The sequence below is a fragment of the Demequina gelatinilytica genome (assembly GCF_000971115.1).
Taxonomy (GTDB): Bacteria; Actinomycetota; Actinomycetes; order Actinomycetales; family Demequinaceae; genus Demequina; species Demequina gelatinilytica.
Window position 1 is genome coordinate 57,672 of record NZ_BBLV01000006.1, and the last position, 57,161, is coordinate 114,832.

The 57,161-nt window shown below is 71.9% G+C and carries 51 protein-coding genes and 1 pseudogene (2 of these 52 cut by a window edge); 19 read left to right on the top strand and 33 right to left on the bottom strand.

What is annotated here, in order from left to right:
* On the bottom strand, positions 1-1,805 hold the 5' end (the start) of the coding sequence (gene pulA / locus AOM00_RS06295) for a pullulanase-type alpha-1,6-glucosidase (protein ID WP_082096726.1). 4,003 nt of this gene lie to the left of the window's left edge; 1,805 of the gene's 5,808 nt are visible here — the first part of the coding sequence; its start codon is at positions 1,803-1,805; its stop codon lies off the left edge, out of view.
* 342 nt (positions 1,806-2,147) lie between these two features.
* Here pulA and AOM00_RS06300 point away from each other — a divergent pair, with 342 nt between their 5' ends.
* The 4 genes from AOM00_RS06300 (at position 2,148) to rarD (ending at position 7,712) form a co-directional block, all read left to right on the top strand.
* Positions 2,148-4,001: a glycosyltransferase family 2 protein gene (locus AOM00_RS06300; protein ID WP_062516981.1), complete on the top strand. Its 1,854-nt coding sequence runs from the start codon at positions 2,148-2,150 to the stop codon at positions 3,999-4,001.
* The gene (locus AOM00_RS06305; protein WP_062516982.1) at positions 3,998-4,723 is read left to right on the top strand and encodes an efflux RND transporter periplasmic adaptor subunit; all 726 of its coding nucleotides are present in this window, start codon (positions 3,998-4,000) and stop codon (positions 4,721-4,723) included. The genes AOM00_RS06300 and AOM00_RS06305 overlap by 4 nt, the downstream gene beginning before the upstream one ends.
* An 11-nt stretch (positions 4,724-4,734) precedes the next feature.
* Positions 4,735-6,693: a glycosyl hydrolase gene (locus AOM00_RS06310; protein ID WP_156159065.1), complete on the top strand. Its 1,959-nt coding sequence runs from the start codon at positions 4,735-4,737 to the stop codon at positions 6,691-6,693.
* Between the two features lie 65 nt (positions 6,694-6,758).
* Positions 6,759-7,712 carry an EamA family transporter RarD gene (rarD, locus tag AOM00_RS06315; protein ID WP_062516984.1) on the top strand — a complete coding sequence of 318 codons (954 nt, stop codon included), beginning with the start codon at positions 6,759-6,761 and terminating at the stop codon, positions 7,710-7,712.
* 110 nt (positions 7,713-7,822) lie between these two features.
* Here the strand turns inward: rarD and AOM00_RS06320 are convergent, their stop codons facing one another.
* The 18 genes and pseudogenes from AOM00_RS06320 to AOM00_RS06405 form a co-directional block, all read right to left on the bottom strand.
* Positions 7,823-8,830 (bottom strand): hypothetical protein, encoded by a 1,008-nt coding sequence (locus AOM00_RS06320; RefSeq protein ID WP_156159066.1) that lies wholly within the window; start codon positions 8,828-8,830, stop codon positions 7,823-7,825.
* A complete protein-coding gene (locus AOM00_RS06325) occupies positions 8,830-9,336 on the bottom strand; it encodes an RNA polymerase sigma factor (RefSeq protein ID WP_156159067.1) in 507 nt (168 codons plus the stop codon). Before AOM00_RS06325 ends, AOM00_RS06320 begins: the two co-directional genes overlap by 1 nt.
* A gap of 219 nt (positions 9,337-9,555) precedes the next feature.
* Entirely contained in the window at positions 9,556-10,554 is a 999-nt protein-coding gene (locus AOM00_RS06330) for a polyprenyl synthetase family protein (RefSeq protein WP_062516987.1), read from the bottom strand.
* A 3-nt stretch (positions 10,555-10,557) separates the two neighbouring features.
* Positions 10,558-12,138: an NADH-quinone oxidoreductase subunit NuoN gene (nuoN, locus tag AOM00_RS06335; protein ID WP_062516988.1), complete on the bottom strand. Its 1,581-nt coding sequence runs from the start codon at positions 12,136-12,138 to the stop codon at positions 10,558-10,560.
* Positions 12,135-13,628, bottom strand: coding sequence for an NADH-quinone oxidoreductase subunit M (locus AOM00_RS06340; RefSeq protein ID WP_062516989.1), 1,494 nt, complete (start codon positions 13,626-13,628; stop codon positions 12,135-12,137). The genes nuoN and AOM00_RS06340 overlap by 4 nt, the downstream gene beginning before the upstream one ends.
* Positions 13,629-13,631: 3 nt before the next feature.
* Positions 13,632-15,512: an NADH-quinone oxidoreductase subunit L gene (gene nuoL, locus AOM00_RS06345; protein ID WP_062516990.1), complete on the bottom strand. Its 1,881-nt coding sequence runs from the start codon at positions 15,510-15,512 to the stop codon at positions 13,632-13,634.
* 2 nt (positions 15,513-15,514) lie between these two features.
* A complete protein-coding gene (gene nuoK, locus AOM00_RS06350; protein WP_062303132.1) occupies positions 15,515-15,814 on the bottom strand; it encodes an NADH-quinone oxidoreductase subunit NuoK in 300 nt (99 codons plus the stop codon).
* Complete coding sequence (locus AOM00_RS06355) at positions 15,814-16,551, bottom strand: NADH-quinone oxidoreductase subunit J (RefSeq protein ID WP_062516991.1); 738 nt, start codon at positions 16,549-16,551, stop codon at positions 15,814-15,816. Before AOM00_RS06355 ends, nuoK begins: the two co-directional genes overlap by 1 nt.
* Positions 16,551-17,219: an NADH-quinone oxidoreductase subunit NuoI gene (gene nuoI, locus AOM00_RS06360; RefSeq protein WP_228373434.1), complete on the bottom strand. Its 669-nt coding sequence runs from the start codon at positions 17,217-17,219 to the stop codon at positions 16,551-16,553. The genes AOM00_RS06355 and nuoI overlap by 1 nt, the downstream gene beginning before the upstream one ends.
* A 107-nt stretch (positions 17,220-17,326) precedes the next feature.
* Positions 17,327-18,661, bottom strand: a complete 1,335-nt coding sequence (gene nuoH / locus AOM00_RS06365; protein WP_082096703.1) for an NADH-quinone oxidoreductase subunit NuoH — start codon at positions 18,659-18,661, stop codon at positions 17,327-17,329.
* On the bottom strand, positions 18,661-21,147 hold the full coding sequence (locus AOM00_RS06370) for an NADH-quinone oxidoreductase subunit G (protein WP_062516993.1): 2,487 nt from the start codon (positions 21,145-21,147) through the stop codon (positions 18,661-18,663). Before AOM00_RS06370 ends, nuoH begins: the two co-directional genes overlap by 1 nt.
* Positions 21,144-22,472 (bottom strand): NADH-quinone oxidoreductase subunit NuoF, encoded by a 1,329-nt coding sequence (gene nuoF / locus AOM00_RS06375; RefSeq protein ID WP_062516994.1) that lies wholly within the window; start codon positions 22,470-22,472, stop codon positions 21,144-21,146. The genes AOM00_RS06370 and nuoF overlap by 4 nt, the downstream gene beginning before the upstream one ends.
* A gap of 11 nt (positions 22,473-22,483) precedes the next feature.
* A pseudogene (gene nuoE, locus AOM00_RS06380) lies at positions 22,484-23,125 on the bottom strand (NADH-quinone oxidoreductase subunit NuoE); the annotation flags it as partial.
* Complete coding sequence (locus tag AOM00_RS06385) at positions 23,122-24,465, bottom strand: NADH-quinone oxidoreductase subunit D (protein ID WP_062303113.1); 1,344 nt, start codon at positions 24,463-24,465, stop codon at positions 23,122-23,124. The pseudogene nuoE and the gene AOM00_RS06385, both read right to left, overlap by 4 nt.
* On the bottom strand, positions 24,462-25,178 hold the full coding sequence (locus AOM00_RS06390; protein ID WP_062516996.1) for an NADH-quinone oxidoreductase subunit C: 717 nt from the start codon (positions 25,176-25,178) through the stop codon (positions 24,462-24,464). Before AOM00_RS06390 ends, AOM00_RS06385 begins: the two co-directional genes overlap by 4 nt.
* Complete coding sequence (locus AOM00_RS06395; RefSeq protein WP_062516997.1) at positions 25,175-25,726, bottom strand: NADH-quinone oxidoreductase subunit B; 552 nt, start codon at positions 25,724-25,726, stop codon at positions 25,175-25,177. The genes AOM00_RS06390 and AOM00_RS06395 overlap by 4 nt, the downstream gene beginning before the upstream one ends.
* Before the next feature lie 11 nt (positions 25,727-25,737).
* The gene (locus AOM00_RS06400) at positions 25,738-26,097 is read right to left on the bottom strand and encodes an NADH-quinone oxidoreductase subunit A (protein WP_156159068.1); all 360 of its coding nucleotides are present in this window, start codon (positions 26,095-26,097) and stop codon (positions 25,738-25,740) included.
* A gap of 39 nt (positions 26,098-26,136) precedes the next feature.
* Positions 26,137-27,432, bottom strand: coding sequence for a geranylgeranyl reductase family protein (locus AOM00_RS06405; RefSeq protein WP_062516998.1), 1,296 nt, complete (start codon positions 27,430-27,432; stop codon positions 26,137-26,139).
* 212 nt (positions 27,433-27,644) lie between these two features.
* Between AOM00_RS06405 and AOM00_RS06410 the strand changes: the two genes are divergently transcribed.
* Entirely contained in the window at positions 27,645-28,919 is a 1,275-nt protein-coding gene (locus tag AOM00_RS06410; protein ID WP_062516999.1) for a D-arabinono-1,4-lactone oxidase, read from the top strand.
* 59 nt (positions 28,920-28,978) lie between these two features.
* Positions 28,979-31,153, top strand: a complete 2,175-nt coding sequence (locus tag AOM00_RS15930) for an isochorismate synthase (RefSeq protein ID WP_369345420.1) — start codon at positions 28,979-28,981, stop codon at positions 31,151-31,153.
* Between the two features lie 89 nt (positions 31,154-31,242).
* On the opposite strand, the gene menD is transcribed toward AOM00_RS15930, so the two are convergent.
* A complete protein-coding gene (menD, locus tag AOM00_RS15390) occupies positions 31,243-32,895 on the bottom strand; it encodes a 2-succinyl-5-enolpyruvyl-6-hydroxy-3-cyclohexene-1-carboxylic-acid synthase (protein ID WP_156159069.1) in 1,653 nt (550 codons plus the stop codon).
* Positions 32,892-33,779: an o-succinylbenzoate synthase gene (locus AOM00_RS15395; protein ID WP_156159070.1), complete on the bottom strand. Its 888-nt coding sequence runs from the start codon at positions 33,777-33,779 to the stop codon at positions 32,892-32,894. The genes menD and AOM00_RS15395 overlap by 4 nt, the downstream gene beginning before the upstream one ends.
* 39 nt (positions 33,780-33,818) lie before the next feature.
* Between AOM00_RS15395 and AOM00_RS06430 the strand changes: the two genes are divergently transcribed.
* Positions 33,819-34,748, top strand: coding sequence for a 1,4-dihydroxy-2-naphthoyl-CoA synthase (locus AOM00_RS06430; protein WP_062517001.1), 930 nt, complete (start codon positions 33,819-33,821; stop codon positions 34,746-34,748).
* Between the two features lie 8 nt (positions 34,749-34,756).
* Here AOM00_RS06430 and eccCa read toward each other — a convergent pair whose 3' ends face one another.
* Genes eccCa through AOM00_RS06455 form a run of 5 tightly spaced genes read right to left on the bottom strand, consistent with a single transcriptional unit; the run spans position 34,757 to position 41,774 of the window.
* Positions 34,757-38,665, bottom strand: a complete 3,909-nt coding sequence (gene eccCa / locus AOM00_RS06435; RefSeq protein ID WP_062517002.1) for a type VII secretion protein EccCa — start codon at positions 38,663-38,665, stop codon at positions 34,757-34,759.
* A complete protein-coding gene (locus AOM00_RS06440) occupies positions 38,662-39,372 on the bottom strand; it encodes a hypothetical protein (RefSeq protein ID WP_062517003.1) in 711 nt (236 codons plus the stop codon). The genes eccCa and AOM00_RS06440 overlap by 4 nt, the downstream gene beginning before the upstream one ends.
* On the bottom strand, positions 39,369-40,670 hold the full coding sequence (locus AOM00_RS06445; RefSeq protein ID WP_062517004.1) for a ubiquitin family protein: 1,302 nt from the start codon (positions 40,668-40,670) through the stop codon (positions 39,369-39,371). Before AOM00_RS06445 ends, AOM00_RS06440 begins: the two co-directional genes overlap by 4 nt.
* Position 40,671: 1 nt before the next feature.
* On the bottom strand, positions 40,672-40,947 hold the full coding sequence (locus AOM00_RS06450) for a hypothetical protein (RefSeq protein ID WP_062517005.1): 276 nt from the start codon (positions 40,945-40,947) through the stop codon (positions 40,672-40,674).
* Positions 40,944-41,774 carry an FHA domain-containing protein gene (locus tag AOM00_RS06455; RefSeq protein WP_062517006.1) on the bottom strand — a complete coding sequence of 277 codons (831 nt, stop codon included), beginning with the start codon at positions 41,772-41,774 and terminating at the stop codon, positions 40,944-40,946. The genes AOM00_RS06450 and AOM00_RS06455 overlap by 4 nt, the downstream gene beginning before the upstream one ends.
* Positions 41,775-41,902: 128 nt before the next feature.
* Here AOM00_RS06455 and AOM00_RS06460 point away from each other — a divergent pair, with 128 nt between their 5' ends.
* From AOM00_RS06460 to AOM00_RS06495, 8 genes are all read left to right on the top strand, one after another.
* Complete coding sequence (locus AOM00_RS06460; protein WP_062517007.1) at positions 41,903-42,238, top strand: hypothetical protein; 336 nt, start codon at positions 41,903-41,905, stop codon at positions 42,236-42,238.
* 16 nt (positions 42,239-42,254) lie between these two features.
* Complete coding sequence (locus AOM00_RS06465; RefSeq protein ID WP_062517008.1) at positions 42,255-42,569, top strand: pore-forming ESAT-6 family protein; 315 nt, start codon at positions 42,255-42,257, stop codon at positions 42,567-42,569.
* Between the two features lie 72 nt (positions 42,570-42,641).
* Positions 42,642-43,442 carry a hypothetical protein gene (locus AOM00_RS06470; protein ID WP_062517009.1) on the top strand — a complete coding sequence of 267 codons (801 nt, stop codon included), beginning with the start codon at positions 42,642-42,644 and terminating at the stop codon, positions 43,440-43,442.
* Between the two features lie 94 nt (positions 43,443-43,536).
* Positions 43,537-43,842, top strand: a complete 306-nt coding sequence (locus AOM00_RS06475; protein WP_062517010.1) for a hypothetical protein — start codon at positions 43,537-43,539, stop codon at positions 43,840-43,842.
* 2 nt (positions 43,843-43,844) lie between these two features.
* Positions 43,845-44,192: a hypothetical protein gene (locus AOM00_RS06480; RefSeq protein WP_062517011.1), complete on the top strand. Its 348-nt coding sequence runs from the start codon at positions 43,845-43,847 to the stop codon at positions 44,190-44,192.
* Positions 44,193-44,208: 16 nt separating this feature from the next.
* Positions 44,209-45,597 carry a hypothetical protein gene (locus tag AOM00_RS06485; RefSeq protein WP_062517012.1) on the top strand — a complete coding sequence of 463 codons (1,389 nt, stop codon included), beginning with the start codon at positions 44,209-44,211 and terminating at the stop codon, positions 45,595-45,597.
* Between the two features lie 52 nt (positions 45,598-45,649).
* The gene (locus AOM00_RS06490) at positions 45,650-46,114 is read left to right on the top strand and encodes an LpqN/LpqT family lipoprotein (protein WP_156159071.1); all 465 of its coding nucleotides are present in this window, start codon (positions 45,650-45,652) and stop codon (positions 46,112-46,114) included.
* A gap of 39 nt (positions 46,115-46,153) precedes the next feature.
* Entirely contained in the window at positions 46,154-46,486 is a 333-nt protein-coding gene (locus AOM00_RS06495) for a DUF4333 domain-containing protein (protein WP_062517014.1), read from the top strand.
* An 18-nt stretch (positions 46,487-46,504) separates the two neighbouring features.
* Here the strand turns inward: AOM00_RS06495 and AOM00_RS06500 are convergent, their stop codons facing one another.
* Positions 46,505-47,215 carry an SIR2 family NAD-dependent protein deacylase gene (locus AOM00_RS06500; protein ID WP_062517015.1) on the bottom strand — a complete coding sequence of 237 codons (711 nt, stop codon included), beginning with the start codon at positions 47,213-47,215 and terminating at the stop codon, positions 46,505-46,507.
* 76 nt (positions 47,216-47,291) lie between these two features.
* Positions 47,292-48,380, bottom strand: coding sequence for a DUF3048 domain-containing protein (locus AOM00_RS06505; protein WP_062517016.1), 1,089 nt, complete (start codon positions 48,378-48,380; stop codon positions 47,292-47,294).
* A 36-nt stretch (positions 48,381-48,416) separates the two neighbouring features.
* Between AOM00_RS06505 and AOM00_RS06510 the strand changes: the two genes are divergently transcribed.
* Together AOM00_RS06510 and AOM00_RS06515 are read left to right on the top strand one after the other, a co-directional pair.
* Positions 48,417-49,427 carry an AMP-binding protein gene (locus AOM00_RS06510; RefSeq protein WP_062517017.1) on the top strand — a complete coding sequence of 337 codons (1,011 nt, stop codon included), beginning with the start codon at positions 48,417-48,419 and terminating at the stop codon, positions 49,425-49,427.
* Positions 49,424-50,293 carry a 1,4-dihydroxy-2-naphthoate polyprenyltransferase gene (locus tag AOM00_RS06515; RefSeq protein ID WP_062517018.1) on the top strand — a complete coding sequence of 290 codons (870 nt, stop codon included), beginning with the start codon at positions 49,424-49,426 and terminating at the stop codon, positions 50,291-50,293. Before AOM00_RS06510 ends, AOM00_RS06515 begins: the two co-directional genes overlap by 4 nt.
* A gap of 241 nt (positions 50,294-50,534) precedes the next feature.
* Here AOM00_RS06515 and AOM00_RS06520 read toward each other — a convergent pair whose 3' ends face one another.
* Positions 50,535-50,813: a DUF4229 domain-containing protein gene (locus AOM00_RS06520; protein WP_062517019.1), complete on the bottom strand. Its 279-nt coding sequence runs from the start codon at positions 50,811-50,813 to the stop codon at positions 50,535-50,537.
* A 31-nt stretch (positions 50,814-50,844) separates the two neighbouring features.
* Here AOM00_RS06520 and AOM00_RS06525 point away from each other — a divergent pair, with 31 nt between their 5' ends.
* Positions 50,845-51,129: a PLD nuclease N-terminal domain-containing protein gene (locus AOM00_RS06525; protein WP_062517020.1), complete on the top strand. Its 285-nt coding sequence runs from the start codon at positions 50,845-50,847 to the stop codon at positions 51,127-51,129.
* Between the two features lie 11 nt (positions 51,130-51,140).
* On the opposite strand, the gene AOM00_RS06530 is transcribed toward AOM00_RS06525, so the two are convergent.
* The 4 genes from AOM00_RS06530 to AOM00_RS06545 are packed head-to-tail and all read right to left on the bottom strand — an operon-like array spanning position 51,141 to position 56,781.
* Complete coding sequence (locus tag AOM00_RS06530; RefSeq protein WP_062517021.1) at positions 51,141-53,459, bottom strand: beta-xylosidase/alpha-l-arabinosidase; 2,319 nt, start codon at positions 53,457-53,459, stop codon at positions 51,141-51,143.
* Positions 53,456-54,349 (bottom strand): carbohydrate ABC transporter permease, encoded by an 894-nt coding sequence (locus AOM00_RS06535; protein ID WP_082096707.1) that lies wholly within the window; start codon positions 54,347-54,349, stop codon positions 53,456-53,458. The genes AOM00_RS06530 and AOM00_RS06535 overlap by 4 nt, the downstream gene beginning before the upstream one ends.
* Before the next feature lie 4 nt (positions 54,350-54,353).
* Positions 54,354-55,397 (bottom strand): carbohydrate ABC transporter permease, encoded by a 1,044-nt coding sequence (locus tag AOM00_RS06540; protein ID WP_062517022.1) that lies wholly within the window; start codon positions 55,395-55,397, stop codon positions 54,354-54,356.
* A 34-nt stretch (positions 55,398-55,431) separates the two neighbouring features.
* Positions 55,432-56,781 (bottom strand): ABC transporter substrate-binding protein, encoded by a 1,350-nt coding sequence (locus AOM00_RS06545; protein ID WP_062517023.1) that lies wholly within the window; start codon positions 56,779-56,781, stop codon positions 55,432-55,434.
* 262 nt (positions 56,782-57,043) lie between these two features.
* On the opposite strand from AOM00_RS06545, the gene AOM00_RS06550 reads away from it, so the two are divergent.
* On the top strand, positions 57,044-57,161 hold the 5' end (the start) of the coding sequence (locus tag AOM00_RS06550) for a LacI family DNA-binding transcriptional regulator (protein WP_062517024.1). The gene runs 875 nt beyond the window's last position; 118 of the gene's 993 nt are visible here — the first part of the coding sequence; it begins with the start codon at positions 57,044-57,046; the stop codon falls past the right edge of the window.

The window sequence follows — 57,161 nt, forward strand, 5'->3', positions numbered from 1 at the left end:
TGCTGATAGACCGGCGCGTCGGTGTCGTAGCGGTCGACGCTGCCGACGGTCTCCCCGGTGAGGAGCGTCTGGTCGGTGTACTCGGTCACCTGGGAGGCGAAGAGCGACTGGCGCGCGCTCTTGTCGTTGCCGGGATCGGCACCCACGAAGCCCTGCTCGTCGCCGTAGTAGACCACCGGCTGGCCGCGTCCCAGGAACATGAGGTCGTTCGCGAGCATCGTCCGCTCGAGGGGGGCGTCGGTGTTGCGCATGAAGTAGCCGACGCGGCCCATGTCGTGGTTGCCCAGGAAGGTCGGCAGCGCCGTCGCGGAGCTGTCCGGGGTGGTGTAGCGGTCGTCGCCCGCGTAGAGCTGGCTCAGCCCCTTGGCGGAGTTGCCGCTCGCGTAGCTCACCGCCGAGGACTGGAAGGTGAAGTCGAGCACCGAGCTCATGTCGGTGTCGCGGATGTACGGGGCGAGCTTGACCGGGTCCGCGTCGTAGACCTCGCCGAACATGAAGAAGTCGGGCTTGCCGTGGGCCTGCGCGTATGCGAGCACCTCCTCGCTCCACTGCTCCCAGAACTCGAAGTTCACGTGCTTGGCGGTATCGATGCGGAAGCCGTCGATGCCCAGGTCGATCCAGCCCTCGTACACGTCGACGAAGCCCTCGACCACGGTCGGGTGCTCCGTCATGAGGTCGTCGAGGCCCACGAAGTCGCCGTACGTGACCGACTCCCCCGTCCAGGTCGAGTCGCCGCGGTTGTGGTACAGCGTCGTGTCGTTGAGCCACGACGGGACCTTGAGGTCCGCGTCCTCGGCGGCCACCACGGGCGTGTAGGGGAACGAGGTGGCGGCGTCGAGGTCGGGGAAGGTCCCGGTGCCCGCGTAGGCGGCCGGGTCGAAGGCGTCGCCGGTCGCGGTCAGGTAGGGCTCGTCCGCCTGCTCGATGTACGAGTACTCGCCCTCCTCGTAGTCGATCACGTCGGCGGTGTGGTTGGTGATGATGTCGAAGTAGACCTTGATGCCGCGCGCGTGCGCGTCGGCGATGAGCGCCTCGAGCTCCTCGTTGGTGCCCAGGTGCGGGTCGATCTGCGTGAAGTCCGTGACCCAGTAGCCGTGATAGCCGGCGCTCGCATCGGCGCCCGTGCCCTGGACCGGGCGGTTCTTGAACGACGGGGTGAGCCAGATGGCGGTGGTGCCGAGCCCCTCGATGTAGTCGAGGTTCGCGGCCAGGCCCGCGAGGTCGCCGCCGTTGTAGAAGCCCTTGTCGGTGGGGTCGAAGCCCGTGGTGAGGCTGTCCCCCGTGAGACCGCCCTCGTCGTTCGAGGCGTCGCCGTTGGCGAAACGGTCGGTCATGACGAAGTAGAACTGCTCATCGGAGCCGGCCTGGCGCACCGGGTCGGCGATGAGCGCATCGTCCGCCGCGGTGTAGCCGCCCTCGAGGGAGACCACCTCGAGCCCCACCCGCTTGGCCGCGTCGTCGAACAGGAAGCGCAGCGTCGCGGCGTTCGGCAGCGCGAGCGGGATGTTCGCGGCGCCGCCGTCGAGCCCGTACGACTCGTCCCACGCATCGTCCACCGCGACCTTGTACTCATAGGTGCCGGCGGGGACGTCGAGCTCGGCGGCGTAGAGGTCAGGCGTGCCGGTCGGCGCGAGCTCCGTCTCGACGCACTCGGGCTGCCAGTCGCCGGGGCAGCCGAGCTCGTCCTGAAGGTTGCCGACGAGCGCGAAGGTGCGGTCGGCGGCAGCGGAGGGCGCGGCGACGCCGGTGAGGGCGGCGAAGGCCACCGTGAGCGCTACAGCCAGGAGCGCGGCGACGCCGCGCATGGTGGGGGGTGTGGACGGCGCGGTCTTGGACAAGGGGTGCTCCCTGGTTCGGGGCCACGTCGGTGTGGCCGGTTCACGACGTTGTGATGCGAGATGTCCGAATGTGCGCGAGCGTAGCGGGGGATGTAAACGCTTGCAACAGGAAGCTGCGATTCCGATCGTGGGGCTTATGCGCAGATTGTTTGCACTTGACCATCTTTGCGCGGGCATGCGTACAGTGGCCACGCATCGACCCGCAGCTGCACCGCAGGGCGCCCCGCGAGGGAGCGCCGCCGCCAACGCCGCCGATCCTCACCTCCCGCCTCCACGCGACAAGTTCGCCTGCGCCGAGAGGAGCCGATCATGCGATCGCTCGACGCCTCCCCGCCGCCCGTCTCCCGGGACCGCGCGACGGGCCATTCCCCCGTCCTCACCCTGCTCGTGGTGCTCGCCACGCTCGGGATCCTGGTCTACTCCGGGTTCCTGCTGAACCCCGCGAACCGGGGCGACGTCATCCCGTGGGTGCTCGTCATCTCCGCGGAGTCGGTGCTCGTCTTCCACGCGCTGCTGTCGATGTGGACCATCCTGGCGGGCGCCGTCGACCCGCGCGGCTACCGGTTCCACCAGGCGCGCGAGCACCTGCTCGGCCGGTCCGCCGCGGGCGAGCCGACCGCCTGGCCCTTCGAGCTCGCGGGGCGGCGCATCACGGTCGACGTGTTCGTCACCGTCTACGGCGAGCCCGTCGAGACCATCCGCCGCACCGTCGCCGCGGCCGTCGCGATGCACGGCAGGCACCGGACGTGGGTGCTCGACGACGGCCGCAGCGACCAGGTCCGGGACCTGGCGCACGAGCTGGGCGCGCGCTACATCCGCCGGCTCAGCTCGGGCGGGCAGAAGGCCGGCAACGTCAACCACGCGCTCACGCTGGCCAAGGGCGAGCTGTTCGCGATCTTCGACGCGGACTTCGTGCCCTACCCGCACTTCCTGCTCGAGACGGTGCCGTTCTTCGTGGACGACGACGTCGCGTTCGTGCAGACGCCGCAGACGTACGGCAACCTGCACACCACCATCGCCAAGGGTGCGGGCTACATGCAGGCCGTCTTCTACCGGTTCGTGCAGCCCGGCCGCAACCGCTTCAACGCCGCGTTCTGCGTGGGCACCAACGTGGTGTTCCGGCGCACCGCGGTCGAGGACGTGGGCGGCATCTACACGGACTCGAAGTCCGAGGACGTGTGGACGTCGATCCTCATGCATGAGCGCGGCTGGCGGTCCGTCTACATCCCCACCGTGCTCGCGATCGGGGATGCGCCCGAGACCGTCGAGGCGTACGCGAAGCAGCAGCTGCGCTGGGCGACGGGTGGATTCGAGATCCTCCTGACCCACAACCCGCTGAGCCCGCGCCGCAACCTCACGGCGGACCAGCGCATCCAGTACCTCGTGACGGCGACGTTCTACCTCACGGGCATCGCACCGCTCCTCCTGCTCCTGGTGCCGCCCCTCGAGATCTACTTCGACCTGCGTCCCATGGCGCTGTCCATCTCCGTGGGGACCTGGCTGTTCTTCTATGCGGGCTTCTACCTCATGCAGATCGGGCTCGCATGGTTCACGCTCGGGTCCTTCCGCTGGCAGACGCTGACCCTGTCGACCGTGTCCTTCCCCATCTACCTCAAGGCCTTCGTCAACGCCTTCACGCACCGGGACGTGGGCTGGACGTCCACGGGGTCCACCCGGGCGCGCTCCCCGTTCAACTTCATCGTGCCGCAGGTGCTGTTCTTCGAGTTCCTCCTGCTCACCTCGGTGGTGGCGGTGTGGCGCGACTGGGACAACCGCGTGCCCACGCTCGCGACCGCATGGAACGTCACCAACACGGTGATCCTCGGGGCGTTCCTGCTCGCGGCACGCCGCGAGGCGCGCGCCCTGAGGAAGGGTCGCGCCCTGGCCCCGCCGACGGCCCCCGCGGACGATGTGCCGCGCGAGCCCGCGACGGTGGTCGCCCGCCCCGAGCAGGTCACGGCCGGCATCGCCGCCCGCGAGTCCCAGCCCCGTCGCATCCCCGCGTGGGCCGCGGCAGGAGCCCGTGCGCCGGAGCCCGCCCATGCGGGGGCGACCCGGGTGCACGATGCGCCGCCCGCACCGCTGCTCGCGCATCGTCCCCCGGCCGCCGAGGAGCCCGCGCCGCTCGTGGGACGCCGCGCACGAAGGGAGGCACGACGATGACCTGGGGTAACCGATTCAAGCTGGTCGCGGGCATGCTGGTGGTGCTCCTGATCGTCGCCGCCGCGACGCTCGTGTTCAACCGCCGCCAGACGCAGGTGCTGAGCTCCTCCGCTCAGATCCAGGCGCAGCAGTACGACGTCGGCAGCGACTACGGAGGCCTGGTCCTCGAGACGTTCGTCGAGGAGGGCGACACCGTGCTCGAGGGCCAGCGGCTGTTCACCATCGAGAGCGCCGCCCTGCGCCGCGACATCCGCGAGCGCCTCGCCTCCGTGCAGCAGGGACGCTTCGACAAGGACGGCACCGTCACCGTGCGGGCCAACGTCGACGGCACCCTCACCGCGTTCGACGTGGACGCCGGGAGCTTCGCCGGCACCGGCGCCGTCATGGCGACCATCGACGCCACCGACAGCGAGTACGTCGAGGCGACCTTCGAGCTCACCACGCGCGACTTCGCGCGCGTGCCCGACTCCGCCCCGGTCGAGCTGCGCCTTCCGGACGGCACCACCGTCACCGGCGAGGTCGAGGACTTCCAGGTGGAGACCATCGACGGCGGCGCGGTGGTGACCGCACGGATCGACTCCGACGAGCTGCTCGGCATCGTCGACACCGAGCTGCTCCAGCCCGGGACGCCGCTCGACGCGACGCTCGAGCTGCGCGACGACGGCCCGCTCGCGGATGTCACCGCCGCGCTCGGCGATCTCGCGAGGCGGGTGGGCCTATGAAGGGCGGCGTCATGACTCTCATCGCGGCCTCCGCGCTCGCGCTCGCGGCGTGCTCGGGTCCATCCGAGCCCGGTGCCTCCGGCAGCGCCTCGGGCGGTCCGGGTGCCCGCACCGACGGACCCGACCCGTCGATCCTGCCCGCGGCCGCCGATGCCGCGGTGACCACGCGCGTGGCGGAGGACGTGGTGCCGCCGACCAACCGCTGGTACTCGGCGCTCGCCTTCGGGGACACGGGCCTGCCGGTGTTCCCCGCCCCGCTGTCCTTCCAGGCGGTCGACGGCGGCTTCGCGGCGGGGCTCACGCGGCCCGTCGCGTCGGAGAACGCCATCGTCGCGCCCGCCGTCACGGACGTCACCCTGACGTTCGCCGGGGCGAGCGGCTACGGCGAGGTGACGGAGGCGACCCCCGTGGGGACCACCCTGACGCTCGGCCCGGTGGACGTGGTGCTCGCGCAGGGCGTCCCGGTCATCGGATTCACCGTCGAGGGCGGCACCGAGGCCACGCTCTCCGTGGCCTTCGCGGACGCAGGCGACGGCGTCGCCACGGCGACCGTGGGCGAGACCACCTACGGGCTCGCGATCGACGGCGGCTCCGTCGACGGCACCTCGCTGTCGCTCGACCCCGGCGGGACGGCTCAGCTCTTCGCGGTACCCGACGGGGGCGATGCGCTCGCGTTCGCCGCCGCGCTCGGACCGCTCGCGCGGGGCGCCGATGCATCGTTCTCCCTGGGTGAGGCCGCCACCACCACGGTGGCCTACGCGGACGTGCCGACCGTGGTCGCGGTGCCGGCCTCCCGCGCGGAGGGGCTCGAGTGCACGCTCGGGTCGTACGCGACCATCCACGGGACGTACTCGGTGTGCGAGGCCGCGGAGGTGTCATGGGCCGTGCCGTTGGTCGAGCCCTCCGCCTCGCTCGACCTCTCCGGGATCACCGGCCCCGAGCGGAAGGCGGTCACCGAGGCGCTGACGGCGGACGCGGATGCCGCACTCGAGCTGCCCGCGGACACGTACTTCGGATCGAAGGCGCTGTACCGGCTCGCCAACCTGGTGCAGGTGGCCGATGCGCTCGGCTCCCACGAGGTGGCGGACCGCCTCCAGCGGTCGCTCGCGGAGCAGCTCGACCTGTGGGGCGAGGCTGCGGGCTGCGCCTCGCGGGCGGAGCGATGCTTCACCTACGACGCCACCCTGCGGGGAGTGGTGGGCCTCGCGACCGCCTTCGGCTCCGAGCAGTTCAACGACCATCACTTCCACTACGGCTACCTGCTGTACGCGGCCGCGGTGGCGGGGGCGCGCGATCCCGAGCTGGCCGCGCGGATCGCGCCGGTGATGGACCTGGTCGCGGAGGACATCGCGGCGCCCGGCACCTCGGAGTCGTTCCCCGTCCGGCGCGTCTTCGATCCCGTCGCGGGGCACTCGTGGGCGAGCGGCACCAGCCCGTTCGCGGACGGCAACAACCAGGAGTCGAGCTCCGAGGCGGTGCTCGCGTGGAACGCGGTCGCGCTCTGGGCCGAGGTGACCGACGACGCCGACCTGGGCGGCTCCGCGCGGTGGATGCTGTCCGCGGAGTCGGAGGCGGCGCGACGCCTGCAGCTCGCGCCGGACCTGTCCGCCTTCCCGGAGTTCGCGCACGGCGTCGTCGCGATCGAGTGGGGCGCCAAGCGCGACTACGCGACGTGGTTCTCGGCGGAGCCTGCGGCCATGCTGGGGATCCAGGTGATCCCCGGCCAGCCGACGTCCATGGCGACGCTCGCGGAGGTCCCGGCGGAGCGCATCGTCTCCACCGTGGACGAGGCGTGGGGCCAGGCCTCGCTGCCGGCGATGTTCGCCGACTACCTGCTCATGTACCGCGCGCTCGCCGGCGACGAGGAGCGGGCGGCGGCGTGGACGACCGCGGTGGACCTTCCGGACGATGCGATCGACGACGGCGACTCCCGCACGTGGCTGCTCGCATGGATCGCGGCGGCCGGCTGATCGCGGTGCCAGTCGCCAGGTGCTGGCCCTCCTGAGCGGGGGCCAGCACCTGGGAGAATCGTGCGGTGACCCCCACCTCCCTCGACCGCCGCGGCCTGACGTACGGCGCATCGGCCTACTTCATCTGGGGGCTCTTCCCCATCTTCATGGCGGCGCTCGAGCCCGCCGGCGCCCTCGAGATCGTGGCGTGGCGCGCGATCTCCTCGTTGGTGGTGTGCCTCGCGATCGTCGCTGTGATCCGTGGCTGGTCGCGTGTGATGTCCGTGGTGCGCGACCGCACGGTGATGGTGCGGCTGGTCGCCGCATCGCTGCTCATCGCGGTCAACTGGGGCGTGATGGTCTACGCCGTGGTGACGGACCGCGTCGCCTCGACCTCGCTCGGGTACTACATCAACCCCCTGCTCACGGTGGCGCTCGGGGTGGTGTTCCTGCGCGAGCACCTGCGGCGGCTGCAGGTGGTCGCGATCGGCGTGGCCGCGGTGGCCGTGGTGGTGCTCGCGGTGGAGATGGGCGGGCTGCCATGGATCTCCCTGGTGCTCGCGACCTCCTTCGGGCTGTACTCCTTCATCAAGAAGGCCGTGGGCCATCGCGTGGACGCGCTCACCGGGCTCACCGTGGAGACAGCCATCCAGCTGCCGATCGCGGTGGTGGTGCTGGTCATGGTGGCGCAGGCCGGGGACCAGACGCTGTTCGCTCGTGGCGAGCCGGGCCTGGGCGTGTGGCACGACGTCATGCTGCTCGGCACCGGGACCTGGACCGCGGGCGCGCTCATCGTGTTCGCGGCGGGCGCGCGCAGGCTGCCGCTCAACATCTCGGGGCTGCTCCAGTACATCGCGCCGACCATGACGTTCGCGCTGGCCGTCTGGTACTTCCACGAGCCGATGCCGGCGGCGCGCTGGGCCGGCTTCGCGCTCGTGTGGGTCGCGCTGGTGCTCATCACGGTCGACTCGTGGCGCGCGCGGTCACGGGTGAAGGATCCGCGGGCCGCGGAGTCGGGTGCGGTGACCGAGCCGGTCTGAACCCGCGTCCCTCCCCCGACAGCTCCAACGGAATCCGGTACGACACGCCGGGGATCCGGGCACGATGCGCGGGTTCCGACGGCGTGTCGCCGCGAGATCCGTTGGGACTGTCAGGGACGCACCGTCGAGGCGGCGATCGACACCTCAGGCGACGGCGAGCTGCCGGGGATGATGCCGCCAGGCTCCCAGCCCTCGATCGCGCTCGTGTCGGGCTCGACCTCGGCACCGGGATCGACGCACGGGACATCGAGCGTCCCTGTCGCATCGTGCTTCGCCGTGATCGTGAACGTCTCGCCGCCAGGAAGCCCGGTCACCTTCAGCGCGATCGACTCCACCAGGTCGGGTTGCCCGACTGGCGGGAACGCGGAGCCGCTTCCCAGCCAGGCGACGGTCTCCATGCCGACACCCGTGATGATCGCCTGGGTCTCCGCACCGTCCGGGACCGCGCTAGGCACGTAGCCGAGCCCGCCGAGGTCCATGCCGGTGCGCAGCGTCGACGAGAGCAAGGCCGTGTCCACGCCGTCCGGGACGTGATCCGGGATCTCGATGGTCCACGCATAGTCGTCGACGAGAGGGGTCACGCCGTCCCAGTCGCCGCCCGCGGCCGAGCCGTCCGTGGCGTGCTCGACCGCCATCGGCATGTCCTCGTACCGGGGCCCTTCCTCAGGCCACGCGACGATGTAGGTCTGCCCGTCGAGCGCGTAGAGGTACCTGCCCTGGGCATCAGGCGCGATCCTCGACCAGGTCCCATCCGGGAGGACCACCACGACACCGGGGTCGGGCGCCTCGTCACGCAGGTCGACGTAGGCGCGGAAGGCATACGGCGCGTCCCCGATCGCGTCCGGGTTGGGCGCGACGTACGGCAGTGCGGTGCAGCCCGAAGCGGAGCCTGACGCCGCGGTGACGGCGGCAGGCTCGCCGCCCGCCGCGACGGCCGCGACCCCGACCGCGCCAACCGCTGCCGCACCGACCGCCCCGGTGCCGACGGCACGCCGGGCCCGCCGACGCCGCGCCGCCCCGGCCGCGCGCATCGCGATCGTCGTGTCCACCCCGACGGCGTCCAGAGCCCCGGCATGGGCCGCGAACCCCTCACGCAACGCATCGTTCAGCTCACGCATCATCGGCCTCCCTCGGTCCGTGCCTCGACCAGCACGTTCGCATGGTCCTCGTCCCAGTCCACGGTGACGTCCAGCAGCGGCGCGAGCTGCGCCACCGCATCGTGCAGGTACCGCTTGACCGTCCCCTCGGCGATCCCGACACGCGCCGCTATCTGCGGCACCGTGAGGTCGTCGAAGAAGCGCAGCACCACGCACACCTGGGTCCGCGGGCTCAGCTGGCGCAAAGCGCGGCGCACGTCGAGGCCGGCATCGACATCCGGGGTGCGGGACGGCCGCTCGTACGCCCGGTCCAGGGCACGCCGGCGGCTCGCGGCGGAGCGGGCGCGGTCGATGACGATGCTCGGCATCGCCGAGCGCACGTAGGCCTCGGCCTCGCCCACCGAGCGCAGACTCCGGGGCCGGGAGAACACCTTGACCAGGGCATCGTGCACCAGGTCCTCGGCATCGCCGTCCCGACCTACCAGCAGCGCGGCGTACGCGATGAGACGAGCCCCTCGCTCTCGCATCAGCTCCTCGACGAGCCCGTCCCATCGCGCCACAGGCGTCCCCCCTCGATCCCTCAACCGCCTCACCCCCCTTAACGGAGGTCGCGCGCGAAACGTTGGTGCAGATCCCGACAGCTCCAACGGAATCCGGTACGACACGCCGGGGATCCGGGCACGATGCGCGGGTTCCGACGGCGTGTCGCCGCGAGATCCGTTGGGACTGTCAGCGGGTTGAGGAGGTCAGGCGGCGCGGGCGACCAGCGCGTCCGCGAACGTGCGGAGCGCCCCGGAGGCGTCGCTCTCGGGCAGGTGCGCGATCGCGTCCTTCGCCCTGAGCGCCCACTCCTGCGCGAGCTCCGCGGTCCGGTCGACCACGGCGTGCGCCGCGAGCCGCTCGACCACCGAGGCAAGGGCGTCGTCCGAGGACAGGTCCCCGTCGATGTCCGACAGCAGGGCGACGTCGCTCTCGGACGCCTCGCCCGAGGCGACCAGGCGACGGAGCAGCAGCACCGGCATGGTGGGGACTCCCTCGCGCAGGTCCGTGCCGGGGGTCTTGCCCGTCGTGGCGGCGTCGGAGCGGACGTCGATGACGTCGTCGGCGAGCTGGAAGGCCACGCCGGCCGCCTCGCCGTACTCGGTCACCTGCGCGACGACCGAGGCCGGGCAGCCGCCGAACATCGCGCCGAGCCGCGCCGAGGTCGCGATGAGCGAGCCGGTCTTGTCGGCGAGCACCTGGAGGTAGAACGCGATCGCGTCGTCCGCCTCGGAGGCGCCGACCGTCTCATGCAGCTGGCCCAGGCACAGGCGTTCGAACGTCTCGGCCTGGATGCGGACGGCGTCCGGCCCGAGGCCCGCCACCACGCGCGAGGCGCGCGCGAAGAGCAGGTCGCCGGTGAGGATCGCGACGGAGTTGCCCCACACCTCGTGAGCGGACGGAGCACCGCGACGCGTGGGCGCGGAGTCCATGACGTCGTCGTGGTACAGCGTCGCGAGGTGCGTCAGCTCGCACACCACCGCGGCGTCGAGCACCTCGGGGCGCGAGCCGTCGCCGAGCTGCGCGCACAGCAGCGTCAGGACGGGCCTCAGCCGCTTGCCACCCGCGTCGACCAGGTGGCGCGACGTGGTGTCCGCGAGCTTGTCCGACTGCGAGACGGCGTCGCGCAGACGCTCCTCGACGAGCTCGAGGCGCGGCAGCAGCTCCGCCTCGAGCGCATCGTTCCCGATCGCCAGGGTCGCCATGGGCTAGCCCGCCGCCCCCAGCAGGAGGACGCCCGCGTTCTCGAACACGGACAGCACGGGTCCGGGCACGATGCCGAGCAGCACCACGGCCACGGCGGTGAGGATCACCACGGTGCGCGCGTACGGGCTGAACTCGATCTCGATCGCGTCTTCCTGGCCCTCAGGCACGTCGGTGAGGAACATCAGCACGATGAGACGGACGTAGAAGAACGCCGCCGCGGCCGATGCGATCACGGCGATGAGCACGAGCGGCCACGCGCCCGAGGAGATCGCCGCGGCGAAGGCGACGAACTTGCCGACGAAGCCCGCGGTCAGCGGGATGCCCGCGAAGGACAGCAGGAACAGCGCCATCGCGCCGGCGAGCAGCGGCGAGCGCTTGCCCAGCCCGGCCCACTGGCCCAGGCGGGTCGCCTCGCCCAGCACCGTGCCGTCCTCCGCCTTCTCACGCACCTGCGAGATCACGGCGAACGCACCCATGGTCGCGAGACCGTAGGAGGCGAGGTAGAAGGGCAGGGCGGAGAGCGCGCCGTCCGGGAAGCCCGCGAAGGCGACGAGGATGAAGCCTGCGTGAGCGATCGACGAGTAGGCGAGCATGCGCTTGAGGTCCGTCTGGACCAGCGCGACCACGGTGCCGAGCAGCATCGAGGCGATGGCCACGATCCAGAACAGGAGCGAGAGCTCCCACTCGAGCGCGTAGAGCGCCTCGTAGACCACGCGGATGAGCGCCGCGGTGGCAGCGGCCTTGGTTGCGGCACCCATGAAGGCGGTGACGGGGGTCGGGGCGCCCTGATAGGCATCGGGCGTCCACGAGTGGAACGGCACGGCGCCGATCTTGAACATGAGTCCCACGATGACCATGACGGCACCCGCGAGGATCAGCGGGTCGAGACCGGTCGCGGACGTCAGGCCCGCGGCGATGCCGGAGTACGCCGTGGTGCCGGTGGCGCCGTAGAGGAACGCCGCACCGAACAGCAGGATCGCCGAGGAGAAGGCACCGAGCAGGAAGTACTTGAGCGCGCCCTCGTGCGACAGGAAGCGGCGACGGCGCGCGAGCGCGACCAGGATGTACAGCGGGAGCGAGAAGACCTCGAGCGCGACGAACAGGAAGATGAGGTCCGTCACCGCGGTGAAGAGCATCATGCCGCCCACCGCGAAGAGCGCGAGCGGGAACACCTCGGTCACCTGGAAGCCCTTGCGGCGCGCGAGGGTCTCCTCCGTGGAGCCGGGCGCGACCGAGCCGAGCGGGGTGAAGGCCTCCTCGCCCGCCCGCGTGCGCGACGCGAACAGCAGCGTGCCGAGCACGCCGAACACGAGGATGAGCACCTGCCAGGCGAGCGCCTGCCGGTCGATGGTCACCATGTCCGCGAGCACCACGGTGCCCGCGCCGTCGAGCATGGCCCACTGGACCACGGCGGTGCCGAAGGCGGCGAGCAGCGCCGCCAGCGCGAGGGTGAGCTGCGCGACGCGGCGGCGCTCGGGAGCACGCACGAACGACTCGACAAGGATGCCTGCGGCGGCCGCGCCGAGCACGATGATGAGGGGCGCGAGCGGCGCCCATGCGATCTCGGGGGTCACGAAGCTCACTCGCCTGCCTCCTGAACGGGAACGGTCGACACGATGTCGGCCGAGGGCTCGCTGAGCACGTCGATCGCGATGCCCGGCAGGAAGCCGAGCACCAGCATCAGCGCGATCAGGGGCCACAGCACCACGCGCTCGCGGCGCGTGAGCTCACGGAACGTGGGCCGGGCCTCGGGCACCGGACCGGTGAACACCTTCTGGTAGGTGAGCAGCACGTAGAGCGCCGCAAGCACCACGCCGAGCGTCGCGACGATCACGGCGGCCTTGGCGACGGAGAACGCCCCGACGAGCACCATGATCTCCGAGATGAACGGCGACAGGCCCGGCAGCGCCAGGGCGCTGAGGCCGATGACCAGGAACGTGCCCGCGAAGACCGGGACCACCTTCTGGAGGCCGCCGTACTCGGTGACGTCCGCGGTGCCGCGACGGTGGATGAGGAAGCCGACCGCGAAGAAGAGCGCGCCCGTCGACAGGCCGTGGTTGAACATGTAGAGCGCCGCGCCCTCGACCGAGGTCTGCGTGAACGCGAAGATGCCGAGCACCATGATGCCGAAGTGGCTCACCGAGGTGAACGCCACCAGGCGCAGCATGTTGCGCTGACCGATCGCGAGCAGGGCGCCGTAGATCACGGAGATCACGGCGAACACGATGATGACGGGCGCGGCCCACTCGGCCGCCTCGGGGAACAGCGCCACGCACAGCGTGAGCATGCCGAACGTGCCGATCTTGTCGAGCACCGCGACCAGCAGCGCGGTGGTGCCCGGGCGCGCGTTCTCAGCCACCGTGGGCAACCACGTGTGCAGCGGCACCATCGGGGCCTTGATCGCGAAGGCGAGGAAGAACGCGAGGAAGATCAGCCGCTCGGTGGAGGTCGACATGTCGAGGCCGGTGAGGTTGTCCGTGAGGAACGCCTCCTCGCCGCCAGGGCCCTGGAAGTAGAGCGCCACCACACCGACGAGCATGATGAGCCCGCCGACGAGCGAGTAGAGCAGGAACTTCACCGCGGCGTAGCGGCGCTGGAGGCCGCCGAACGAGCCGATGAGGAAGTACAGCGGGATGAGCATCGCCTCGAACAGCACGTAGAAGAGGAAGACGTCGCGGGCGGCGAAGATGCCGACCATGAACGCCTCGCTCAGCAGCACGAGCGCGAGGTAGTGCGTCCGGCGGGCCGGGTCGCGGTCCTCCCACCAGCCCGCGAGGATCGCGAGCGGCGTCAGGAGCGCCGCGAGCACGACCATGAGGAGGCCGATGCCGTTGACGCCGAGCGCCCAGCTCGCGCCGATCTGCGGGATCCACGCGTAGGTCTCGGAGAACTGGATCTCCCCGGCGGTGGCCGTGTCGAACTGCACGAACAGCGCGACGGCGAGCGCGAGCTCGAGCACCGTGATGCCGAGCGCGATCTCGCGCACCCGCTCACGCGCGCCCGACGGCAGCGCCCACAGCACGGCGGCTCCCACGGCGGGGAGCGCGACCATGACGGTCAGGATCGGGAACATGGTTTAGAGACCCCCCTGGACCACGACGAGGATGACGATGACAAGGCCCACCAGCATGGTCAGCGCGTACGAGCGCACCTGACCGTTCTGCGTCTTGCGCACGGACTCACCGGTGCGCGCCCAACCGCCGGCGGTCTTGTCGACCGCCGAGTCGACGAGCGCGGCATCGGCGTACACGAGCGTCCGCGTGAGGTGGGTGCCCGGGCGCTCGAAGACGCCGCGGTTGACCGAGTCCTGGAACATGTCGTTGCGCGCGGCGATGGTCGCGAGCGAGGCCGCGGGAGCGAGCTCGGGCACGTCCGCGACCCCGTACTTGCGCCAGGCCGCCCACACGCCGAGCGCGACCAGCGCCAGCGTCGCGATCATGATGACCGCGACGGGGAGCACGGGCTCGTGGTGCTCGGCGTGACCCGTGACCGGCTCGAGCCACATGGTGAAGCGGTCGCCCATGGCGAGGAAGAGGCCCAGGAACGCCGAGCCCACCGCGAGGATGATCATCGGCACCGTCATGAGGGCCGGCGACTCGTGCGGGTGCTGGTCGTCAGTCCAGCGGGCCTTGCCGTGGAACGTCATGAAGAACAGGCGCGACATGTAGAAGGCCGTGAGGCCCGCACCGATCAGCGCGGCGCCGCCCAGGATCCAGGGCTGCGCGCCCTCGCCCACGAACGCGGCCTCGATGATCTTGTCCTTGGACCAGAAGCCCGAGAACGGAGGAACGCCCAGGATCGCGAGCCAGCCGAGCCCGAAGGTCACCCACGTGGTCACCATCGCGGTGCGCAGGGCACCGAAGCGGCGCATGTCGACCTGGTCGTTCATGCCGTGCATCACGGAGCCCGCACCCAGGAACATGCCGGCCTTGAAGAAGCCGTGCGTCACCAGGTGGAAGATCGCGAAGGCGTAGCCGATGGGCCCCAGGCCCGCGGCGAGCACCATGTAGCCGATCTGCGACATGGTCGAGGCGGCGAGCGCCTTCTTGATGTCGTCCTTCGCCATGCCGATGAGGGCACCCAGGATCAGCGTGAACGCACCGATCGCGGCGACCGTGGTCTGCGCCGCGGGGGCGCCCTCGTAGATCGGGGCCGAGCGGACGATGAGGTACACGCCCGCGGTCACCATGGTGGCGGCGTGGATGAGCGCCGAGACGGGGGTCGGGCCCGCCATCGCGTCGCCCAGCCAGGACTGCAGCGGGAACTGGGCCGACTTTCCGCAGGCGGCCACGAGCAGCGCGAGGCCGATGGCCGTGAGCTGCGCGGTCGACGCGCCCTCCGCGGCTGCGAACACGCTGTCGAAGTCGAGCGCGCCGAAGTACGTGAACATGAGGCCCATCGCGATGATGAGGCCCATGTCGCCGATGCGGTTGACCACGAACGCCTTGTTCGCGGCGGTCGCGTACTCGGGCTTGTGGTTCCAGAAGCCGATGAGCAGGTACGAGGCGAGGCCCACGCCCTCCCAGCCGACGAACAGCAGCAGGTACGAGTCCGCGAGGACCAGCAGCAGCATCGCCGCGACGAACAGGTTGAGGTACGCGAAGAAGCGGCGACGCGAGGGGTCGTGCTCCATGTACGCCACCGAGTAGAGGTGGATCAGGGTGCCCACGAAGGTCACCAGCATGACGAACGTCATCGACAGCGGGTCCACCAGGAGCCCCGCGTCGAGGTTCAGCTCGCCGCCGGGGATCCATGAGAAGAGGTGGACCGCGTGCGCGCGGTCGTGCGAGTCGAGGCCGAGCATCTGGATGAGCGCGACGAGGCCGACCAGGAACGCGGTGCCGGAGGCGGCGACGCCGACCCAGTGACCCCACGGGTCGAGGCGCTTGCCGCCCAGGAGCAGGAACGCGCTGCTGGCCAAGGGCACGGCGATGAGGAGCCAGGTGAGATCTAGCATGGTCAGCCCTTCAGCTCAGCGGGTTCGTCGAGCGAGATGGTCTGGCGCGCGCGGAACACGGCGATGATGATCGCGAGCCCCACCACGACCTCCGCCGCGGCGACGACCAGGACGAAGAACGCCATGATCTGCCCGTCGATCTCACCGTGGATGCGGGAGAAGGCGACGAGGGCGAGGTTCGCGGCGTTGAGCATGAGCTCGACGCCCATGAACGCGATGATCGCGTTGCGACGCAGCAGCACGGCGGCCGCGCCGATCGCGAACAGCACGCTCGCGAGGATGACGAAGTTGATGGGGTCCATCAGCGGTCGCCCTCCTTGCGCGACGGGTCCTCGAGCTGGGCGCGGAACTCCGCGCCGTCCTGGGTCTGGTTGCGGATCTTGAGCACACGGGAGACCGAGTGGTCGATCGGCTGACCCTCGGGGTCGAGTGCGGGCACGTCGAGCGCGTTGTGGCGCGCGTACACGCCAGGCATGGGCTTGTTGACGGGGTCGGCACCCACGCGCACACGGTCCCGCTGGACCTCGAGCTGCGTGCGGCGCGGGCGCAGGCGCGGCGTGTGGGTGAGCACGAGCGCCCCGACCGCCGCGGTGATGAGCAGGAAGCCCAGCACCTCGATCACGAGCACGTACTTGTCGAAGAGCAGGACGGCGACCACGTCGGGCTCGCCCTCCACGGGCGCGTCCGACACCGCGATGGTGACGCGGCCGACGATCGACACGAGGAAGGCACCCAGGCCCGCTGCGGTGAAGAGGCCGATCCAGCGCTGGCCGACGATGGTCTCCTTGAGGTCCTCGCGCTGGTCGACGCCGACCAGCATGAGCACGAAGAGGAAGAGCATCATGACGGCGCCGGTGTAGACGACGATCTGCACCATGCCCAGGAACGGCGCCCCCAGCGTCACGTACGCGGTGGCGAGCCCGACCATGACGAGCACGATCGACATCGCGACGTGCACGGCCTTGCGCGCGAAGAGCAGGGACAGCGCCGGGATCACGGTGATCGCGGCGATGATCCAGAACAGGACGGGGTTGACCATCAGATCTGACCCCCGCCCGAGTAGCCGAGGCGCGCGCTGCCCATGGCGCCCGCAGCGTGCTGCGGCGACGTGTAGCGGACCTCGTGCGGGGCGTCGTCCTCGACCGGGGCCTTGCCGCGGTTCTCGGGCAGCGTCGCATCGTCCGGACGCTGCTCGCGGACCCACTCGACCTGCTCCTCGACGGGGCCGGTGACCTCGCCGCGGTAGTACGAGCCGTCGGTGGTGCCGGGCACCATCGGGTGCGGCGCCGCGAGCATGTTCTTGCCCATGGGGGCCAGCAGGTCCTGCTTCTCGTAGATGAGGCCCTCGCGCGTGGGACCCGCGAGTTCGTACTCGTTGGTCATGGTGAGCGCACGCGTGGGGCACGCCTCGATGCACAGGCCGCAGAAGATGCAGCGCAGGTAGTTGATCTGGTAGACGCGGCCGTAGCGTTCGCCGGGGCTGACCTGGTTGTCGGGCGTGTTGGAGTCCGCCTCGACGTAGATCGCGTCCGCGGGGCACGCCCACGCGCACAGCTCGCAGCCGATGCACTTCTCGAGCCCGTCGGGGTGACGGTTGAGCTGGTGACGGCCGTGGTAGCGCGGCATGGTCGGCACCTTGACCTTGGGGTACTGCTCCGTCACCGTGGGACGGAAGAAGTTCCTCAGGGACACGCCGAAGCCGGCCACGGGCGCGAGCGCCTCGAGGAACGGCCCGCGCTTGGGGAAGTTGGACTCGAAGGTCTCGCGCTCGCCGTCGCGCTCGCGGTTGACCTTCCAGACGTCGTCGGACCCGCTCACTCGGAGTCCTCCTCTCGTGAGCCGACATGCGCGTCGACCGTACGGCCCGAACGCGGCGAGGGGGGAAGCACCTGGTGCGGCATCGGCGGGACCGGGTAGCCGCCCGCGAACGCGTCGAGCACCTCGGGCTCGGCGTCCTGGTCGGCCGCATCGTCCGCCTTGCCCTGCGCGTCGGAGATGAAGCTCCACACCGCGACGACCAGGAGGATGGCGATCAGCCCGGCGACCGCGTCGTAGACGTTGAGGTCGCGGTTGTAGTGGTCGAAGGCCGCGCGGCCCACGGAGAAGAACACCACCCAGCCGAGGCCCACCGGGATGAGCACCTTCCAGCCGAACTTCATGAACTGGTCGTAGCGGAAGCGCAGCACCGAGCCGCGGATCCACACGAACACGAACATGAGCAGCCAGATCTTCGCGATGAGCCAGAGCGGCGGGAAGATCCCGGTGTTGAGGAATTCGTAGCCGGGCCAGGAGGCGGGCCACGGGGCGTGCCAGCCGCCCAGGAACAGCGTCGAGGCGACCGCCGAGACGTTGATCATGTTCATGTACTCGGCGAGGAAGAACCACGCGAACTTCATGGACGAGTACTCGGTCATGAAGCCGGCGACCAGCTCGCCCTCGGCCTCGGGGAGGTCGAAGGGCAGACGGTTGGTCTCGCCGACCATCGAGATGACGTAGAGGATGAACGCCGGGAACAGCGGCCAGATCCACCAGCGGTCGGTCTGCGCGTCGACGATGCCCGACGTGCTCATGGTGCCGGACAGCAGGAACACCGTCACGAGCGAGAGGCCCATGGCGAGCTCGTAGGAGATCACCTGGGCCGTCGAGCGGATGGCACCCATGAGCGGGTACGTCGAGCCCGAGGCCCAGCCGCCGAGCACGATGCCGTACACGCCGACCGCGGCGCACGCGAGGATGAACAGCACCGCGACGTTGAAGTCGGTGAGCTGCAGCGGCGAGGACAGGTCCGTGCCGTACAGACGCGTGTCGGGGCCGAACGGGATGACGGAGAAGATCAGCAGCGCGCTGAACACCGAGATCATCGGCGCCGCGATGTAGAGGATCTTCTCCGACGCGCGGACGGTGATGTCCTCCTTGAACAGGAGCTTCATCGCGTCCGCGACCGACTGGAGCAGGCCGAAGGGGCCGAGGCGGTTGGGGCCGGGACGCTCCTGGAGGCGACCGATGACGCGGCGCTCGAACCACACGGCGAAGAGCACCGAGGTGAGCAGGAACGCGACGATGGCCACCGCCTTGACGATGACGAGCCAGAGCGGGTCCTGGGCGAGCGCCTCTGCCACGGGGACCGTGGACGCGGGCAGGACGGCCATCATGCGGCTCCCTTCACGGAGACGACGGCGCCGGCGGAGGCGCGCAGATCGCGCGCCACCCAGGAGCCGGGGGACTTGGCGGGCACCCACACCACGCCGTCGACCATGTCGGTGACCACCACGGGCAGCTCGATGCTGCCGGCGTCGGTCGACACCTCGACGGAGGCCGTCGCGCCGATGGCATCGGCCGTGGCCTGCGACATGCGCGCGACCGCGACCCGTCCGGTGCCGGCGAGGTAGGGCTCGCCCTCCTGCAGCGCGCCCTCGTCGACCAGCTGGTGCCAGGTCGCGAGCACGGCCGTGCCCTTCTTGGTGCGGGCCTTGCCGGCGGCGCGGGCCTTGGGCGCTGCGGGACGCTCGGCGTCGGCCGCGGCGCCCAGCGCCGCGAGCTCGGCGTTGACGGCCTCGACCGTCGCGGTGCCGAGCTCGACGCCCCACTCGCGGGCGAGCAGGTCGAGCACCCGGTGGTCGGACATCGCGTCGGTGCGGATCGCGGTGGCGAAGGACCGCAGGCGGCCCTCCCAGTTGACGAAGGTGCCGGACTTCTCCGACGGCGGCGCGACGGGCAGCACCACGTCCGCGGCCTCGGCGATCTCGCTGCGGCGGACCTCGAGGGACACCACGAAGCCGGTGCGCTCGAGCGCGGTGGCGACGTCGCCCGTGAGGTCGGAGGCGCTCACGCCGCCGACGATCAGCGCGCCGATGCCGCCCTCGGCGGCCTCCTCGATGATCGCGTTGGTGTCACGCCCCTTGGCGGTGGGAAGCGCGTCGACGCCCCACGCCTTGGCGACGGTCTCGCGCGCGCCCTTGAGGGTCGCGGCGCGGCCGCCCGGGAGCAGGCCCGGCAGCGCGCCCGCCTCGACGGCGCCGCGCTCTCCCGCACGGCGCGGGATCCACGCGAGGCGCGCGCCGGTGGACGATGCGAGGTCGAGCGCCGCGACGAACGCGCCGGACGCCTCGGCCACCCGCTCGCCGAGCACGATGACCGCGCCGGGCTGCGAGATCGCCTCGCGGACGTCCGCGGGGAGGTCCGCCAGCACGGAGGCCTCGCGACCCGGGACGGCCTCGACAAGCGAGGCACCGAGCTTCTGGGCGCCGCGCGAGAGGTACGGCGCGACCGCGACCACCTGCTGGCGGCCGAGCGACTTGCGCAGGCGCAGGAAGACCACGCCGCCCTCGTCCTCGGCCTCGAAGCCGACCAGGAGGACGGTCGGGGCCTTCTCGAGCTCGCCGAAGGTCACACCGAGGCCCGTGCCCGCGACCCGCGTGCCCAGGAACGCCTGCTCCTCGTCGCTGACGGCGCGCGCACGCGCATCGACGTCGTTGGTGCCCAGGACCACGCGCGCGAGCTTCTGGTACGCGTAGGCGTCCTCGAGCGTGACACGACCGCCCACCAGGACGGCACCGCCGCGCGACGCGCCCTCGGCATCGGCCGCCGTCGCGGCCTTGATGCCGGCGGCCGCGGCCGCCAGGGCCTCGGGCCACGAGGCCTCGACCAGCTCGCCGTGCTTGCGCACCAGCGGACGCGTGATGCGGTCGGAGAGGTTCTGCCATGCGAAGGCGAAGCGGTCCTTGTCCGAGATCCAGTCCTCGTTGACCACCGGGTCGTTGTCGGCGAGGCGACGGAGCACCTTGCCGCGGCGGTGGTCGATGCGGATCGCGGAGCCCGAGGAGTCGTGCTCGGCGATCGACGGCGACGACACGAGGTCGAACGGCCGCGAGCGGAAGCGGTACGCGGCGGAGGTCAGGGCGCCCACGGGGCAGATCTGGACCGTGTTGCCGGAGTAGTACGAGGAGAACGCCTTGCCGGCCTCGTCGACGGTCGCCGCACCCACGGGCCGGTAGCCGTCGAAGTCGAGCACGTCCTCGTCGAACGTGCCGATCTGCTGCTGCGCGCCGCGGTTCTGGAGGTCGATGAACGCGTCGCCCGCGATCTCCTTGGAGAAGCGCGTGCAGCGCTGGCACAGGACGCAGCGCTCACGGTCCAGCAGGATCTCGGAGCTCAGGGGCAGCGGCTTCTCGAACACGCGCTTGACGTCGACGAAGCGCGTCTCGGAGCGGCCGTGGCTCATCGCCTGGTTCTGGAGCGGGCACTCGCCGCCCTTGTCGCACACGGGGCAGTCGAGCGGGTGGTTGATGAGCAGCAGCTCCATCACGCTCTTCTGCGCGCGGTCGGCCTCCTCGGAGGTGTGCTGCGTGTTCACCACCATGCCCGGGGTGACCGTCATCGCGCACGAGGGCTGCGGCTTGGGGAACGCGCGCAGGTTGCCGTCGGGACCGGGGGACGCGACGTCGACCAGGCACTGGCGGCAGGCGCCGGCGGGCTTGAGCGCGGGGTGGTCGCAGAAGCGCGGGATCTCGATCCCGATCTGCTCCGCCGCGCGGATGATGAGCGTGCCCTTGGGCACCGCGACCTCGGTGCCGTCGATGGTCAGGGTGACGGTCTCGACGGCCTCCGTTGCCGGCTTGTCCGCGGTCGCGGTCATGCGTGCGCCTCCTCGGTGGCGGGCGTGTCGGAGTACTCGAAGAGCGCGGACGCCGCGTGATCGAACGGGCAGCCGCCCTGCGTCACGTGCGCCTCGTACTCCTCGCGGAACAGCTTGATGGACGAGTTGATCGACGAGGTCGCTCCATCGCCGAGCGCGCAGAACGAGCGCCCCAGGATCGAGTCGCACGTGTCGAGCAGCTGCTGGATGTCGGCCTCGGTGCCACGGCCGGCCTCGAGCCGCTTGAGGATCTGGGTGAGCCAGAAGGTGCCCTCGCGGCAGGGCGTGCACTTGCCGCACGACTCGTGCTTGTAGAACTCGGTCCATCGCGTGACGGCGCGCACCACGCACGTGGTCTCGTCGAAGATCTGCAGCGCACGGGTGCCGAGCATCGAGCCGGCCGCTCCGACGGACTCGTAGTCCAGCGGGGTGTCCAGGTGCTCCTGCGTGAAGATCGGGGTCGACGATCCGCCGGGGGTCCAGAACTTGAGCTCGTGGCCCTCGCGGATGCCGCCCGCGAGCTCGAGCAGCTCGCGCAGCGTGATGCCCAGGGGCGCCTCGTACTGGCCCGGGCGCGTGACGTGACCGGACAGCGAGAAGATGCCCATGCCCTTCGAGCGCTCGGTCCCCATCGCGGTGAACCACTCGACGCCGTTGCCGATGATCGAGGGCACGGAGGCCACCGACTCGACGTTGTTCACCACCGTGGGGCGCGCGTAGAGGCCCGCGACGGCCGGGAACGGCGGCTTGAGGCGCGGCTGGCCGCGACGGCCCTCGAGCGAGTCGAGGAGCGCGGTCTCCTCGCCGCAGATGTAGGCGCCGGCACCCGAGTGGACGGTGACGTCCAGGTCGAAGCCGCTGCCGTGGATGTTCTTGCCCAGGTGGCCGGCCTCGTAGGCCTCACGCACCGCCTGCTGCATGCGGCGGTGGACATGCGCGACCTCGCCGCGGATGTAGATGAAGGCGTGGTTGCAGCCGATCGCGAAGGACGTGATCGCGACGCCCTCGACCAGCGCGTGCGGCGCCTGGAGCATCGTCGGGATGTCCTTGCACGTGCCCGGCTCGGACTCGTCCGCGTTGACCACCAGGTAGCGCGGCTTGCCGTCGTCCGGGGGCAGGAAGCCCCACTTCATGCCGGTCGGGAAGCCCGCACCGCCGCGGCCGCGCAGGCCCGAGTCCTTGACCGCCTGGATCAGGTCGCCAGGAGCCATCCCCAGCGCCTTCTTGAGGGGCGCGTAGCCGCCTGCCTCGGTGTACGTGTCGAGGCTCCAGGACCGGTCCGAGCCCCAGGTGGCCGTCAGCACCGGCGTCAGCGTGGTGGTCACTTCGCGCCCTCCGTCCAGCCCTGGCCCTTCGCGGCCTCGAGGCCGGCGAGCGCGGCGTCGCCGGCACCCTGGTCCTCGTCGGCACGGCCATCGTCGAAGCCTGCGAGCACCCGCGAGACCTGCTTGAAGGTGCACACCTTGGCCGGGCCGCGCGTGGGGGCGACGTCCTTGCCTGCGCGGAGGTCGTCCACGACCTGCTTGGCGGACTCGGGGGTCTGGTTGTCGAAGAACTCCCAGTTGACCATCATCACGGGCGCGTTGTCGCAGGCCGCGTTGCACTCGAGGCGCTCGAGCGTGATGGCGCCGTCCTCGGTGGTCTCGTCGTGGCCGACGCCGACGTGCTCGGAGAGCTCGTCCCAGATGCGGTCGCCGCCCATGACGGCGCACAGCGTGTTGGTGCACACGCCCACCTGGTACTCGCCGTTGGGACGGCGCTTGTACTGCGTGTAGAACGTGGCGACCGCGGACACCTCCGCGGCGGTGAGCTCGAGCTGGTCGGCGCAGAACTGGATGCCGTCGGGGCTCACGAAGCCGTCGACGGACTGCACCAGGTGGAGCATCGGCAGCAGCGCGGAGCGCTTGACCGGGTAGCGGGCGATGATCGCGGCCGCGTCCTCGGTCAGCTGTGCGAGCGTGGTCTCGTCGTAGGTCATCGGTCGACGCCTCCCAGCACCATGTCGATGGTGGCGATGGCGACCACCACGTCGGCGACCTGGCCGCCCTCGGTGAGGATGCCCAGCGCCTGAAGGTTGTTGAAGCCCGGGTCGCGGAAGTGCGCGCGCCACGGCTTGGTGCCGCCGTCGGAGACGAGGTGGACGCCCAGCAGGCCCTTGGGGCCCTCGATCGCCGAGTACACCTGGCCGGCGGGGACCTTGAAGCCCTCGGTCACCAGCTTGAAGTGGTGGATCAGCGCCTCCATGGACTCGCCCATGATGTGGCGGATGTGGTCCAGCGAGTTGCCCTGGCCGTCGGAGCCGACGGAGAGCTGCGCGGGCCACGCGATCTTCTTGTCCGCGACCATGACGGGCTCGCCCTCGCTGGCCTCGAGGCGGTCGGCGCACTGCGCGACGATCTTGAGGGACTCGTAGCACTCCTCGAGACGCAGCACCACGCGCGAGTACGCGTCGCCGTCGGTCGAGGTGGGCACCTGGAAGTCGTAGGTCTCGTAGCCGCAGTACGGCTCGGACTTGCGGAGGTCGTACGGCAGGCCTGCCGAGCGCAGGATCGGGCCCGTGACGCCGAGCGCCATGCAGCCCGCGAGGTCCAGGTTCGCGACGCCCTTGAGGCGGCCCTTGAAGATGGGGTTGGCGAGCTGGAGGTCGACCAGCTCGTCGAGCTTCTGCTTGACCTTGGGGATCATCTCGCGGATCGCCTTGACGGCGCCCTCGGGCGCGTCCTGGGCGACTCCGCCCGGGCGGATGTACGCGTTGTTGGTGCGCAGGCCCGAGATCATCTCGATGACGCGGAAGGTGTCCTCGCGCGCGATGAACGCGGTGGTCATGACCGTGGTCGCGCCCATCTCGTTGCCGCCGGTGCCGACCGCGACCAGGTGGGAGCCGATGCGCGTGAGCTCCGCCATGAGGACGCGCAGCACGTTGGCGCGCTCCGGGACATCGTCCGTGATGCCCAGCAGCTTCTCGACGCCGAGGCAGTAGACCAGCTCCTGCGACATGGACGCGACGTAGTCCATGCGGGTGCAGAAGGTCACGCCCTGGGTCCAGGTGCGGTACTCCATGTTCTTCTCGATGCCCGTGTGGAGGTAGCCGATGCCGGCACGGGTCTCCGTGACGGTCTCGCCCTCGATCTCGAGCATGACGCGCAGCACGCCGTGCGTGGACGGGTGCTGGGGGCCCATGTTGACCACGATGCGCTGCTGGCCCAGGCGGGCGGCCTCGTCCGCGATCTCGCTCCAGTCGCCGCCGTAGGCGCTGTACTCGGGTGCGTCCGGGTCGTCCGTGAACGCGCCGGTCGCGTGCGGTGCAGTCTGGGTCATCGGTACTGCCTCCGGTTGTCGGGCGAGGGGATCTCCGCGCCCTTGTACTCCACGGGGATGCCGCCGAGCGGGTAGTCCTTGCGTTGCGGGTGGCCTACCCAGTCGTCCGGCATCTCGATGCGGGCCAGGGAGGGGTGACCGTCGAAGACGATGCCGAAGAAGTCCCAGGTCTCGCGCTCGTGCCAGTTGTTCATCGGGTACACGGAGACGATGGACGGCACGTGCGGGTCGGCCTCGCTCACCGCGACCTCGAGACGCAGGCGGCGGTTGTGGGTGATCGACTGCATCGGGTAGACCGCGTGCAGCTCGCGCCCCGCATCGGCCGGGTAGTGCACGCCGGACACGCCCAGGCACATCTCGAAGCGGAGGTCCTGGTCGTCGCGCAGGTGCTGCGCGACCGCGATCAGGTGCTCGCGCGCGATGCGCAGCGTCAGCTCGCCGCGGTCGACAACCACGTGCTCGATGGCGGCCGCGGCATCGTCCCCGAGCAGCTCCTCGAGCACGTCGACGACGCCGTCGAACCACTCGCCGTAGGGACGCTCGGATGCGCCGGGCATCTGCACGGGACGGACCAGGCCGTCGAAGCCGGAGGTGTCGCCCTGCGCCCCGAACTGGCCCTGGCGGACGTTGATGAGCGTGATCTGGTCGCGGTCACCGGGCTGGGGGCCGCCCTGCGGGGCCCCGGTACCGGTGAGGTCCTGGGAGTCGCTCAACGCAGCAGGCCCTTCATGTCGGAGGTGGGGGTCGCGGCGAGCGCTGCGGCCTCGGCGGCGGCGGCGATCTCGCGACGGTTGCGCCCCATGGGGGTGCTCTTGACCTGCTCCTGGAGCTCCAGCAGCGCGTGGAGGAGCATCTCCGGGCGCGGCGGGCAGCCGGGCAGGTAGATGTCCACGGGGACGATGTGGTCGACGCCCTGGACGATCGCGTAGTTGTTGAACATGCCGCCGGAGGACGCGCAGACGCCCATCGAGATGACCCACTTCGGGTCCGCCATCTGGTCGTAGACCTGGCGGACGATGGGCGCCATCTTGTTGGACACGCGGCCGGCGACGATCATCATGTCGGCCTGGCGCGGCGAGCCTCGGAAGACCTCGGAGCCCATGCGCGAGATGTCGAAGCGCGGGGTGCCCGTCGCCATCATCTCGATCGCGCAGCACGCGAGGCCGAACGTGGCCGGCCACAGCGAGCCCGCCCGCATGAAGCCCACGAAGTCCTCGACCATGCCGAGCATGAACGGGGGAGCGCTCTCCTCAATACCCATGTGTCAGTGCCTCAGTCCCACTCGAATCCACCACGGCGCCACTCGTACACGAACGGGATCGTGATGAGGGCGAGGAAGGTCATGATCGCGATCAGCCCGAACCAGCCGAGCGCGCCATGCGCGACGGCCCACGGGTACAGGAACACGACCTCGATGTCGAAGACGATGAACGTCATGGCGACCAGGTAGTACTTGATCGGGATGCGACCGCCGCCGGCGGCGCCCGGGGTGGGCTGGAGGCCGGACTCGTAGCGGTCGAGCTTCGCGGCGTTCGCGCGCTTGGGCCCGAGGATCGAGCTGACGAACAGACCGGCCCCTGCCAGCAGTCCCGCGATCACCATCATCACGATGATCGGCACGTACGGATTCACCGGAGATTCCTTCCGTCTTCCTCGAGGTCGCCGATGCCGTCAGGCCGCTGGAGCGACCCGTGTCAGGGCGGACAGCAGCTTGTCGGCCCAGTTGCCGCCATGCGGCTCGTAGACATCTGCCAGCAGTCTAGACGTGAATTCCATGACCAAAGGACTAGGAAGCCCGTACCGCGTGCACACCTTCATCACGGTCGGATGCTCGACCAGCGACGCGAAGACGCGGCCGAGCGAGTAGTACCCGCCCAGGTCGTCCTTCATCATCCGCGCATAGCTCGCGAGCGCGGCCTCCGTATCGCGCGCGCCGTTTGCGTCACGGGATGCAACCGCGGCCTCGGTCGCGCGCCGCGCGGCCTGCATCGCGTACGCGATCCCCTCGCCGTTGAAGGGGTTCACCATGCCGCCCGAGTCGCCCACGAGCATCATGCCCGGGACGTAGTGCGGCTGGCGGTTGAAGGCCATCGGGATCGCGGCGCCCTTGATGTCGCCCACCTGCTCGCCCAGCTCCCAGTCCTCGGCCGAGTGGTCGAGCCAGTCGCGCAGCAGCGCGCGGTGGTCGAGCTTGGGCGGCGTGCCCTTCGCGCTGAGGGTGCCGAGGCCCACGTTGGCCGTGCCGTCGCCCAGCGGGAAGATCCACCCGTACCCGGGCAGCAGGTTCGAGCGCCCGCGCTCTCCGTCCCAGATCTCGAGGTGGCCCTCCATCCACTCCTCGTCGTGCCGGGGAGTGGTGAAGTAGGTGCGGACCGCGACGCCCAAGGGCCTGTTGTCCTTGCGCTCGATGCCCATCCCGAGCGCGATGCGGGCGCTCACGCCGTCCGCGGCGATCACCAGCGGTGCGCGGAACTCGGTGGGCTCGCCCACCTTGCGGCCCCGCTCGTCCGTCTCGCGCGCGATCACGCCGACCACGCGGCCGCCTCCGGCGTAGCCGTCCTGACGCTCGTCGCGGATGACCCCGTCCACGTGCCAGCCCTCGCGCACATCGGCGCCGGCCGCGCGTGCGTGCTCGGCGAGGCGGTGGTCGAACTGGGCGCGCGGCAGCGACAGCCCGTAGCTCGGGAAGCTCTCGAGGTCATGCCACGGGAACTCGAGGCGGTGGCCGCCACCCACCATGCGGAGGCCGTGGTTGGGGATCCACCCCTCCTCGCGCGGCGTGGGCAGGCCGATGAGGTCGATCTCGCGCACCGCGCGGGGGGTGAGGCCGTCGCCGCACACCTTCTCGCGCGGGAAGCGGGTCTTCTCGAGGGCGATCACGGAGAACCCCTCGGCAGCCAGGTAGCGCGCCGCGGCGGCACCGCCCGGCCCGGCTCCGATCACGATGACATCAGCCTCAGCACTCACCCGACAAGCGTAGAGGCGTGCGCGAGGTGCTCCGTGCGGGACGGTCCCCGGGTCGCTCGGCGCGCGCAAGCGCCTACCCCGACGGTCGGTGCACGATGCGCACCCGGAACGGGCACGGAACGTCGGGATGGACAGGCCGCAGGCTGGGCCCAACCCGACCCTCGGCGCGCGCCTGCCCGCGCTGAGTCACCCCTGATGGGTACGGTGAACGTATGAGCGACGCGGGCGTCACCTGGGCGGGTACTCATGCGTTCACGGCCGAGCGGCTGGTGGAGGCCTCCTCGGTCGATGACGTCCTCCGCGCGGTCAGGACCGCCCCCGGGCGGATCAAGGCGCTCGGCACGCGCCACAGCTTCAACGACATCGCCGACACCGACGGCACGCTCATCACCGTCACGGGCATCGACGACTCCCCTCTCATCGACCTCACCAGCCCGGCCTGGCCCACCGTGAACGCGCCTGCCGGCATGCGGTACGGGGTGCTGGGCGGGTGGCTCCAGAAGCGCGGCTGGGCGCTGCACAACACCGGCTCGCTCCCCCACATCTCCGTCGCGGGCGCCACGGCCACGGGCACCCACGGCTCGGGGGCGCGCAACGGCTGCCAGTCCACCGCGCTGTGCCGCATCGAGTACGTGGGCGCCGACGGGGACGAGCACACCGCGCGCGCGGGCCAGCCCGGGTTCGAGGGCCTCGCGGTCGGGCTCGGCGCGTACGGGATCATCACGGAGGTCACGCTCGCGATCCAGCCGACCTACGACATCCGCCAGGACGTCTACACCGGCATGCCGTGGGAGCACCTCCTCGACGAGACGCCGGCGATACTCGCCGACGCGTACTCGGTCTCGATCTTCACCACGTGGACCGAGCCGACCGTCCAGCAGATCTGGCGCAAGAGCGGGATCGGCCTCGACGTGGCGCCTCCCGACGAGTGGCACGGCGCGACGCGCAGCCCGGAATCCGACGCACGGCTGGTCGACGGCGACCCCGACGCCCTCACGCCGCAGGGGGGCCGTCCCGGCCCGTGGAACGAGCGCCTCCCCCACTTCCGGCTCACGCATGTGCCGTCCAACGGCGCGGAGATCCAGACCGAGTACTTCGTGCCCATGGAGGTCGCAGGCGAGGCCCTCGCGGCGGTACGTGCGATCGGCGAGCACATCACCCCTCACCTGCTGGTCTCGGAGCTGCGGGCCGTCGCCTCCGACGACCTGTGGCTGTCGGGCGCCTACGGCCGCGACACGCTCGCGATCCACTTCACCTGGGCGCGCTCCCCCGAGGCGGTGCGCGCGCTGCTTCCCCTCGTCGAGCGCACCCTGGAGCCGTTCGACGCGCGTCCGCACTGGGGCAAGTGGCATGCGTTCGACGCGGCCGCGATCGCGCGCGTGCACCCCAGGGTGGGCGACGCACGCGAGCTCTTCGAGTCGCTCGACCCCACGGGACGGTTCGTCAACGACTACCTCGTGCGGGTCGGCGTCCGCGCGGCCCGATGAGGCGACACGGCGTGCCGTCCGGGCATCGTCCGCCGCCCGCGCGGCTCTACTCTGGCGGGGTGACCGTCCACGCCGCCTCCCCAGGCCCCCTGCATGTCCGCACCGTCGCGATCGAGGACCCAGGCGACCTGATCGCCGCGCTGCCGCAGGCCGGGATCTCGTGGGTGCGACGGGGCGAGGGCATGATCGCGTGGGGCGAGACCGCACGGCTCGACACCGCGGGCGCGGAGCGCATCGACCAGGCGCAGCACTGGTGGCGGCTCCTGTGCCGTCACGCGGTGACCCAGGACGAGGTCCGCGCGCGCGGCACCGGGCTGGTGGCCTTCGGCTCGTTCGCGTTCGCGGACGCCTCGGCCGCAGGCGGCGCGCTGGTGGTGCCGCGCTACGTGATCGGCCGCCGCGAGGGCCGCGCGTGGTTCACCACGATCCTCACGGCGGATGAGGCACCGGAGAGCCTCGACGATGCTCTGGCCGGGGCCGCGGCGCCCACGCATACCGGAACTGTCACCCTCGCGCGCGGCGACGAGCCCGCATGGACCGAGGCCGTCGACGCCGCCGTCGCGCGGATCCGCGACGGCGAGCTCGAGAAGGTGGTCCTCGCGCGGGCCGTCGAGGCCCGGGCGGACGGGCCCGTCGATGTGCGCTCCGTGCTCGCGCGCCTCGCGGACGAGTACCCGATGTGCTGGGCCTTCCATGTCGATGGCCTGGTGGGTGCGACGCCCGAGCTGCTCGCCCGCGTGGACCACGGCCTGGTGACGTCGCGCGTGCTCGCCGGCACCATCCGCATGACCGGTGACGACATGCGGGACCTTGCGCGCGCCGGGGCCCTCGCGCGCTCCTCCAAGGACCGCGAGGAGCATGAGTACGCCGCTCGGTCCGTCACGCAGGTCCTCGAGCGCCACTGCGGCTCGGTCAACGTGCCCGACGAGCCTTTCGTGCTGCACCTTCCCAACGTCATGCACCTCGCGACCGACGTGACGGGCGTGCTCTCCCACAACGTCGACGCGCTCGAGCTGGTCGCGGAGCTCCACCCGAGCGCGGCCGTATGCGGCACCCCGACCCTCTCCGCCGCGCGCGCGATCGACGAGCTCGAGGGTCTCGACCGCGGCCGGTACGCCGGCCCGGTCGGCTGGATCGACGCGGGTGGCGACGGCGAGTGGTGCATCGGGCTGCGCTCCGCCGAGATCTCGCGCGAGGACCCGACACGGATGCGGCTGTTCGCCGGGTGCGGCATCGTCGCCGCGAGCGAGCCCGCGTCCGAGTGGGCGGAGTCCGAGGCCAAGCTCGAGCCGATGCGGCGTGCGCTGGAGGCGCAGCTCGAGCCGGAGCCCGAGCCCGAGCCCGAGCCTGAGCCCGAGCCCGCACCTGAGCCCGAGCCTGAGCCCGAGCCCGCACCTGAGCCCGAGCCCGCACCCGCCCGCTCCCGTCGGAGCAAGCTCGCCCCCGAGGTCGAGTTCGACGTGCCCGCGCCTGCCATCTCCTCGTCAGCGCGCTACGACGTGGGCGACGACCCGGCGTTCCCCACGCTGCACCTGGACGATGCCGCGATGGGCGCCATCCCGACCCTCGCGGGCGGCAACCCCGCACGGAAGCATCGTCACGGGGAGCCCGACCTCCACGGCTGGGACTCCGCGGCCTGGGAGGAGCGCTACTCGTCGCGCGAGGCGGTGTGGAGCGCGCAGCCCAACGCTCAGCTCGTCGCCGAGGTCGCCGGCACGCCCGCGGGCCGCGCGATCGACGTCGGCTGCGGCGAGGGCGCCGACGCGGTCTACCTCGCGACGCTGGGTTGGGAGGTCACCGCGATCGACATCTCGCCCACCGCGGTCTCACGCGGCCGCGAACGCGCCGAGCGCGCGGGCGCGGAGATCGCCGCACGCATCGACTGGCGCGTCGCGGATGCGCGGACCGCCGATGTCCACGAGCAGTCGTTCGACCTGGTCGCGAGCCACTACGCGCATCCGGAGGACGGGATCGCGAGCCTGGTCGACCGCCTCGCCGCGCTCGTGTCGCCCGGCGGCATCCTGCTGGTGGTGGGCCACGATCCGTCGGACCCCCACACGCACGAGCACCCCCGCCTGAGCGAGACCGCGTTCCGCGCGGACCAGGCCGCGGCGGCGCTCGACGCCACGGCGTGGGAGGTCGAGGTCGCGCAGGTGAGGGCCCGCCCCGCGAACGATGCGGATGGTCAGCCGGCGATCCGTCGCGACGCGGTGCTCCGGGCCCGGAGGCTCTGACGGTTGCGAAGGTGCCTCGCTGACACATGGGTGCTCGCACTTACGCCTGTGCGAGCACCCATGTGTCAGCGAGAGGTCGATGAGGGGTCCTAGACGACCGCCTCGACCACCTCGAGCGTGGTCAAGGGCTCGGCGAGCGCCTCGGTCAGGTCGCCCGCCGAGCGGACGGCACGGTGCGGCACGCGGTACCCCGCGCACAGCGATGCGAGGTCGGCGCCGTGCGGCGTGGTGAACACCCGCTCGAGGTTCTCGGCCGGCGCTGCGGAGTGCTCGAGCCCGGAGAAGATGGTGCCGCCACCGTCGTTGACCACCACGATGCGCAGGCGCGGGCGTCGCTCGCGCGGCCCGATCAGCATCCCTCCCGCCTCGTGCAGGAACGTCACGTCCCCCATCAGCGCGTGCACCGCGCGTCCGGAGCCGAAGGCCACGCCGGCCGCGGTGGACACCGTCCCGTCGATCCCGGCCAGGCCGCGGTTGGCGAGCAGCACGGGCGCGGCGCCCGCGGATGCGGCGGGCATGAACCTGTCGAGCGCCCGCACGGGTCCCGACGACCCCACCACCCCCCACACGTCCGGCCCGAGCGACTGCGCGAACGCGACCGCCGCGACCCTGGGCCCCCACCCTTCCGGGGTGTGGACGCGTGCGCCCGCGGACCGCCACTCGGCGAGCCAGGCGGGGTCCGCATCGTCCTGCGCGACCGACCACAGCCAGGACGCGGGCACGTCGCGGCCGACGCGTTGCGCGTGCGGCGGCGCCTCGCGCCAGCGCGCGCCGAACCTCGCCACGATGAGCGCCGGGGCACGCGCGATGAGCGCCTGCACGGGGCGCGTCAGCGTGGGCCGGCCGATCACCACCACCTGGTGCACGCGCGCGGCGAGGTCGGCTCCCTGCTGCGACTCGAGAAGTCGCACGTAGTCGGGGATGCAGTGGGATCCGGATCGCGCGAGCGAGGTCGGCTCGGCGAGCAGCGGCCAGCCGTGAGCCTCGGCGACCTGGCGGGCGACGTCCCCCGCGCCGTCGCCCGCGATCACCACGCCGCGCGCCACGGGCGGCAACGGCGCGGGCTCGCCGCGGTCCGCGACCACCGGGATGCCGCCGGTGGGCGTGGGAAGCCGCGGCGGGTCGTGCCACACGCCGCCGTCGGCGCCGAGCGGCTCGCGGAAGCCGACGTCGAGGTGCACCGGTCCCGGCGCGGCCGCCATGTCCTCCCGCGCGCGGTCCCCGAGCGCCGCCCGCACGGCCCGCTCCGCGAGCGCCGTGACCCGATCGGGCCGGGCGCCCAGGTCGGTGGCGGGGACATCGGCCTCCCACCGCACGAAGCCGCCGAAGATGCCCACCTGGTCCGTGGTCTGGTTCGCGCCGACGCCTCGGAGCTCGGCCGGCCTGTCCGCCGTGAGCAGCAGCAGCGGCACCCCCGAGTGATGCGCCTCCATGACCGCCGGAAGGAGGTTGCCGACCGCGGTGCCGGAGGTGGTGACGATCGCGACCGGGCGAGGATCGCCCGCGGCGGCGCGCCCCCGCGCGATGCCGAGGGCCAGGAAGGCCGCGGACCGCTCGTCGATGCGGACATGGAGATCGACACGCGGGGCTCCGAGAGGCGGGTTCTCCGCCCCTGCCTCCGCGAGCGCGTGCGCGAGCGGTCCCGAGCGGGAGCCCGGGCTGAGCACGTAGTCCTCGACGCCGCGTTCGACCAGCGCCGCGACCAGCGCACGGGCGAAGGCCCCCGACGGATGCTCGCTCATGCGATCACGTCCAGCGCGACCGGTCCGATGACGCCGTCGCGCGGCACGATCGTCTCGCGCACCGTGTCCTCCGCGAGGAGCGCGCCGGTGCCGAGCCCGCACGCGTACGGCAGCTCGGGCACCGCGCGCGCGAGCGCGACGCCCGCCGCGAGGCCCACCGAGGACTCCATCGCGCTCGAGACCACGATGGGGATGCTGTAGCGGTCCACCACGTCGAGGCAGTGGCGCACGCCGCCCATGGGCGCGACCTTGAGGACCAGGATGTCGGCGGCACCGGCACGCATCACCTCGTCGGCATCGCCGGGGATGCGCACGGACTCGTCGGCAGCCACGAGGACATCGGTGCGACGGCGGACCTGCGCGAGCTCGGCGACGCTCCGGCACGGCTGCTCGACGTACTCGAGCCCCGGGCCGCCGCCCGCACGTGCGGCGGCGTCGAGCTCCTTGAGCACCGTCACCGCGGTGTCGACGTCCCACGCGCCGTTCGCGTCGACGCGCACCCGGCCCTCAGGGCCCAGGGCGACGGCGACGGCCTCGACGCGTCGCACATCGTCCCGCCAGCCGCCGGTGCCGGCGACCTTCACCTTGGCGGTGGTGCAGCCGCCCGCCTTCGCGAGCTGCGCGGCGCGGCCGGCAGGGAGCTCCGGGACGATGCTGTTGACCGGCACCACGTCGCGTACCGGCGCGGCCCACTCGCCGCGCGCCGCCTCCATCGCGGCCTCCCACCACCGGGAGGCACGCTCGGGCGTGTAGTCGTCGAAGGGCGAGTACTCGCCCCAGGCATCGTCCCCGTCTGGACCGGTGCCGCGGATGAGGACGCCGTGACGCTCGGTGACGCCACGGAAGCGCGTCGACAGCGCGACGCGGAACGGGCGGAACTCCATGGGCTCAGCCTAGGGCGGGCCGCACTACGCTCGGATGCCATGAGCGACATCCCGGCGCAGGTCTCCGACCTCATGGATCCGACCCAGTGGCGCGCGATCGAGGGCTTCCCCGACGCGGACATCACGTACCACCGCTGGGTGGCCCGGACCGAGGACGGCGAGCGCGACCTGCCCGCCGTGCGCATCGCCTTCAACCGCCCCGAGGTCCGCAACGCGTTCCGGCCGCAGACCGTGGACGAGCTCTACCGTGCGCTCGACCACGCACGCCAGACCGTGGAGGTCGCCGCGATCATCCTCACGGGCAACGGCCCCGCAGAGGACGGGGTCCACGCCTTCTGCTCGGGCGGCGACCAGCGCATCCGCGGCCGCGACGGCTACCTCTACGAGGGCACCGCGGCGGACGCGCCCGCGTACGGCGGGCGCCTCCACATCCTCGAGGTGCAGCGCCTCATGCGCCACTCCCCCAAGGTGGTCATCGCCGCGGTCAACGGCTGGTCCGCCGGCGGCGGGCACTCGCTGCACGTGGTGAGCGACCTGTCGATCGCGAGCCGCGAGCACGCACGCTTCAAGCAGACCGACGCGAACGTCGGGTCCTTCGACGCGGGCTACGGCAGCGCGCTGCTGGCACGGCAGGTGGGCGACAAGCGGGCGCGCGAGATCTTCTTCCTGGCCCGCGAGTACTCGGCGGACGATGCGGAGCGGTGGGGCGGCGTCAACGAGTCGGTGCCGCACGCCGAGCTCGAGGCGCGCGCGCTCGAGTACGCGCGGATCATCGCCACCAAGTCGCCGCAGGCCATCCGCATGCTCAAGTTCGCCTTCAACCTCGCGGACGACGGCCTCGCCGGCCAGCAGGTCTTCGCGGGCGAGGCGACCCGCATGGCGTACATGACGGAGGAGGCGCAGGAGGGCCGCGATGCGTTCCTCGAGCGCCGCGAACCCGACTGGACCCGCTTCCCCTACGCGTACTGACGCCGACCTCAGCCGACAGGCACCTCCACCGCGACGCGGTGCGCCACCTGCATGAGGCGCGGCGGCTCGGCGCGCCTGACGATGCGGGCGCGGCCGGGGACCGCGGGGTTGGCGTACAGCCCCGGCCACAGCGCACCCTCGCTGCGCTCCCCGGACAGGACCAGCCCCGTCGCGCCGGTGTCGCGCATCGTCTGGACGGCCGCGTCGAACATCGCGCGCGACGCTCCCGCGACCGGTCGCGTGAGGATGACCGTGAGACCCAGGTCGCGCGCCTGCGGCAGGAACGGCAGGAGCGGCTGGAGAGGCGTCGCCCCGCCCGCGGACAGGATGTCGAAGTCGTCCGCGATCACGAACACCCGCATCGCGGACGATGCCTTGCGGTCGCGCCGGTTCTCCATCTCGACCGCGACCGCGGCCGCGAGCTCGCGGGCCTGGGCCCCGTTGGTCGCATGGCCGCCCAGGTAGTCGTCGCCGATGGTGCCGGCGAGCTCGCCGCGCGGCTCCATGAGGGCGAGGACCACCTCGTCGGGCGCGTACCTCTCGGTGATGCCCGCGAGGATCTGCCGCAGGACGGTCGACTTGCCGGAGCCGGGATCCCCCAGCACCAGGACATGCGGGTCTCGGCCGGCGAAGTCCAGCAGCTCGGGCGTCATGGTGTCCTGGCGCAGCCCGAGCGGGACACGCCGCGGCTCGTCGACGGGATCGGGCAGGGCCGCCGGGTCGAGCGACTCGGGAAGCAGCCGGATGGGAGCCGCCGAGGGCCCGCGCCAGTCGGCGGCCGTGCGTGCCGCGAGCGCGCTGAGCGCCTCGCCCGCATCGTCGTCCGGACCGTCGTCGAAGCGCGGCAGCGCCACCTGCGCGAACAGCTTGTCCTGCGTCAGCGCCCGACCGGGCGTCTCGATGGTCTCCGCGAGCTTGCGACCGATGGTCGACTCGGTCGCGTCGTTGAGCCGGAGCTCGTACCTGTTGCCGATGAGCGGCTGGTGGCGCAGCGCGACCTCCGCCCAGCGCGTGAGCGACATGACCACGTGGATGCCGAACGAGCCTCCACGCGTGAGCAGCTCGGCGAGCGGCGCCTCGAGCTGCTCGAAGTCCGTCCTTACCAGGCCGTAGCCGTCCACCAGGAGGACGATGTCGGAGGACACGACGTCGCCGAGCGCCCCGGCGGTGTGCAGCGAGCGGAAGTGCGCGAGCGACTCGATACGGAGGTCCCTGAACAGGCGCTCGCGATGCGCGAGCATGCCGTGGAGCTCCTCGAGCAGACGCATGTGCTGCTCGGTGTGATGACGCGTGACCACGCCTCCGACGTGCGGGAAGCCCTCGAGCCGCGCGAGCCCCGAGCCCGCGAGGTCGAGCCCGTACATCGTGACCTGAGCGGGGGTGTGCGTGGTCGCGATGCCCGCAGCGACGGCGCGCAGGAACGTGGTGCGACCCGACTGCGGCGCCCCGATGACGGCGTGGTGCCCGCCTGCCGCGTCGAGGTCGAGGCTCCACGGACCCTGGAGCTGTCGAGCGGGATCGTCGATCAGGCCGACGGGCACCCGGAGCGGGTGGCGCCCGTGGCGGTCCAGCACGGAGAAGAGCGGCAGGCGCTCCGGCAGCGGCGGCAGCCACACGCTCGCCACGGAGGCGACCCCGGGGCGGAGACGAGCCACCGCCTCGTCGATCAGCGGCTGCACCTCGCGGTGGGCCGGGGCGAGGACGGGCTCCACGCCATGGTCGACGCCTGCCAGCGCCTGCGCGAGCGTGTTGTACGGCGGCAGCTCCACCGCGAACGTGGGCTCCTCGCGCTCCTCGTGCACCACGGGACCCGGGGTGGGGCCCGAGACGTAGCCCGAGCGGAAGCGCGTGTACACCGTCGTGTCGACCTTGAGGTAGCCCCAGCCCGGCTCCGGCGGGAGGTGGAAGGCGTCGCCGGTGCTGAGCACCACCTGGGACTCCGACTCGGAGAACGTCCGGAGGCCGATGCGATAGGACAGGTAGGTGTCGAGCCCGCGGAGCTTGCCCGACTCGATGCGCTGGCTCGAGAGCAGCATGTGGACACCGATCGAGCGGCCGATGCGACCGATCGTGAGGAGCAGGTCGACGAACTCCGGCTCGGCGGTGAGCAGCTCGCCGAACTCGTCGATCACCACGAAGAGATGCGGCATGGGCGGGAGCGACGGGTTCGTCGCGCGCGCACGGCGGTACTCGGTGATCGATGCGAGCGATCCCGCCTCCTTGAGCTGGCGCTGACGTCGCACCACCTCGCCGGCGATGGACGCGCGGGCACGCTCGACCAGGCCGGCCTCGCCCTCGAGGTTGTCGATCAGCCCGGAGACGTGGGGCAGCGGCGCGAGCGGCGAGAACGCCGCGCCGCCCTTGTAGTCCACCAGGATCATCGCGAGGTCCTCGGGCGAATGCTGGGCCGCGAGCCCCAGCACCAGCGTGCGGAGGAACTCCGACTTGCCCGAGCCGGTGGCGCCGATGCAGATCCCGTGCGGGCCCATGCCCCCCTGCGCGCCTTCCTTGAGATCGAGGTCGAGCATCTGGCCGCGATCGTCCGTGCCGACCGGCACGCGCAGGAAGCGGGCGCCGTCGCGGATGGTCCAGCGCTCCGGCGCGAGCTGCTCGACGGCGTCGACACCCAGCAGCTCGAGAGGACCGACGGCGCCGGCCGCGGCACCCTCGACGCGTGACTCCGCGCTGAGCCTCAGCGGGCACAGCGCCGAGGCGAGCGCGCCGAGGACCCGCACGTCCATGAGGTCGGGACGGCCCTCGACCGGAGCCTCCTTCCCCCCGGCGAGCGTCTCGACCCGCACGCTCGCGTCGTCGGCGACCGTGATCCTCAGGTCGGTGGTCGAGGGCTCGTCGAGCCTGTCCTCGACCAGCGCAACATGGATGAGGCCCAGCCTGCGGGCAGGGAGGGGGATCCCCGGCACGGCGAGGGCCGGCACGGCGCCGCCGCGGTAGTCCTCGACCACGAGGACGGCGCCGTGGGACGCGGGCCCGTCGGTGCGACGACGGGTCGCTGCGGCCTGGCGAGCCGCGAGGTCCTCGCTCATCACCGCGCAGAGCTCGTCGACGGAGGCGCCGATGCGACGGGCGGGCATGGGTCCGTCGGTGGCACCGTCGACCGCGACATGCGGGAGGAGGTCGACCCCGTCCCAGTGCGGCACCTCGGAGGGTTCGACGACCAGGCCGATCGCCGCATCGTCCGGCGCATGCCACGCCGCGACCTGCGCCAGCAGGCTGCGCGCGACCGCGCGGCCATGCTCGCGGGGGCCGACGATGCTCACGGTCGAGGCGGCGGCGAGCTCCACCACCAGCGGCATCCCGGGCACCGCGCTGTGCGACTCGCATACCCGTCGGCCCGCGGCCACCATGAGCGGATCCGCCGGGTCGATCGGGTTCGGGTCGTCGGGAAGGCTGAGACCGAACCACGGAACCGCCGCCTCGCCGATGCGCACCCGCAGGAAGTCGGCGTCCGACGGCCGACGCTCCCACACCCTCCCGGGGTTGCGGACCAGCTCCGGGAGCGCGGCGGGGCGGGGGTCGAGGACGTGCGCCTCGGCGCGCGCCCGCTCGCGCGCGTCGCGCAGCTCGGCGCGCAGCCGCTCGAGGTAGTCGAGGTAGAGCTCGCGAGCGCGCAGGCGCTGGCGCACCTGGCGGCCTCGTGAGGACATCGCCATCCCCACGCCGCCGACGAGCGCGACCACAAGGATCATCGCTCCCACGATCACCATCACCGGGTTGCCCCGCAGCACCACCATCATGGTGATCGAGGACATCGAGCCGATCACGGGCAGCAGGGACTGGAGCGGGAGGCCGCCTGCCGGTGCGTCGCCCAGCGTCGGGGGCGCGGAGAGCGTGCGAGGCTCGGGACGCTCGACGGGCCGCGTGTCGCGGGCCGGTCTGCTCACCACGCGCGTCGTCATCGTGCCTCCTCGGCCTTCCGCGCCACCATGACGTCCCCGGCGAGCGCGATCACGCCCCGGCGCGTGCCGCCGGACAGGCCGGCCATCCGACCCGACGCCAGCGCGCGGTCGTACGGGAGCACCACGCTCGCGCGCGGATGGCGTTCGCAGATGAGACGTGGCCACGGCGAACGGGACCGCGCTCGGTTGGAGAACGCCACCACCGTCGCGGCGCCGTCGGGATGGGCCGCGAGCGCATCCGCGAGCGCGAGCGCGTTCTCACCGGAGGTGCGGGCGGGTCCGGCGACCAGCACCACCGCATGGGCGCCGGCGAGCGCGGCCGGGGCGCGCATCGGATCCGCCGTCCGACCGAGGTCGTACACGGAGACGTCGAAGCCGCGGTCGTCGACCGGGTCGACGGCACGCCAGGCGTCATGCCACGGCCGGACAAGAGCGCGGGCCTCGGCCGGGAGCATCGCCTGCTCGGCGTCGTTGGGAGGACGGAGCGCGGAGAAGTCCCCCGCGGGTGCCGGCGAGCCTGCGAGCAGCACCCGGCCGCCGCGGTGCCGCCCGAGCGTGCGCGCGAGCAGGGTCGCGACCGTGCTGGTGCCGGCGCCGCTCTCGAGCGACGTCACCACGATGCGCCGCACCGTCGGGGTAGGCGCATGGAGGTCGCGCACCGCGCGGTCGAGCCGCTCGATCTCGACCGCGCCGAGCATGGTGGTCACGAGAACACCGACAGCATGTGGCCGTAGACCCCGAACACCCCGAGCACGCACGGCACCAGCGCGACCGCGCAAGCCATCTCGAGCAGATCGCCCCATCGCCTGGCCCGGATTCGCGTGTGCGGCGCGGGCTCGAGCACGCCGAGCAGCGCGGCGAGGACGGCCACCGCGGCGGCGACGCCGCCGAGCAGCGCGGGCTGGTCCGCGACCGCCAGGCCCATCAGGCCGCCGCCCACGCCCGCGATCCAGAGCGCCCACGCCTGGGCCGCGAGCACCATCACGCGCGTCCTCAGGACCGTGAGCGTCACCAGCGCGGCACCGGCGAGCTGCGGCCACAGCTCGCCCGACCCGAGCAGGACCGCCGCCGACACACCGAGCGCAGCGGCGAGCCCCACGACGCACCACGTCATGACGCCGTACGCCTCCTGGACGCCGAGCGCCACGGAGACGCGGGAGGTGCGTTCCGCCGCGGATTCGGCACGGTCGTCGAGACGCGTGAGACCCGAGACGGCGAGCGCCACCGAGGGCACGGCGCCGAGCCCGAGCACGGCGAGCACGCCGAGCACCGCGAACGCCTCGACCGCACCCATGCCCATGCTCGACGCGACGAGCATCGCGGCCGCGAGGGGCGCACCGATGAGCGCGCCGGCGACCGCACCGCGGCGCCTACCTCCCCAGCCGGCCCCGATGCCGAGGCTCACCCACGCCAGCAGCGCCGCCGCGCTGAGCAGCGTCGGCACGCCGGCACCGGGATCGATCCGTGCCGAGAGCTCCTGAGCGACCGCGATCGACGCGCCGACCGCGATGCCGGTGAGGACCCGCCGCAGGGCGGGCGCTCCCGCGAGCCCGGCGACCACTGCGCCCGCGAGCGCGGCGAGCCATGCCGCGGGAGCGATCCATGCGAGCGTCGCCGGGACCGCGCCGAGCCCGACGGCAGCGGCGAGGCCCGCCACGCCGGCGGCGACCATGGCCCGATGCGCGGGCGTCCAGCCGCGCGAGACCTCGGCACGCGCATCGGCCACAGCATCGGTCACATCCGACACCTCGGGCGGCTGCGGCACATCCCCCGCGCGCATGAGCCGCAGCGGAGCGCCGTCGAGGATGCCGAGCTCCCCGAGGCTGAGCGCGGTGTCGACCTGACGCCCGCCCGCATCGACCAGCGCGAGCGGCGAGACGCCGTAGGGCTCGCTCACCGCGTCCGCGAGGGTCGCGACATGGTTGGCCAGAGGCTCCTGCCCGGGGACGACCATGGTCGCCTTGCGGACGGAGCCGATCACCAGCAGCCTCGTATAGGTGGTCATCTCAGGACTCCGCTCCCCCGGGTGTCTCATCCACGTGCTCCACCGCGACCGTCGGCGCGACCTCGTCCGCATCCCGGTCCGCGAGGTACCCGGACACGAACGACACGCCGGCGCAGACCGCGACGGCGGTGGCCCCGACGACGCACCCGAGCAGCACGCGCTTGTGCAGATCCGTCAGCCTCCGGCGCGACTCCAACCCGCCATGGACGAACGCCGCGGCAAGTCGCGCACGCCGCTCACGCGTGGTCTCGAGCACCGCCAGGTCCCTGTCGTTCATGCGCCGCCTCCCGGGATGAAGGTCAGCGCATGGTCGCCCAGCGTCACCGTGTCGTGATGCCCGACCTGCACACGCTCGTAGGGCGCCAGCATGCGGCGGACCCCGTCGGCCATGGTGATCGCGGAGCCGTTGGTCGAGCCGAGGTCCATCGCGATCACGGCGCCGCGGGCGTCGACGTCGATGCGCAGATGGCTCTTCGACAGGGTGCGGGACAGGTCCGGGAGGGTCACCGTCGCCTGCCCCGGCTGCGCCGCCGCAGGTCGCCGGCCCACGATCGTCGTCGCGGCGAGGGTGTGCCTCACCTTCCCATCGACCATGAGGAACGCGGCGCTCGACCCCGGACGCGGCGGCGCGCCTCCGCCCGCCGTCGGGACGGCATCGGCGGACCGCGTCCACCCGCCGGGGCGACCGGCGACCGGGAGCACGAGCGGCTCGCTGCGAAGCGCGATCGGGTCCCTCCTGCCGCGCGACCGCACGGCCTGCACGGCCGGCAAGGTCCACCAGCGTCCCAGCCCCACGGGCGCATCGTCCTCGCGCGCCAGCAGCGAGATCCCGACCGCACGCCACGCGAGGCCCGCGCCGGTCTCCACGAACGCCACCACGTCGAGCACCAGCAGCACCGTCGCGATCAGCGCGACGAAGGCGCCGATCCCGGACCCGCCGGCGACGAACGCGAGCACGGTGGCGCCGACGAGCAGGGCCACCTCGAGCACCGCGGCGGCGGCTGCGACCAGCACCTGCCCGGCCGCGGCGCGCTCCACGCGCGGAAGCGTCCGGGCATGGCCGCCGCCGACGGAGGTCGGGGACGTCGTCGAGGCGAGCGGCACGGAGCCGATAGTAGCGAATGGGGCCAACGATGCCGAAACCAAGGTCATCCCTGGAAACAGGGGTGCTATCCGCGGATGCGGCGCGGTAGTGTCGGGCCAGGCACCACACACACTGGGGAGGAGCGATCATGAAGTTCGCGATGGGGTCCGAGACGCTCGGCCAGCTGCAGACGCGCACGCAGTCGTCCGGGGAGGACCTTGCCACGCTGGTCCGCCAGCTGGCCGACGCCGCGGCGCCGCTCGAGGGCAAGTTCAACGGCGCGGCGCGCGCGGCGTTCGACCAGTTCAAGGACAACACCGATCAGATCGCGGTCGAGCTCTCGAGCGCGCTGCAGGCCGTCCTCGCGGGCGTGGCCGGCATGGACCGCTCGTTCAAGGAGTCCGAGGCGGACATGACCGACCAGACGCTCGCCACGCAGGCCTCGGTGTCGTTCGACGCCGCACGGTTCTCGTCGGGCGCTTGAGGAGAGGGGACCACCCATGGCTGGAAATGTGGCCGACCGCCGCGACTACGACGTCGCCGCGTCGCAGAGCGTCCAGGACGACTTCAACGCGATCGCCGCGCGCCTCGAGGCGCTGATCGAGGCCCGCGACGCCGACGTGCGCTCCGCGATGTCCGACTACTCCGCGGACGGCGTGTCGGACGACTACGCCGCGAAGGAGCTGCGGTGGAAGAACGCCGCGGCTCAGGTCCGGCAGATCATCGATACCCTGCGCACGTCGCTCGAGCGCTCGGATGAGACCGCGCAGTCCGCGATCTCCAAGGCGAAGACCGCGGTCGCGAACATCGGCTGACCGCCAGGACCGTCGTGGTCGCGGGCGACGCCCGCGGTCGCGGCGGTCCCGCACGCCCCTAGGGTGTCCACCATGGAGACCACAGACCTGACCAAGCGCGACACCGCGGCGACGCTGCGGGTCGTCGGCGGCATGTTCCTCGCCATCACCGGTGTGGGCGGCCTGCTCGGCGTCCTGCTCGGGATCCTGTTCTACGCGATCGGGCGGCCCGAGCTGTGGCCCGTGCCGCTCATGGTGGTGATGACGGTGCTGCTGGTCGCGTGCCTCCCGCTGGGCGTCCGGCTCATCGTCACCGGCGTCGATGCCCTGGTCGCCTCCGCCGAGGAGTCGCAGATCGACGGCCTCGCCGAGATCACGGGGCCTCTGCCCGCGCTCGACCGGCCCGCGCCGGTGGACGATGTCGCCGCCGCGCTCTCCCGGATCGACGGCCTCGACCTGCCCTACGCGGTCGCGATCGCGCGCGATGGCGCGGATGCGACCCTGACCGTCACGTGGCGCACCGAGGAGATGCGGTGGCGCACCGTCCTCACCCGCGGCTCCGCCGTCATGCGCTGGCGCATGGTCGTGCGGCTCGACGGCGCGACCGGCAGGTACCGGTTCACCGAGCACTCGTCCTCCTCGAGGATCGTCGGCAACGCCGCGACGGGGACCCTGAGCGGCGCCGCACGGTGGCATCGTGGCAAGTCCTTCGGCGCGGGCCGCATCGCTCGCGTGTGGGCCATCGGTCAGGTGACCGCACCCGACGGCGACGGCTCGAGCGGCACCATCCGCCTCGCTCCTCGCGATGCGAAGATCCCCGTGTTCGCGATACTCCGCGCCTACGGATGGCGGCCGCGCAGCGACCGTCGGCTCCTCCGGATGTGGGAGTACTGAACCGTCCCGCACCAGCGACGATGACAGTTCCGCCCGCTGCGGCGGTGCGCTAGCATCACAGCGGGCACGCGCCACGGACCTGGGGGGAGGCACGGTGGGGGGAAGGCTCCGCTACTCGCGGACCGCGACGGCTGAGGCCGAGGCGAGGTTCGCGAGCGCAGCACGCGCACTCGAGACCACCATCGAGGCACGCCGCCGCGACGTCGCCGACGCGATGGCGCACTACCAGGCGACCGGCGTCTCGGACGAGTACGCCCAGAAGGAGCGGGCCTGGGCCGGCAGCGCCGACCACGTGCTCGAGGTGGTACGCACCCTCCGCAAGGCGATGCGCGACTCCGACGCCCTCGCCGCCGACGCCGCCGCGCAGGTCCGCAGCATCGGCCAGGAGCTGGGAGGCTGACGGTGGGCTTCGACTACGACGTGGACCCGCAGGGCCTCGCCACCTTCGTGGCGAAGGCCCGCACCCTGGCAGGCGACCTCGCCTCCGCCTCGCCGCGCGGAGACTCCTCCCTCGCCTCGCTCGCGGACGGCGCCTCAGGCTTCTCGGACAAGACGATCGGGGGTCTCGTCTCCGCGATCCTCGAGGAGCACGAGGACGATCTCGCGGCCGCCGTCACCTCCGTGACCGCCGCGATCGACGCGGTCGAGCGGGCAGGGCAGGTGGTCACCGCTGCCGATCAGAGCGCCGGCGCCACGTTCCAGACAGCCCAGACGGGCCTCTTCGATCCGACCCGCTTCTCGGCGAAGTGACGGAGGAGGCCCCGCGATGACCATCACCGTCCCCTACGTCGACTACGACCTCGGCTCCGTGCGGGAGACCCTCGCGGCGATCATGACCGCGAAGGCCAGGATCACGTCCGGCGCGCGCGAGCTGCGCGAGCATTGGGACGGCCTCCCGACCCATCTCAGCGGCTCGCCCGTCGCCCTCCACGAGTACTACTCCGCCATGGACGGCAAGACCAAGGCCGCGGACGACGTCGCGGAGATGCTCGACAAGATCTGGCATGCGCTCGACGACTACGCGGACGACGCCAAGGAGCCTCTGGACAACCTGGTCCGCCTCCGCGACGAGGTCGCCGCGTGGCAGGCGTCGCGCCCGCTCCAGGTGGTCTCGGCCCCTGGCACCCCCCTCGAGGACGTGTGGGCGGCGCAGGCCGGTTACGCACCGGGGAGCGTCTGCCTCGCGGAGAGCCCGTGGACCACGTGGGACCGCAGGAAGACCGCGCTCGAGTCCGAGATCGCGACGTGGGCCTCGCGGTACGAGGACGTCGCGGGCACGTGCGCCGCCGCGTTGCGCCGCATCAAGGACCCGACCCTGATGTGGTGGTGGGACCACTGGTCGGGCGGCGGCGCCGGGGGCTCCGCATCGATCTTCAAGCGCGGCGACAACAGCTGGTACCAGGGCGCGGGCTTCGGCGCCTTCAAGGACGGCTACCTCACGCTGGTCAACAGGACGTACGGCTACGACAGCGACGGCTCGCGCAGCGTCACCGACAACGGCGAGGAGAAGTCCCGCGACGGCAAGAACGACGAGATGTTCGGCTACGGCATCCAGGGCGTCAACGTCGGCGGGGAGAACACCTGGGGGCTGCAGGGAGCAGCCGAGGGCTCGTTCGGCGACCGCGACGGGTGGCACGGCGAGGGCGATGCGTCGTACTACGTGGGCGCGCACGTCGAGGGCTCCGCCGGAGCGAACATCGAGGACGGCAACCTGGTGATCGGCGCGGGCGGCGAGGCCACCGTGGGCGCCCATGCCGAGGCCTCCGGATCCGTCGGCTACGGCATCGCGCACGTCGGCGGCGCCGCATCGGCCACGGCGGGCGCCACCGCGGCCGCGCGCGCGAGCCTGAGCGCCGGCAAGGACGGCCTCAAGGCTGCGGTGGGTGCCGACGCGATGGCGGGCGCCGAGGCCTCCGCCTCCGCCACCGTGGGGGTGTCCGGCGTCGACGGCACGGTAGGCGTCACCGGCTACGCGGGCGCGGGCGTGAAGGCCAACGCCGAGGTCGACGTCTCCCTCGACAGCGTCACCGTGGACGTGGACCTGGGTGTGGCGCTCGGGCTGGGCGCCGGCGTCAAGGTCTCGGTGGACGTCGATCCGCGCGAGGTGGTCTCCGACATCGGGCACTACACCGGTATCCATTGGTGGTTCGACTAATGTGGTCGGACCCCAGCATCGTCGCGACCAGAGAGGTCCATCCGTGCCTGCCGTGAGCTTTCCCAGCGAGACGTTCCCCGCGCTGAGCGGGTTCTCGATCGACGTCCCGGACGGCTGGGTGCCGGACCCCGCATCCGGCCTGCAGTTCGCGGTCCGGCCTCGCGACGCGGAGGCCGGCTTCCTGCCCAACCTCACCGCGTCGGTCCGACGCCAGGGCGTCACCGCGCTCGAGAACGCCATCGCCGAGCTCGACCGCCGTGCCGCAGGCCTCACCGACTACACGGAGGCGGGCCGTGGCGAGGCGCTCCTCGACGGCCACCGTGCCTTCCACGTCGAGTTCAGCTACCGCCACAGCGCCGACCTCACGCTCGCCCAGATGGTGACGCTCGTCGTGGTCGAGCGTGGCTCGTTCACCGACCTCGTCCAGGTCACGGCGACGTGCGCCGGCGATCAGGTCGCCGAGCGGTGGGAGGCCTTCCGCCGCATGGACGCGAGCCTCATCGTCTCCGCCGCCTGAGCTGCGCGCGCCCGACCCCATGCCCCGAGGAGCCCCCGCATGACCTTCTCCGCCCGTGTCGCCTCCGCTGTGGTCGGGGCCGCCATGCTGACCGCCTCCCTCGCGGCCTGCACCGCGAGCGTCAACTTCACCGTCGAGGCCGACAGCCTGGCCGACGAGGTCGCGGCGGCGCTCCAGGAGCAGGTCGGCTCCGCCACCCCGCCGCGCATCGACTGCGGCGACGAGCCGGTGGACGTCGTGGTCGATGAGACGGTGGTGTGCGGGCTCAGCGTCGAGGGCGACGACGCGGTGTACGACACGATCGTCACCATCACCGCGGTCGACGGCACCCGCTACGACTTCGACGTGGACGTCGCGGACACGCCCCGCTGACGCCGCCCGCACCCGACGTCAGGCGAGCCACTCCTCCACGAGCGCCGGCACGGCCTCCTCGATCGGCTCGCGCACCACGAGCGAGGCGTCACGGTCCCAGGAGGTCGGGGACGCGTTGACGATGACAAGCGCGGCACCGGCCGCAAGGGCATCTCCCGCGAGCGCCGCCACCGGGTACACCTGCAGCGTGGTGCCGATCGCGACGAACGTGTCGCATGTGCGGGCCGCGCGTGAGGCGCGGCGCAGGTCCGCGTCGCGCAGCGCCTCACCGAAGTAGACGACGTCGGGCTTGAGGATCCCGCCGCAGCGCGGGCAGCGCGGGTCGGGCTCCGCGTCGAGGCCCGCGACGACATCCCGCGTGGGGCACGCGAAGCCGCACCCGAGGCATGAGGTCGTCGCGAGGCTCCCATGCATCTCCACCACGGCACCGTCCGGCGTGCCTGCCGCCTGGTGCAGCCCGTCGATGTTCTGGGTCAGCACGTCGCCGCAGACGCCCTGGGTCACCAGCCGCGCGAGGGCTCGATGCGCGGCGGCCGGCCGCGCCGACCACGCCGGGTGCGCGGCCCAGTCGCGCCAGCCCTCCTCGCGCGCGTCCCGCTCCCCGACGAACACGTCGATCTCGAGCAGCCGCGCTCGCGCAGGATCCCGCGTCCAGACCCCCTCCGGACCCCGGAAGTCAGGGATGCCCGCGGCCGTGGACAGCCCTGCGCCGGTGAGCACGGTGATCATCCGTCCATCTTGGCCCGCGAGGCACCCTCACCGGCACCGGGACCCCGGTCCAGGTGGGGTGGGGCGCCGCGACGGGTCAGCCGAAGTCGATGTCGGTCGCGTGGCCCACGCCCGCGTCCGGCACCAGCTCGAACCAGGTCTGACCCGCGGCGAGCTCGACCGGATCGCCGTCCTCCGTGGTGAGCACGAACGGGTCGTACTGGCCCTTCTTGCTCCACGTGATGGGGATGTAGCGGTTGCCGGTCGCGACGTATCCCTCACCCGACTCGCCCGCGACCAGGGTCTCCGGCACCGACGACGTCGACGAGCCCGAGGTGTACCGGACCGTGACCCACAGCATCACCACGTTGGTCGCGGAGAGCTGGGTGCCGTCCGCGGTCACGTGCGGCGTGCCGTCCTCGTATCGCTCCCACAGGCCGGCCTTGTTGTCCCAGCGCCACTCCGGCAGGGCGCGCGGCGACATCGTGATGTCGATGAAGGTGGTCTTGGTGCCCTCGAGCTGCGCGGTCGCCTCCTCCGCCGGGTAGGCGATGTCCCACTGCTGGTCGGGTGCGTCGGCGTCGGTCTGCTCGAGGAACTTCGCCAGGTAGCCGTGGAGGTTGTGCGGAGCGGCCTTGTCCCGCGTGCGGTAGAAGCCGTAGTCGCCGCGGTCCTGCGTGATCATCTCCTGGCCGGACGCGCCCGTGTCGGAGATGAAGCGCGACTGCGCCCCCGAGAAGATCAGCGGCCCACCGAAGGAGCCCATGATGTTGCGGTCCATGGGCCTCATGGAGCGGATCGGGCCCACCGACTCGGGGTAGTCCGACTGGTAGATCGCGACCAGGCGCGAGATGCCGTACTCGACGTACTCCTCGAAGACCACGTCGGCCTTGTCGAGGTTCTCCTGCGGACGTGCCTGCTCGGTGTTCTCGATCTTGATCGACAGCGCCGGGCGGGAGAGCTCCTTCTTGGTCGCGTCCGACGCGTCCAGCCCCGTGAGCGGCCAGGCCACCTCGGGGCGCGGGTCCTCGGGCGCCGGCGGGAGCGCGACCGCGGAGATCGACGGTCCGGGCGTCGCGGCGGTGAGGGTGCTGGTGGAGGAGCTCTCGGTGGCGGGCGAGCACGCGGCGAGCCCGACGGTCGCGAGCGCGGTCAGCGTCGTCGCTGCGGCAAGGCGGATCTTCATGCGGATGAGTCTAGGTGGCCTCGTAGGCTGGCCCGTGTGACGTACGCGCGCCTCGCCCCCGATCCCGACCAGGCCGTCTCCATGGCGCTTGCGGGACGCGCCGCCGGCATCGCGGTCGCTACCTCGGGGTCCACCGGCGACCCGCGCCTGGTGGAGGTCCCGGGCGAGTCGCTCCGGGCCTCGGTGTCGCTTTCGTCACGTCGGCTGGGCGGCGAGGGGCATCAGCTCCTCGCGATCCCCGCGGAGCGCATCGGCGGCGCCCTGGTGCTGGCCCGCGCCGCGCTCGCCGGTGCGACCGTGACGCGCCTGGGGCCCGGCCCGTTCACCGCGTCGTCCTTCGCGGAGGCCGTGGCGCGCATGCCGGCCGGGCCGCGGTACACCTCCCTGGTGCCCACCCAGGTCCGCCGGCTCGCCCAGGACCCCGCCGGATGCGAGGCGCTGGCGTCCTTCGACGCGGTGCTCGTGGGGGGCGCGGCGCTTCCCGAGCACGATGCGCCGGGCACCCTGGTGCGCACCTACGGCATGAGCGAGACATGCGGCGGCTGCGTCTACGACGGCGTCCCGTTCGACGGGGTGCGGGTGCGCATCGACGACGCCGGTCGGGTCCTGATCGCGGGTCCCACGCTCGCGGCCGGGTACGCGGACGGCGACGACCGGGCGTTCCGCATCATCGACGGCGAGCGGTGGTTCGTCACGAGCGACCTGGGAGAGATGCGCGACGGGCGCCTGCGGGTGCTGGGCCGCGCGGACCACGTCATCAACACCGGCGGGGTGAAGGTCCACCCGCAGAGGATCGAGCTCGCGCTCGAGGGCGCGGGCGCGCGCGCCGCCGCGGTGGTCGGCGTGCCCGACCCCGAGTGGGGCGAGCGGGTGGTCGCGGTGGTCGAGGGCCCGGTGGACGATGCGGCGCTCGCCCGGGCCGTCGCGACGCTCGCCCCGTACGAGAGGCCACGGCGCATCGTGCTCACGGATGCCGTGCCCCGCACAGCGGGTGGAAAGATTGACCGGCCGGCCGCGCGTGCGCTGGCGAGCGAGGAGGAGCGATGACCACGACCGCCGACTGGGTGGCAGGTGCCCGCCCCCGCACGCTCTGGACCGGCGCGGTCCCCGTGATCGTGGGCTCCGCGTGCGCGATCGCCGAGGACGCGTTCGCGCTGCTCCCGGCCCTGCTAGCGCTCGGCGTCGCGCTCGCGCTTCAGGTGGGATCGAACTACGCGAACGACTACTCGGACGGCATCCGTGGCACCGATGTGGACCGCATCGGCCCCGAGCGGCTGGTCGCATCCGGCAAGGCGCTGCCGCGCTCCGTGAAGCTCGCGGCCTATGCCTCGTTCGCGGTCGGCGCGGTGCTGGGCCTCGCGCTCGTCATCGTGTCGGGGCTGTGGTGGCTGCTCGCCGTGGGCGCGGTCGCGATCGTGGCCGCGTGGACGTACACCGGCTCGTCGCGCCCGTACGGGTACGCCGGGTACGGCGAGATTAGCGTCTTCATCTTCTTCGGCCCCGTCGCGGTGCTCGGCACCCTGCTCACGCAGCTGGGGTCCGTGACGCTCTACTCGGTGTGGGCCTCGGCGGGGGTGGGCCTCTACGCCGTGGCGCTGCTGCTGGTGAACAACATCCGCGACCTCGAGACGGATGCCCTCGCGGGCAAGCGCACGCTCGCCGTCAAGGTGGGGGAGCTGCGCGCGCGGCAGTACTTCGCGGCCGCGGTGACGCTGCCGATCGGCTTCGCGATCCTGGTCGCGTTCGCGCATCCGTGGGCGCTCGTCGCCACGCTGGTCGCGCTGCCGTCGGTGGTGATCGCGTTCGGGATGCGCATGGGCGCCGCGGGCCGCAACTTCGGCGTGATGTTCCAGGGCATCAGCGGCGTGGGGCTGGCCTACGGGCTGCTCCTCGCCACCGGCATCGCGCTCTAGCGCGACGCCCCGGCGTCAGCGGCCGACCCCCACCCGAAGTGGTAGGTGATGGTCGGTTCGCGAAGGTCCCGACATCACAGTGGTAGGTGGTTGCCGGCCGCTGTGGGACCGGACGATGGACGGCGAGAGCCGACACTCATCGACCACTGCGGCGCGGGGATCTGCGAAACCCGACACCCACCTACCACTTACGCCGTGGACGGTCCTACCACTTACGCCGTGGACGGTGGGCCTTGCAGCGTCAGCGGCCCGTCGCGGCCCCGTGGTCGTTGTCGGCGCCGATCTCCGCGTCCTCCTCGGCCTCGGCCTCGCGCAGGCCACGCTCGCTGCGGGAGATCCAGCCGTCCATCTGCGCCTGCGCCTTGACCCGCAGACCCGGCAGCACCAGGTAGGACACCAGCCACGCGACCACGAAGGCCGCGAGGAACGCCATCATGTCGCGCCAGTCGACGATCCAGAGCACGCCGAGAACGGCGAGGAAGATGCCCGTGCGGGCGCTCCAATAGGTGAGGACGGCCATGCGACAAGCGTACGCGGCGTACGCTTGATGGATGAGAGCGTTGCCCCTTCTGGTCTATCTGGGCCTGGTGATCTACACGCTCAGCGACGTGTGGCAGCGACCCGAGCGCGAGCCCTACAGCGTCACCAAGGGGCTGTGGACCGCGATGATCCTGTTCCTCCCGTTCGTGGGCGCGCTCGCGTGGATCGTGGTCAAGCTCCTGCGCCCGGGCGGCGGCCGCCCCGATCCTCGCAAGGGCCCCATCGCCCCCGACGACGACCCCGAGTACCTCGCCTGGCTGCGCGAGCAGTCGCGCCGGAAGCGCAAGAGCGGCTGAGCCCGGGACCTCTACACCCCTTCGATCGCCACCCGCACCCTCCGCGCGCTCGCCCGGTCCACCGGGCATCGTGCGCCCGTGAGGGACACCACGTCCTCCACCGAGCGGTGGCGCGGCGTCCCCACCCACAGCTCGACCTCCCCGGGCTCGACGGCCCGCACCAGGTCACGCCCGCTGAAGGCGAGCCGCGCCGCAGGGATCTCGAACGTGACGCGCCGGGATCCCCCCGGCGGGAGCGGCACCCGCGCGAAGCCGATGAGCTGAGCGACGGGCCGGGTCACCGAGCCGCGGCGCTGGTGGGCGTAGACCTGCACCACCTCGTCGCCGGCCAGGTCGCCCGTGTTCGCGACCGTCACGGTCACGCGGATCGCGCCGTCCGTCGGGGCGTCGGCCGCCTCCAGCCCTGCGTAGTCGAAGGACGTGTACGACAGCCCCTCGCCGAACGTCATGGGCGCCACCGAGGACAGGTTCGTCACGTCGGAGTCGTCGCCCAGGCGCGGATGCAGGTACCCGGCGGGCTGGGCGCCGGTGGAGCGTGGCAGCGACACCGGCAGGCGGCCCGACGGGTTCACCCGCCCTGAGAGCACGCCCGCGATCGCGCGCGCGCCCTCCTCGCCGGGGAAGAAGGCCTGCACCACCGCGGCGCACCGCTCGAGCGCCCACGCGACGGCGTACGGCCTGCCGGTGACCAGCACCAGCACCACGGGGGTGCCCGTCTCGAGCACCGCCTCCACCAGCTCGCGCTGCACGCCTGGCAGCTCGAGCGAGTCGGTGTCGCAGCCCTCCCCGGAGGTACCCCGTCCGAACAGGCCCGCCTGGTCCCCCACCACCACGATCGCGACGTCGGAGGCGCGCGCGGCGGACACCGCCTCGGCGAAGCCCTCGCGCGAGGAGCCCTGGACGTCGCAGCCCTGCGCGCTGAGCACGGGGCCGAGCTCGTCGCGCACCGCGTCCAGGACGGTCGGCACGTCGAGCGCGAGCTCGGTGCCGGGGCGCTTGTCGAGCACATGGTTGGCGAACGAGTAGCAGCCGAACATCGCCTGATAGCGGTCCGCGTTGGGGCCGATCACCGCGATGCGCGGCGCCCCCGGGCCGTCCGCGCCGGACGATGCGGGGGTGGGGCCCGCCGCATCGTCCGGCCTCCCGAGAGGCAGCGTGCCGTCGTTCGCGAGCAGGACGATGCCCCGCTCGGCGAGCAGCCGCGCGACCTCCCGGTGCTCGGGTCCGTCGAGGACGACGCCGGCCGGGGGCGGCCCGCCGAAGTCCTCGTCGAGCAGCCCGAGCCGCTCCTTCTGATCGAGGATGCGCGTGACGGCGCGGTCCACCAGCGCCTCGTCCACCGCGCCCGAGCGCACCGCTGCCGCGAGCGGCTCGAGGTACGCGTCGCCCGTGGGCAGCTCGACGTCGACGCCGGCCGCGAGCGCGAGCGCCGCCGCCTCCTCGAGGTCGCCCGCGATCCCGTGGAGCAGGTGGAGGAACGCGACCCCGAAGTAGTCCGCGACCACCACGCCGTCGAAGCCCCACTGCCCGCGCAGCACGTCGGTGAGCAGGGTCGGGTCGGCGGCCGTGGGCACGCCGTCGATCTCGGTGTACGCGTGCATGACGGAGCGCACCCCGCCGTCGATCACGGCCATCTCGAACGGCACCAGCATGACGTCGCGCAGCTCGCGCGGCCCCATCGCGACGGGGCCGAAGTTCCGCCCGGCGGTGGACGCGGAGTACCCGACGAAGTGCTTGAGGGTCGCGTGCACGCCCTCGGACTGGACGCCCTCGACGTAGGACGTCCCGATCTCGCCCACCAGGTACGGATCCTCGCCGATGCACTCCTCGACACGCCCCCAACGAGGGTCGCGCACCACGTCGAGCACGGGCGCGAGGCCCTGATGGATGCCCAGCGCGCGGCAGTCGCGTCCGATCAGCGCGCCCATGCGCGCGACCAGGGCCGGGTCGAAGGCCGCGCCCCACGTGAGGGGACCGGGGTAGGTCGCGGCCTTCCACGCGGACAGCCCCGTGAGGATCTCCTCGTGGACGATGGCGGGGATGCCCAGCCGCGTGCCCGTCACCAGGGCGCGCTGGCGCTCCCAGAGCACCCGGGCGCGCGCATCGGCGTCCACCGGGGTGGTGCCGTAGATGCGGGTGAAGTGCCCGAGCCCCGCACGGGTGGCCTCGTCGAGGCCGCCCGTGACGGAGACCTCGCCCTGGAGCGGCGCGACCACGTCGCCCTTCTCGTCCTCCCAGAAGCCGGTGATCTGCGCGAGCTTCTCCTCGAGGGTCATGTCCGCCACCAGGGCGGCGACTCGCGTGCTGACGGCGGCGTCCACGGCGGTCATCCCTTCACCGCGCCGGTGAGGCCGTCGACGATCCGTCGCTCCATGAGGAGGAAGAACGCGAGCGCCGGGAGCATCGCGAGCGAGGTGTACGCCATGATCATCGTCGTCGCGGCGGAGTGCTGGCCCTGGAAGATCGTGACACCCAGGGGCAACGTCATCCCGGACGGGTCGCCCGTGAGCAGCAGCAACGGCAGCAGGTACGCGTTCCACGAGCCGATGAAGGCGAGCACGCCCACGGTCACCATCGCGGGCCGCGCGAGCGGCAGCAGCATCCGCCAGAAGAATCCGATGCGCGAGATGCCGTCCATGAACGACGCCTCCTCGAGCTCCTTGGGCAGGGCCGCGAGGAACGGCCGCAGGATGATGATGGTCACCGGCAGCGCGAACGCGATCTGCGGGATCACCAGACCCCACAGGCCGCTGATGTGGAGGTCGCGCAGCAGCAGGTAGAGCGGCAGCACCGCGACCGTGAGCGGGAACATGAGCCCCGTGGTGAAGATCACGAAGACCAGCTCGCGTCCCTTGAACGAGTAGCGCGCGAGCGGGTAGGCCGCCATCGTCCCGAACAGCACCACCGCCGCCGTGGTCGCCACCGCGACCAGAGTCGAGTTGAGCAGCTGGCGCCAGAACAGCGAGCCGGACAGGATGTCCCAGTAGTTCTGCCACTGGATGGGGTCCGGCAGCCCGGTCGGGTTCGACGCGAGGTCGCCCTGCGTGCGGAAGCCTCCCAGGATCAGGTAGAGGATCGGGCCCAGCGTGAGCGCGATGCCCACCAGGGCGATCCCGATCGCCAGGTAGGTCGAGCCCTCCGGGACGAGCCCCTTGCGGCGGTGCGACTCGACGTTGCCGGGCTCCCTGGCCGGGGCATCGTGCGTCTGTGTGGTGGCCATGGCCCTACCTGGCCTTTCCGGGATGCGCGTTGTCACGTCGCAGGATGGTCGCCATGTAGGCGAGCGCGATGACGAACGAGAGGAAGAACATGATCACGGCGATCGCGGAGCCGTAGCCCCAGTCGGACCGGAAGAAGCCGATCTCCATCATGTAGCTCGCGATGGTCGAGTACTGCCCCGCGGTGCCGCCGCGGTTGAGCACCCAGACCATGTCGAACAGCTGGATGGAGCCGATGATGGACAGGAACGCCCAGATGCGGATGGTGGGGCCGATGAGCGGGATGTTGATCCGCCATTGGATCTGCCACCAGCTCGCGCCGTCGATGGACGCGGCCTCCTGCAGGTCCTCGCTCACGCCCGACAGGCCGGCGAGGAAGAGGATGATCGCGAGCCCCACGTACTTCCACGTGATGATGAAGAACACGGTCCAGAAGCCCCATGTGGGGTCCTCGAACCAGCCCCCGGCCGGCATGTCCAGCCCGATCGCGCGCATCCACTGCGTCGCGACGCCGTTGGGGTCGAAGATGATGAGCCACATGGTGCCCGCGATGACCTCGCTCAGCACGTAGGGCGCGAAGATCACCACGCGGGTGAAGGCGCGGCCGCGGAACTTGCGGTTGAGCGTCAGCGCGACGATCAGCGCGAGGGGCAGCTGGATCGCGAGCGACAGGAGGATGATCGCGAAGTTGTGGCTGAGGGCCTCCCAGAACGGCTGCGTGTACGCCGTGGTGAAGGCCTGCTTGGTGTCGGGGTCGGTGCCGCCGAACAGCGCGCGGGCGTAGTTCTCGAAGCCGATGAACTCGGCGTCGGAGAACTGCGAGACGCCGTTCCACTTGTACATCGAGTACCGCGCGGCGGAGATCACCGGGTACACCACGAAGGTGAGGAACAGGGCCAGCGCGGGCCCGACGAACAGGGCGATCTCCGCCCACTTGCGCACCGTCGCGCGGCGGGGGTGGTCGGTTGCGGGGGTCGGGGGGCGGGACCCCGCCGTCGATTCCTCGACGACGGGGTCCGCGTTCCGACCCGAGGCCTCCAGTGCGGTCACCAGGGCGCCTCGCTTTCTTCTCGGATCGGGCAGGTCAGGACGTCGCGGCGGCGGCGACCATCGCATCGACCACGCCCTGGGCGTCGCCCGTGCCGTTGAAGATGTTGACGATGCCGTCGTTCATGGCGCCTCCGACGTTGGGTCCGAGGAGGGTGTCCATCCAGAGCTGCACGTAGGCCGCGCTCGACGTGGTCTGCGCGATCTTCTGCAGCACCGGGTCGGTGATCGCGTCGGATGCCGCCGGCGCGACCGGCAGGCCGCCCACGGCCTCGGCGTAGCCGCGCTGGACGTCGTCGCTCACGATGTACGCGAGGAAGTCCGCGCACTCCGGCGGGGCGTCGACGTAGCAGGAGAAGCCGTCACCGCCACCCATCGCGGCGGACGGGTCGCCCGACCCGCCGTCGGTCGCGGGCATCGGGAACCAGTCGAGGTCCTCGTGCAGGGCCGCGATCGCCTCGTCGGAGCCGTCCGTGAAGCCCTCGTAGACGAAGTAGTTCCACTGGCCCATGAGCTCCATCGCCGCGTCGCCGTTGGCGACCATGCCGGCCGAGGACGTCGCCCCGGTCTGCGCGACCGTCGAGGTGAACTGCGGCTGGAAGGGATCCGTGTCGATGAACGCCTGGAGCTGGTCGCCGGCATCCACCCAGCACGGGTCGGAGAAGTCGAGCGAGGTGCCCGCGCTCGCGACCACGTCCTGCGAGCAGGACCGCAGCGCGAAGTTGTACCACCAGTGCGCGGCAGGCCAGCCGTCGGCCGCGCCGACCGCGATGGGCACGATGCCGGCGTCCTTGAGCTTCTGCACCGCGTCGCCGAGCTCGTCCATGGTGGTCGGGACGTCGGTGATCCCGGCCTCCTCGAAGAGGCTCGGGCGGTACCAGATGCCCTCGACCGCGAACTGGAACGGCAGACCGTAGGTGACGCCGTCCACCTGCCACGGGGCGACGCCTCCGCCCAGACGGCTGATGTCGTCGCTCAGGACGTCGGAGAGGTCCATGAGGTAGCCGGCCTCGGCCTGCGCCGCCATCTCGCCGCCGCCCCACTGCTGGAACAGGTCGGGCGCGTCGCCCGACTGCAGCGCGGTGGGGATGCGGGTCCGCTGGAGGTCCTCGTTCTGGATCTGCTCGATCTGGATGGTGACGTTCGGGTTGTCCGCCATGTAGTCGGCGGCCACCTGGTCCCAGTAGTCGCCCAACGAGTTCTCGCCGGTGTCACCCGCCACTCCGTTGTGCCACCACGTGAGGGTGACCGGCTCGTCCCCGCCGCCTCCGCCGGAGGTTGCGCCCGACGTGGGTCCGTCGTCGCCCCCGTCCGAGCTGCACGCCGCGAGAAGTGCCATGGATGCCGCGATCGCCGCTCCCGCAGCGGCACGTCGCATGTTCGCCATGATGTCCCCTTTCGTCTCCATTGACTCAGGTCGAACAGCGCGAGTCTCACACGCCCGCGGTTGCGGCGTCAATCGTTATCGATAACGTTTTCGCAACGGGGTGGATGTGAGCGTCCGACACGCGTGCTCGATGCGCCCGAGTCTCCCGCCCCGCACCTCCCTGACACATGGGTGCACGCACAGATCGCGGTGAGTGCACCCATGTGTCAGCAGGGCGCAGGCTAGGCGCGGCGCACCCGCCGGACGCGGATACGATGCGGGCATGGAACCGGTCGCTCGGGTCAAGCTCGCCGATGTCGCGCGCATCGCCGGGGTCTCGGTCGCCACGGTCTCCAAGGTGGTCAACGGCCGCTACGGCGTCTCGAAGGAGACCGTCGCGC

Excerpts from the sequence above, each read along its gene's own strand:
- AOM00_RS06300 (WP_062516981.1), top strand. The coding sequence starts at position 2,148 with ATGCGATCGCTCGACGCCTCCCCGCCGCCCGTCTCCCGGGACCGCGCG.
- AOM00_RS06305 (WP_062516982.1), top strand. The coding sequence starts at position 3,998 with ATGACCTGGGGTAACCGATTCAAGCTGGTCGCGGGCATGCTGGTGGTG.
- AOM00_RS06310 (WP_156159065.1), top strand. The coding sequence starts at position 4,735 with ATGACTCTCATCGCGGCCTCCGCGCTCGCGCTCGCGGCGTGCTCGGGT.
- AOM00_RS06320 (WP_156159066.1), bottom strand. The coding sequence starts at position 8,830 with ATGCGTGAGCTGAACGATGCGTTGCGTGAGGGGTTCGCGGCCCATGCC.
- AOM00_RS06325 (WP_156159067.1), bottom strand. The coding sequence starts at position 9,336 with ATGCGAGAGCGAGGGGCTCGTCTCATCGCGTACGCCGCGCTGCTGGTA.
- AOM00_RS06330 (WP_062516987.1), bottom strand. The coding sequence starts at position 10,554 with ATGGCGACCCTGGCGATCGGGAACGATGCGCTCGAGGCGGAGCTGCTG.
- AOM00_RS06340 (WP_062516989.1), bottom strand. The coding sequence starts at position 13,628 with ATGTTCCCGATCCTGACCGTCATGGTCGCGCTCCCCGCCGTGGGAGCC.
- nuoL (WP_062516990.1), bottom strand. The coding sequence starts at position 15,512 with ATGCTAGATCTCACCTGGCTCCTCATCGCCGTGCCCTTGGCCAGCAGC.
- nuoK (WP_062303132.1), bottom strand. The coding sequence starts at position 15,814 with ATGGACCCCATCAACTTCGTCATCCTCGCGAGCGTGCTGTTCGCGATC.
- AOM00_RS06355 (WP_062516991.1), bottom strand. The coding sequence starts at position 16,551 with ATGGTCAACCCCGTCCTGTTCTGGATCATCGCCGCGATCACCGTGATC.
- nuoH (WP_082096703.1), bottom strand. The coding sequence starts at position 18,661 with ATGGCCGTCCTGCCCGCGTCCACGGTCCCCGTGGCAGAGGCGCTCGCC.
- AOM00_RS06370 (WP_062516993.1), bottom strand. The coding sequence starts at position 21,147 with ATGACCGCGACCGCGGACAAGCCGGCAACGGAGGCCGTCGAGACCGTC.
- AOM00_RS06385 (WP_062303113.1), bottom strand. The coding sequence starts at position 24,465 with ATGACCCAGACTGCACCGCACGCGACCGGCGCGTTCACGGACGACCCG.
- AOM00_RS06395 (WP_062516997.1), bottom strand. The coding sequence starts at position 25,726 with ATGGGTATTGAGGAGAGCGCTCCCCCGTTCATGCTCGGCATGGTCGAG.
- AOM00_RS06410 (WP_062516999.1), top strand. The coding sequence starts at position 27,645 with ATGAGCGACGCGGGCGTCACCTGGGCGGGTACTCATGCGTTCACGGCC.
- menD (WP_156159069.1), bottom strand. The coding sequence starts at position 32,895 with ATGAGCGAGCATCCGTCGGGGGCCTTCGCCCGTGCGCTGGTCGCGGCG.
- AOM00_RS15395 (WP_156159070.1), bottom strand. The coding sequence starts at position 33,779 with ATGGAGTTCCGCCCGTTCCGCGTCGCGCTGTCGACGCGCTTCCGTGGC.
- AOM00_RS06430 (WP_062517001.1), top strand. The coding sequence starts at position 33,819 with ATGAGCGACATCCCGGCGCAGGTCTCCGACCTCATGGATCCGACCCAG.
- eccCa (WP_062517002.1), bottom strand. The coding sequence starts at position 38,665 with ATGACGACGCGCGTGGTGAGCAGACCGGCCCGCGACACGCGGCCCGTC.
- AOM00_RS06445 (WP_062517004.1), bottom strand. The coding sequence starts at position 40,670 with ATGACCACCTATACGAGGCTGCTGGTGATCGGCTCCGTCCGCAAGGCG.
- AOM00_RS06450 (WP_062517005.1), bottom strand. The coding sequence starts at position 40,947 with ATGAACGACAGGGACCTGGCGGTGCTCGAGACCACGCGTGAGCGGCGT.
- AOM00_RS06460 (WP_062517007.1), top strand. The coding sequence starts at position 41,903 with ATGAAGTTCGCGATGGGGTCCGAGACGCTCGGCCAGCTGCAGACGCGC.
- AOM00_RS06465 (WP_062517008.1), top strand. The coding sequence starts at position 42,255 with ATGGCTGGAAATGTGGCCGACCGCCGCGACTACGACGTCGCCGCGTCG.
- AOM00_RS06470 (WP_062517009.1), top strand. The coding sequence starts at position 42,642 with ATGGAGACCACAGACCTGACCAAGCGCGACACCGCGGCGACGCTGCGG.
- AOM00_RS06485 (WP_062517012.1), top strand. The coding sequence starts at position 44,209 with ATGACCATCACCGTCCCCTACGTCGACTACGACCTCGGCTCCGTGCGG.
- AOM00_RS06495 (WP_062517014.1), top strand. The coding sequence starts at position 46,154 with ATGACCTTCTCCGCCCGTGTCGCCTCCGCTGTGGTCGGGGCCGCCATG.
- AOM00_RS06500 (WP_062517015.1), bottom strand. The coding sequence starts at position 47,215 with ATGATCACCGTGCTCACCGGCGCAGGGCTGTCCACGGCCGCGGGCATC.
- AOM00_RS06505 (WP_062517016.1), bottom strand. The coding sequence starts at position 48,380 with ATGAAGATCCGCCTTGCCGCAGCGACGACGCTGACCGCGCTCGCGACC.
- AOM00_RS06515 (WP_062517018.1), top strand. The coding sequence starts at position 49,424 with ATGACCACGACCGCCGACTGGGTGGCAGGTGCCCGCCCCCGCACGCTC.
- AOM00_RS06520 (WP_062517019.1), bottom strand. The coding sequence starts at position 50,813 with ATGGCCGTCCTCACCTATTGGAGCGCCCGCACGGGCATCTTCCTCGCC.
- AOM00_RS06525 (WP_062517020.1), top strand. The coding sequence starts at position 50,845 with ATGAGAGCGTTGCCCCTTCTGGTCTATCTGGGCCTGGTGATCTACACG.
- AOM00_RS06530 (WP_062517021.1), bottom strand. The coding sequence starts at position 53,459 with ATGACCGCCGTGGACGCCGCCGTCAGCACGCGAGTCGCCGCCCTGGTG.
- AOM00_RS06535 (WP_082096707.1), bottom strand. The coding sequence starts at position 54,349 with ATGGCCACCACACAGACGCACGATGCCCCGGCCAGGGAGCCCGGCAAC.
- AOM00_RS06545 (WP_062517023.1), bottom strand. The coding sequence starts at position 56,781 with ATGGCGAACATGCGACGTGCCGCTGCGGGAGCGGCGATCGCGGCATCC.